Source organism: Pseudomonas sp. R19M, from assembly GCF_050312585.1.
Taxonomy (GTDB): Bacteria; Pseudomonadota; Gammaproteobacteria; order Pseudomonadales; family Pseudomonadaceae; genus Aquipseudomonas; species Aquipseudomonas palleroniana.
Map to the genome: position 1 here is coordinate 1 of NZ_JBNPJV010000016.1, position 55,873 is coordinate 55,873.

The window sequence follows — 55,873 nt, forward strand, 5'->3', positions numbered from 1 at the left end:
CGCCCCAACACGGACGCCGCGGTGTTTCAGACAGACCGAGGCGCCTGGGTTTGGGGCGGCTTTGCCGCCCAGCGCGGGGCAAGCCCGCTCACTACAATAGCGGTGCAACTATAGGTTCCTGTCGCGGCCACGCGTCGAGCACCGCCTTGAACAGCGTCGCCAGGGGAATCGCGAAGAACACGCCCCAGAATCCCCACAACCCACCGAACAACAACACCGCGCAGATGATCGCCACCGGGTGCAGGTTGACGGCTTCCGAGAACAGCAGCGGCACCAGCACATTGCCATCCAGGGTCTGGATAATGCCGTACACCGCCATCAGGTAGATGAACTGGTCGCTCCACCCCCACTGGAACAAGGCGATCAACGTCACCGGCACCGTCACCACCACTGCGCCGACATATGGCACTACTACAGACACGCCCACCAGCAGTGCCAGTAACGCCGCATAGTTGAGCCCGAGGACCACAAAGGCGATGTAGGTGACGCCCCCACAGATAACGATCTCAATCACCTTGCCGCGAATGTAGTTGGCAATCTGACGGTTCATCTCTTCGGCCACTCGGGTAATCAGCGCCCTTTCACGCGGCAGGTAACCGCGGACCCAGCGGCCGATCATCTCGCGGTCCTTGAGGAAGAAAAACACCAGGATCGGCACCAGCACCAGATAGATCATGATGTTGACCAACAACGGCAGGCTGGACAGAGAAAAGGTCAGCGCCCACTGCCCGAATTTTCCGATCTCGCCGCGCGCCAGTTCAATGGCCTGCACCACCTGCTCATCCGACACCAGATGCGGATAGCGTTCAGGCAACATCAGCAACAACGACTGCCACTTGGCCAACATCCCCGGCAACTCGTTGAACAGGGTGATCAACTGATGCCACAGCAGCGGCAGCACCACCACGATGAATACCACCAGCAAGCCCATGAACAGGGCAAACACCAACCCCACCGCCACACCACCCGGTAAGCGCAAACGTTCCAGGGTGTTGACCAACCCTTGCATCAGGTACGCCAGCACCATCCCTGCCAGTACCGGCGCCAGCATGCCACCCAAAGTGAGCACCGCCGTAAAAGCCAGGAACAGCAGGACCGCCAGCACCACGGCCTCTTCATCGGAAAAGTAGCGCTGGATCCAGTCTCGTAACACTTTGAACATCAATCAACCTCGGATGATGGGGCGAACGATTCAGGCCTTTCGTAGCCAGTAACGGTACACCCCGGCGGCGTCTTCTTCGTGCAGCAGGGTATGACCGGCCAACTTGGCAAAGGTCCGGAAATCGCGCTGGGAGCCGGCATCCGTGGCGATCACCTTGAGTACTGCGCCACTGGCCAATCGATTGAGTTCCAACTTGGCCTTGAGCAGGGGCAACGGGCAATTCAGGCCGCTGGCATCAAGCTCCGCATCAAAGGCTACAGCGTCGGTCATGGTTTTACTCCGGACAAGCGTTGGGCTGCTTAGAATATCTGGTCCGAAGCTCAGTGTCCGGCTACAGTAGACTCTTTGTCGAAAGGCTTTGTGCATGACTTTTTTGCGCCCTACCCTGCTGACGCTGGCTTGCCTGCTGGCCTCTCCAGGCTTCGCTGACGACCTGCCGTCACTTGGCGACGCCAGTTCTGCCATTGTCTCGCCACAACAGGAATACCAACTGGGCCGCGCCTGGCTTGCCTACTTACGCGGCCAGGTGTCGCAGCTCAATGACCCGCAGCTCAAAGACTACGTCGAAACCAGCGTGTACAAACTGGTGGAGACCAGCCAGGTCAATGATCGGCGCCTGGAATTCATCCTGATCAACAGTCCGCAACTCAACGCCTTTGCCGCGCCCGGCGGGATTGTCGGGGTCAACGGCGGCCTGTTTCTCAATGCCCAGACCGAAGGTGAGTACGCCTCGGTATTGGCACACGAACTGGCTCACTTGTCCCAACGTCACTTTGCACGGGGCGTGGAAGCACAGTCGCGCATGCAGCTCCCGATGATGGCCGCCCTGCTCGGCGGCATCATCGCCGCGGCGGCAGGCGCAGGTGACGCCGGCATTGCCGCCATTGCCGGCAGCCAGGCGGCGGCTATCCAGGAGCAGCGCCGGTTCTCGCGCCAGAATGAACAGGAGGCTGACCGGATCGGCATCCTCAACCTGGAAAAAGCCGGGTACGACCCGCGCTCCATGCCCACCATGTTCGAACGGCTGATGCGCCAATACCGCTTCGACGCCAAGCCACCGGAGTTCCTGCTGACTCACCCGGTTACCGAATCGCGGATTGCCGACACCCGCAACCGCGCCGAACAAGCCAAACCCGGCGGTAAGGAAGACAGCCTGCGCTATCAACTGATCCGCGCGCGCGTACAACTGCAATATGAAGACACCCCAGGCCTGGCCGCCAAGCGGTTCCAGGCACAACTGGACGAAAACCCGAAAAACGACGTGGCACGCTATGGCCTGGCCATTGCCCAGATCAAGGGTACCCAGCTCAAGGCGGCCCGAGAAAACCTGGCACCGCTGCTGGCCAAAGCCCCCAATGACATCACCTACAACCTGGCGCAGATCGAGTTGGACATCACCAACAATCGCCTGCCGGATGCCCAGCAACGCACGGACCGGATGCTCACCCAATACCCCGGCAACTATCCGCTGAATCAGGTGCGCGTGGACTTGCTGCTCAAGCAGAACCGTACCGCAGATGCGGAGAAAGCCCTGGACGGTTTGCTCAAATCCCGCCCCGATGACCCGGATGTCTGGTACCAGGTCGCCGAGACCCGCGGTTTGTCCGGCAACATCATCGGTTTGCATCAGGCCCGCGCCGAGTACTTTGCCTTGGTGGGTGACTTCCAGCAGGCCATTCAACAGCTGGATTTCGCCAAGCGCCGGGCAGGCAACAACTTCCCGCTGTCCTCGCGTATCGATGCACGCCAACGTGAATTGATTGAACAGGAACGTCTGGTGAAAGGGATGATGGGCTAAATCCATCGCCCACAAAAAAGCCCCGCCTTCGTTAAACGAAGGCGGGGCTTTTTAATAGGCTAGAGCCTTACTCAGCCAGCTTGAACGTGATGAAGCTCGCACGCCCCTGACGCAGCACACGCATCGACACCGAGCGATTCTTCGGCAACGCCTTGGCGATGTCGGCGAACTCCTTGGTGGAGTTGATCGCCTGATTGTTCAGGTGGGTGATCACATCTCCCGGCTGCAGGCCGATCAAGGCGGCTGGGCCGTCCTGGACTTCCTTGATCACCACGCCCCCCTTCAGGTCGAAGCTCTTCTTCTGCTCAGCGGTCAGCTCAACCACCGCAATACCCAGGCGGTTGCTGCTGCGCTCAACGCCTGGCTTGGCGTTGCCCAGCGCATCGAGGGCGGCGCCCTCTTCAGGGATAGCCCCTACGGTCAGCTCGACGTTTTGACGCTTGCCATCACGGATCACTTCCAACTTGGCCTTGCTGCCGGCTTTCAGAGCACCGACCAGGTGCGGCAAATCGGCGGACATGATGATCGGCTGGCCGTTCATGCTCAGGATCACGTCGCCAACTTGCAGGCCGCCTTTGGCAGCCGGGCCGTCGTCCTGAATCTGTGCGACCAGGGCACCGGCCGGCTTCTCGAGGCCGAAGGATTCAGCCAGGTCTTTGTTCACCTCCTGGATCACGACACCCAACCAGCCGCGGCTGACTTTGCCACCGCTCTTGAGCTGGTTGGAAACGTCCATGGCAACATCGATCGGGATCGCGAAGGATACGCCCATGAAGCCACCGGAGCGGGTATAGATCTGCGAGTTGATACCCACCACCTCGCCCGCCAGATTGAACAACGGACCACCGGAGTTACCTGGGTTGATCGGCACATCGGTCTGGATGAACGGCACGTAGTTTTCGTTCGGCAGGCTGCGGCCAATGGCACTGACGATGCCTTGGGTGACGGTATGGTCAAAGCCGAATGGCGAACCGATTGCCACGACCCACTGCCCGGCTTTCAAGTCCTGGGATTTACCCAGTTTCAGTACCGGTAAATCCTTGCCATCGATTTTCAGCAAGGCCACATCGGAGCGCGGGTCCGTACCGACCAGCTTGGCTTTCAACTCACTGCGGTCGGCCAGGCGCACGAGGATCTCGTCAGCATCGGCAATCACATGATTGTTGGTGAGGATGTAGCCATCGGAAGAAATGATGAAACCCGACCCCAGGGACTGCGCTTCGCGCTGGCCACCGCCGCCGCCACGTGGGGAGCGCTGTTGCGGCATACCCCGCTCGAAGAACTCGCGCAGCATCGGCGGCAGCCCTTCGAGGTCCGGCATCTGCTGGTTCGAGACTTTGCGCTCGGGCAGTTTCTGCGTAGTACTGATGTTCACCACGGCAGGCGAGGCCTGCTCCACCAACTGGGTGAAGTCAGGCAGTTCGGCCGCTTGCGCGGACACAGCCTGACCCAGCACCAGCACCGTGGCGACTATGGATAAGTAAGACTTCAAACGTGGTATCGACATACAGCTCCCGTTACGACGAGCAGGGTTGAGCGACAGGGTTCAAGAAACACCGAAAACTACGATCGGCATCTTTGTTCCGCGAACAAAACAAGGCCGGAGCCGACAAGCCCTGACCTATAAAAAACATGGGGATTTTTTGCAAGTGAAAATAACGAACCAGACATTTCATGCTCTCAATACCCAACCAAGCAGAGGCTCACATTGGAAGGTCAGGATGAACATAGGATTAACAACTCATGGCTGGGTGGCAACCTTTTCACCGCGCACCGACAGCGCGATGCGTTCGGCGGTGCCGATGGGGATTTCGCCGACAACCGTCACCATCATCTCGCCGTCCACCGTGTTCAGGCGCCGCGACACCGCAACCGTAGGCCCCAGTTGAGTGCGGGTTTCCGTCACGCTCGCTCCGTCTGTCGACTCGAGAAACACCGAGAAGCGTGCAAGGCCGTCGCTATACATCCAACTGTCGACAGTAGATTGGGTTTGGCTATCTCGGCGTGCGTTACTGCTGATGGGCTCAAAACCAGGCGGCAGCCAGTTCAGGTGCCATGCCTGATCGGCAGGTACTTCTGGCGCGTTGTTGTTGGAAACGGCGACGGCTTTACATTCGCCGCTGGGCTGCAGATCGCGATCAGAAAGCGCGACCGACGTATTCAGGCGGGTGAATTGAAAACGTTCCAACAACTGCCCCTGATCGTTGAGTAACAACGATTTGAGTGGCAATGCCGTTTCGCGATCCAGATGCAACTCGAAGCCATATCGGTATTGGTCTCGAGGGGTGATCGAGACAATCACCGCGTTACGACCGGCCACACGGGATTTCCCGATAACGGACAGTTCATAAAAGGGAGTGAGCTTTTGGGGATCAAGAACACGCGCGGCCGAGGCATCACGCGAATTCCCAAGGCCTGCGACGAGTGTGCCGCTGACGCATTGAGTACGACCATCTATCCGTACGACTTCCTGGGCAGAACCGTCGAGCTGGAGTAATCGCTCACGAACCTGACCATTCTGGACACGATGCCAGATGTCATGGGTAGAAAAACTGCCATTACGTTCGTAGACGAACGTACCTTCGAAGCTTTGTTGCTGCTCTGCACGCCCAAGTCGAGTCAGCCAGTCTTGGGCTTCGTCGGCATGGGCGGATAGTGCAAACCAGCTACTGAGCAAAAGCGTGAGGAGCGGTATGGCGCGCATAGTGCTCCTCAGCGATTCAACGGTTTTCCAGGCTTGCAGCACGTGCGTAAGGCAGAGCGCTTTCAGTACCTTTCAAGGCCGACTCCTGTGCGTGTTGACGCAGGTAGCCTGGAAGGCGCTGATCCTGCCAGCCGGATTGCCCTTGCAGTACGCCATTGGCCATTGGGCCGGTGGTGTCAGAGCTTTCCTTGTAGCCAGCCAGTACAGCCGGGCCCTTGACTTGCGGACCAGCCATCACCGGTTGCTGAACCTGTTGGGCCAGTTCGTTACCGGCGATTTCGTCCTGGTTGTACAGGCGAACACCCGCCAATACGGCAACAGTCACCGAAGCAGCAACCGCCAGGCGACCCAGGCTACGCCATGGACCACGAGCAGCTTTTGCCGGAACGGCTTCATCGGCCAGCGCAGCAGAAACGGCCGCAGCAATATCCAAACGAGGGATTAGTAGATCCTTGTGCATCACCGCCCGAGCGACTTGGTAACGAGACCAGGTATCACGGGTTTCGGCATCATCAAATGCGTTGAGCACTCGACGAAGTTCCAGTTCATCCGCTTCGTTATCCATCACTGCGGACAGCGATTCCTGCAGGGCATCACGACTCATGGCGGTTCCTCTCTTGGCTGTCGCCGCTGTCTTTAGTTTTCCTGCAACAACGGTTGCAAGGCTTTGTCGATGGCTTCCCGGGCCCGGAAAATCCGTGACCTTACAGTCCCCACCGGACATTGCATGACGCTCGCAATGTCTTCGTAACTCAGACCATCGAATTCACGTAAAGTTAACGCGGTACGCAAATCTTCCGGCAGTTGCTGAATTGTGCGATGAACGGTGCCTTCGATTTCGTCGCGCAGCAATGAACGCTCCGGCGACTCGAGATCCTTGAGGCCATGATCACCATCGTAAAATTCAGCATCTTCTGAACTTACATCACTATCGGGTGGGCGGCGGCCGCGAGACACCAGATAGTTCTTCGCCGTGTTAATGGCGATGCGATATAGCCACGTGTAAAACGCACTATCACCGCGGAAATTGCCTAGTGCACGGTATGCCTTGATAAAGGCTTCCTGTGCTACATCCTGCGCTTCATGGGTGTCGTGCACGAATCGCACGATCAACCCGAGAATTTTGTGCTGGTATTTCAGCACTAGCAGATCAAATGCACGCTTGTCACCGCGCTGAACGCGCTCGACCAGCTGCTGATCCTCTTCCTGGGTTAGCATGAACACTCCTCGTTGTACTTGAAGGAGGCTTGCATAACTAAACGACCAGGCTTGCAAACATAGACTCGGGCTTTTCGCAAAAGTTCTCCCCTTTCAAGCAAGTTTCCGGTGCGCACTGTTTTGGCACACACGAAAAACGCAGCTCGGGCAACGCCGGCTGCGCGAATAATCTTGTCGTCGGCTTCCTGACGCGTCCAATGCTCCCGACGGGCCAATAAACTCAACGTTTTCCCAGCTTTCGGGCAACCTGCTATTGAGTCGGGACTGCTGCAAAAAGTTCCCCCCTCCAATAACCGGCTCATTTCACCCGACTGATGCACGGCAATCTCATATTGCCACGAATGCCCGGCTATTGTGCCGCTCCCCCCCTCTATATACTAGTGGCCCGTGTGACCCTTTGATTCGCCGATCCAGGCGTCCTGTTTGCGCCAGCCTTTCGGATCGCTTTTTGCGGAATCCTTCCAATGAGCCAACAGTTTCAACACGATGTCCTGGTGATCGGTAGCGGCGCGGCCGGCTTGAGCCTTGCGCTGACCCTTCCCAGCCATTTGCGCATTGCCGTACTGAGCAAGGGCGACCTGGCCAACGGCTCGACCTTCTGGGCCCAGGGCGGGGTCGCCGCCGTGCTGGACGACACCGACACGGTGCAATCCCACGTTGAGGACACCCTGAATGCCGGCGGTGGCCTGTGCAATGAAGACGCGGTGCGCTTTACCGTCGAACATAGCCGCGAAGCCATTCAATGGTTGATCGACCAAGGGGTGCCGTTCACGCGTGACGAGCAGGCGGGCAACGATGATGGCGGATTCGAGTTCCACCTGACCCGTGAAGGCGGCCACAGCCATCGCCGCATCATCCACGCCGCCGATGCCACCGGTGCCGCGATCTTCAAGACCTTGCTCGAACAAGCCCGACAACGCCCCAACATTGAATTGCTGGAACAACGCGTCGCCGTCGACCTGATCACCGAAAAACGCCTGGGCCTGGACGGCGAACGTTGCCTCGGCGCCTACGTGCTCAACCGCGCCAGCGGCGAAGTCGATACCTACGGCGCACGCTTCACCATCCTCGCATCCGGTGGTGCAGCCAAGGTCTACCTCTACACCAGCAACCCCGACGGAGCCTGCGGCGATGGCATCGCCATGGCCTGGCGTTCCGGCTGCCGCGTGGCCAACCTGGAATTCAACCAATTCCACCCCACGTGCCTGTACCACCCGCAGGCCAAGAGTTTCCTGGTCACCGAAGCCCTGCGCGGTGAAGGTGCACACCTGAAGCTGCCCAATGGTGAGCGCTTCATGCAGCGCTTCGACCCACGCGCCGAACTGGCGCCACGGGATATCGTCGCCCGCGCCATCGACCATGAAATGAAGCGCCTGGGCATCGACTGCGTCTACTTGGACATCAGCCACAAACCCGAAGCCTTCATCAAGAGCCACTTCCCGACGGTCTACGAACGCTGCCTGACCTTCAATATCGACATCACCAAAGGCCCGATCCCGGTGGTGCCGGCGGCGCACTACACCTGTGGTGGCGTAATGGTCGACCAGCACGGGCGCACCGATGTACCGGGCCTGTATGCAATTGGCGAAACCAGCTTCACCGGCCTGCATGGCGCCAACCGCATGGCCAGTAACTCGCTGCTTGAGTGCTTTGTCTACGCGCGCTCGGCGGCGGCCGACATTCTTGAACAACTGCCATACATTCCAGTGCCCGCCGCCCTGCCCCGCTGGGACGCCAGCCAGGTCACCGATTCGGATGAAGACGTGATCATCGCCCACAACTGGGACGAATTGCGGCGCTTCATGTGGGACTACGTAGGGATCGTGCGCACCAATAAGCGCCTGCAACGGGCGCAACACCGGGTGCGATTGTTGCTCGATGAGATCGACGAGTTCTACAGCAACTATAAGGTCAGCCGCGACCTGATCGAATTACGCAACCTGGCCCAGGTGGCGGAATTGATGATCCGCTCGGCCATGGAGCGCAAGGAAAGCCGGGGGTTGCATTACACCCTTGACTACCCCCAGATGCTACCCGAGGCCCGCGACACTATCCTGGTGCCAACCACCTACGGCGGCTGAACTTGAGGCGCACCCGCAGGCGCCGATGCACATCGGCAGCCTGCGAGTCCTTCGGCACACAGAGCGAACGCACGCGCCACTCACCCTGCACCCGATAACGCAGCACCACGATCCATGGCAATGCCAGGCTGTCGGGGCGCAGTTGCACGCTGTGCCAGCCGCGCTCATCACTGAACAGCTGCCAGCCATCTTCATCCCGGCGCAGACCGCGAACCGACGAACGGTGAGTCAGCCGGATGTGGCGCGGTAGTGCCCAGGCGGCATGCGCCAGGCACAACAGCGTGCCAAGGCTTGAATAAGGAAGGTCGAGAACCAGCAGACTCCCCAGCGCGAGCAACTGGGCAAGCAGATATGCCGCCAGCAGCAGCCCAGAGGCCTGCCAGCGGCATTCGAAGCGATTACTTGGGCTGGACACGGTCCAGGATCATCCGGACCATGCGTTGCAGCTCCGGGTCTTCGGATTCGCTGCGCTCCATGAACCAGCCGAACATGTCCTGGTCTTCGCAAGTCAACAGCCTGACGTAGAGGTCACGATCCACCTGATCGAGCGTCGCATAGACCTCTTTGGTGAACGGCACCAGCAACACATCCAACTCCAGCATGCCGCGGCGGCTGTGCCAGTAGAGGCGATTGATTTCTACATCTTCGACCATGGAGCGCTCCTCAAATAGAGCGCAAGTATACAGGCCCGACGGCGGTGGAACAGTCGGCTTTGGTCGCCCCTTACGGAAACTATCCATTTGCCGGGCGCCCCTCTATGATGCACCCATGACTTTTTGACCTGCGATGACCCATGGCTGACTCTGCTTTTTTCTGCCCCTTGTCCCACGAAGGCGTTCTCGCCGTCCGCGGCGCCGACGCTGCCAAATTCCTCCAAGGGCAACTGACCTGCAACCTCAATTACCTGAGTGACACTCAAGCCAGCCTCGGCGCGCGCTGCACCCAGAAAGGGCGTATGCAGTCGAGCTTTCGCATCCTGCTGCAAGGCGATGGCGTGCTGCTGGCAATGGTCTGCGAATTGCTCGAACCGCAACTGGCGGACCTGAAAAAGTACGCGGTGTTCTCCAAGTCCAAACTCACTGACGAAAGCGCCGCCTGGGCACGCTTTGGTCTGGCGGATGCGGATCAGGCCCTGGCCAGCCTCGGCCTTCAATTGCCTGGCGAGACCGACAGCGTCGTACGTACCGACTCGCTGATCGCCATCCGTGTGTCCCCCGGCCGCGCCGAACTCTGGGCCCCTGCCGAACAAGCCGAAGCCCTGCACGCGCAACTCAATGCACAGTTGAAGGAAGCCGGCTTGAATGACTGGCTGCTCGGCCAGATCCGCGCCGGTATCGGCCAGGTCATGCCGCAAACGCGCGAACTGTTCATTCCACAGATGCTCAACCTGCAGGCCGTAGGCGGCGTCAGCTTCAAGAAAGGTTGCTACACCGGCCAGGAAATCGTCGCCCGCATGCAATACCTGGGCAAGCTCAAGCGACGCCTGTATCGCCTGAGTCTCAACGCGGCCGAACTTCCGGAGCCCGGCACCCCGCTGTTCTCTCCCAGCCACAACAGTTCGATCGGCGAAGTGGTGATCGCGGCAAAAGCTGACTCATCCGTTGAACTTCTGGCGGTGTTGCAAGCCGAAGCTGCCGACAGCGGCGATGTGCACTTGGGCACCCTGGAAGGCCCTGGCCTGCAACTGCTCGACCTGCCTTACCCACTGGATCGCGATAAAGAGATCCAGCGTTAATCGCCGTACCTTTTTGCAGCACCCTAGAGAGCATGAATGAACAAGCTGGCGGAAAAAGTTCAACAGGCTTTGGTGAAGGCCATCGACAACGATGACCTGGTTCTGCCGACATTACCGGAAGTGGCCCTGAAGATTCGCCAAGCCGCCGAAGACCCGGATATCAGCATCAGCCACTTGAGCAAGGTGATCGGTCGCGATACCGCTTTGTCGGCGCGGCTGATCAAAGTGGTCAACAGCCCACTGTTGCGCGCAACTCAGGAAGTCACCGACCTGCATACCGCCATCACCCGGCTGGGCACCAACTACAGCAGCAACCTGGCCATCGGCCTGGTGATGGAGCAAATCTTCCACGCCCGCTCCGAAGTGGTCGAGTTGAAAATGCGTGAAGTCTGGCGGCGCAGCCTGGAAGTGGCAGGCGTCAGCTATGCCCTGTGCCGCCGCTTCAGCCAGTTGAAGCCGGACCAGGCAGCCCTTGGCGGGCTGGTCCACCAAATCGGCGTGCTGCCGATCCTCACCTATGCCGAAGACCACTACGAACTGCTCTCGGACCCGGTCAGCCTGAATCACGTCATCGACAGCATTCACCCGGTGCTCGGGAACAAACTGCTGCGCGTCTGGGATTTCCCGGAGATGCTGGCCAACCTGCCGGTGCAATACCTGGACCTGGAGCGTGACTCGGCGAAGCTGGACTACATCGACCTGGTACAGATCGCCAACCTGTATTGCCACCGAGGCACCGGCCACCCGTTGGCGAACGTACCGGTATCGACATTGCCGTCCGCCAGGAAATTGCGCACAGATCTCTACAGCGATGCCCTTCTGACAGAGCTGGATGAAGCACGCTCGATGTTTTACTGATCACCCCGCGATAAAACTCACCCGCACTTTCAACCCCGCCGATTCACCGTCGTGCAAACTGATCTGCGCCAGATGCGCCCGGCAGATCTCCCCGACAATCGCCAACCCCAGCCCCGAACCCACACCCTGCTGGCTACGGCGGTAGAAACGTTCGAAAACCCGGTCCCGCTCATCCAGCGGGATACCTGGCCCATCATCCTCGACCTCCAGCACGGCCGGGGCCATGACCCGCAGGATCACGTTGCCGCCAGGCGGGGTGTGGGCGAGTGCGTTGTCCACCAGGTTGCTCAGCAGTTCATTCAACAACGTCGGCTCGCCGCGCAGCCACACCGGTTCATCGGCTTCCAAGGCCAGGGCGACACCCCGCGCATGGGCCAGCGGCGCCATGGCCATGCCCAGTTCCCGCGCCAGTTGGCTGAGGTCGAGTAGCTGCGCGCCACCCTCGGCAATCGCCCGGGCGCCGTTTTCGATACGCGCCAGGGACAACAATTGATTGGCCAGGTGCGTCAGGCGGTCGGTGCCCTGGGCCGCCGTCTCCAGGGTGCTGCGCCAGGTGCCGGGGTCTTCGGCACGCAGGCCCAGTTCCAGCCGAGCCTTCAATGCGGCCAACGGGGTACGCAACTCGTGGGAGGCGTCGGCAATGAACTGCGCCTGGCGCTCGAACTGGCCGCGCAGACGTTCGGTGAAGTGGTTGATGGAACGCACCAGAGGGCCAAACTCATGCTGCACTTCCACCAACGGCAGCGGCCGCAAGTCGTCGGGCTGACGCTCCTCCACCGCCGTACGCAGGCGCTCCAGCGGGCGCAGCGCCGCGCTCACGGCAAACCACACCAACAGCAACGCGCCGATGGCCAGCATGCCCAAGCGCAGCAAGGTGTCGGCCATCAGGCTACGCGCCATGGCGACGCGCGCCTCCTGCGTCTCGGCGACGCGAATTTCCGCCATGCCGTTCATATTCGGTTCGGAGACCGCCTTGAGCAGGCTCACCACCCGCACGGACTGGCCCTGATACTTGGCGTCATAGAAGCGCGCCAGGGCCGGGTAATCATCGGTGCGCGGTGTGCCGGGCGGCGGGCCGGGAAGGTGTTCGTAGCCCGAGATCAGCTTCTGATCGATGTCATTGACCTGGTAATAAATGCGCCCAGCACTGTCATAGGCGAAGGTATCCAGGGCCACATACGGCACATTGGCACTTAGGGTGCCATCGACCTGGGTCAAACCGGCGGCGATCGTCCGCGCCGAGGCCAGCAGCGTGCGGTCATAGGCGGTATCGGCGGCTTCGCGTCCATTCCAGTAAGCGCTCAGGCCACTGGCGAGCATCAACACCACCAACAGCAGCGCCAGGTTCCACAGCAGCCGCCAACGCAGGCTGCTGGGCTTATGCATCACGCGCTTCCAGCAAGTACCCCAGGCCACGGAACGTCACGATGGCGATGGGTTGCCCATCGAGCTTCTTGCGCAGGCGATGCACGTAGATTTCGATCGCATCGGGGCTGGCTTCCTCGTCCAGGCCGAACACCTGGGAAGCCAGTTGCTCCTTGCTCATCACACGGCCCGGGCGCGCAATCAAAGCCTCCAGGACCGCTTGCTCGCGAGAGGTCAACGTCATCAACTCGCCCCCCACCGTGAACCGTCGGGTATCCAGGTCGTAGACCAGCACACCGCAGGTCTGCTGGCGCTCGCCGCCGAGTACGCTGCGGCGCAACAGCGCCTTGACCCGCGCTTCCAGTTCCGTCAGTTCAAACGGCTTGGCGAGGTAGTCGTCGGCGCCCAGGTTCAGGCCATGCACGCGGTCCTTCACATCACTGCGCGCCGTCAGCATCAGCACCGGCAGGTTCTTGCCGCGTGCCCGCAAGCGTGCAAGCACCTCGAAACCATCCATGCGCGGCAGCCCGACATCGAGGACCAGCACCGCATACTCCTCGCTGCCCAAGGCCAGATCCGCAGCCACCCCATCGTGCAGCACATCGACGGTCAAGCCCGTGCTCTTGAGCGCCTGGGCGACACTTTCGGCGAGCTGCAGATGGTCTTCAACCAAGAGGACACGCATGGATTTTCACCTCATTCGGGCATGGTCGACGCCACGCTTTGCGAGGCAGTTTACAGACGCCGCCTGGCCTGTGAAGCCTGAAAACATTGAAAGACAACTGAAAGGTTAGTGAAAGGTTCGCCCTTTAGCATCCCGTTACGGTGGTCTATGCCCACCCCGTTGCCTGAGCGCAACGCTCGAAAAACGCCTCGAAGCGTTTTCGCCAAAATAAGAACAATAACGGAGTACACCCCCATGCTGTCGACACAGCCCCAGGCTTGCCCGCCTGTCCGGTTTTCCCGCCTGACCCACACCGCCCTCGCCAGTGCCGCTGCGCTTGCCGGCTTTGCGCCGCTTAGCCAGGCCGCCTTCTTCGAAGACAGCAGCGCGACCCTGGAAACTCGCAACATGTACTTCAACCGCGACTTTCGTGACGGCACCAGCGCGCAGCAATCCAAGCGTGACGAATGGGCCCAGGGCTTCATGCTCAACCTGCAATCGGGCTACACCGACGGCACCGTGGGGTTTGGCGTGGATGCGCTGGGCATGCTCGGCGTCAAGCTCGACTCCAGCCCCGACCGCACCGGCACCGGCCTGTTGCCCACCGACGATGGTCGTGCGGTCGACGAGTACAGCAAACTCGGCCTGACCGGCAAAGTGAAGATCTCCGCCACCGAACTGAAAATCGGCGCACTGATCCCCGAACTGCCGATCCTCAAGCCCAACGACGGCCGCATCCTGCCGCAGACGTTCAACGGCGGCCTGCTCACCTCGAAAGAATTCAAGAACCTGGTGTTCACCGGTGGCCGCCTGGACAAAGCCAAGGACCGCGACTCCACCGACTACGAAGACATCGCCCTCAACAACAAGAACAGCCGTTTCGTCGGCGGCGCCACCGGCAAGCACTTCAACTTCGGCGGCGTCGACTACAAGTTCGCCGACAAAATCACCGGCAGCTACCACTTCGCCCAGCTCGATGACGTCTACCGCCAGCACTTCCTCGGCCTGGTGGCCTCGCGCCCGATGGGCCCCGGCATCTTTGGCGCCGACCTGCGCCTGGCCATCAGCGATGACACCGGTGCGTCCCGCGGCGGCAACATCGACAACACCTCCCTCAACGGCCTCTTCAGCTATGCCCTCAATGGCCATAAGCTCAGCGCCGGTTACCAGCACATGTCCGGCGACAGCGCCTTTCCTTATGTGGATGGCAGCGACCCGTACCTGGTCAACTTCGTACAGATCAACGACTTTGCCGGCGCCGAAGAACGCTCCTGGCAAGCGCGCTATGACTACGACTTCGCCAAACTGGGGATCCCAGGTTTGAGCTTCATGAGCCGCTACCTGTCGGGCGACCATATCAAACTCAAGAACGGCGAGACCGGCAAAGAGTGGGAACGCAACAGCGAGATCCGCTACGTGGTGCAAAGCGGCACGTTCAAGGACGTCGCCGTGCGCCTGCGCAATGCCACGTACCGTTCCAACTATTCGGCCCGTGATGCGGATGAAGTACGCCTGTTGGTCAGTTACAGCCTGGCGCTTTGGTAGTCAAACAAGCTCATAACAACAACGACGGAGAGACCCATGACCTTTTCACTGCGTAAATTGGCCCTTGCCGCCGGCTGCATGCTGTTCGCCGGCCAACTGCTGGCCGACGAACCCAAGCGCCCGGAATGCATCGCCCCGGCCTCCCCCGGCGGTGGGTTTGACCTGACCTGCAAACTGGCGCAAAGCGCGCTGGTCAACGAAAAACTGCTGAGCAAGCCGATGCGCGTGACCTACATGCCCGGCGGTGTGGGCGCGGTGGCCTACAACGCGGTGGTAGCCCAGCGCCCTGCGGATGCCGGCACGCTGGTCGCATGGTCCAGCGGTTCGCTGCTGAACCTCGCGCAAGGCAAGTTCGGTCGCTTCGATGAAAGCGCCGTGCGTTGGTTGGCGGCGGTCGGCACCAGCTACGGGGCTATCGCGGTGAAAGCCGATTCGCCCTACAAGAACCTCGACGATCTGGTCAAAGCCCTGAAGAAAGATCCGGGCAGCGTGGTCATCGGCTCCGGCGGCACCGTCGGCAGCCAGGACTGGATGCAAACTGCGCTCATCGCCAAGGCCGCTGGGATCAACCCGCGTGAGCTGCGCTATGTGGCGCTTGAAGGCGGCGGTGAAATCGCCACCGCCTTGCTCGGTGGCCACATTCAGGTGGGCAGTACCGACATTTCCGACTCCATGCCGCACATCCTGAGCGGCGACATGCGCCTGCTGGCGGTGTTCTCCGAGCAGCGCCTGGACGAGCCGGAAATGAAGAACATTCCGACCGCCAAAGAGCAAGGCTACGACATCGTCTGGCCCGTGGTACGTGGCTTCTACCTCGGGCCAAAAGTCAGCGATGCCGACTACGCCTGGTGGAAGGAAGCATTCGACAAACTGCTGGCTTCCGAGGAGTTCGCCAAGCTGCGTGACCAGCGCGAGTTGTTCCCGTTCGCCATGACCGGCCCGGAGCTGGACACCTACGTGAAGAAACAGGTGGCTGACTACAAAGTGCTGGCCAAAGAGTTCGGCCTGATCCAGTAATCGCCCCCAGCCATGTAATGCCGCTGTAGGAGCGAGCTTGCTCGCGAAGAACTCAAGGGCGCCCCGTGTATTCAGACGGCACGCGTCATCGTTGGCGTTTTTCGCGAGCAAGCTTGCTCCTACAAAAGTCGGCTTTGGAGTCTCCTATGCTCTTACAACGCATTTTCGCCTCGGTGATGCTGCTGGTCTGCGCGGGCCTCGCGCTGATGGCCTGGCCGTATCAGGCGTCGTTTTCCTACGAGCCGGTCGGGCCTCGCGCCTACCCGCTGTTGATGCTCGGGCTGATGAGCCTGGGCCTGCTCTACATGCTGTTTCGCCCACAGCCGACCAAGCACACGGAAGAAGAACCCGCGCTGGACCGTGAAACCCTGATCAAGATCGGCATCTGCGTGGTCTTGCTGCTGATCTTTGCCGGCACCTTCGAATCCCTGGGTTTCATCCTCAGCAGCATGTTGATCGGTATTCCGATGGCACGGCTGTATGGCGGCCGCTGGTTGCCCGGTGCGGTGATCATCACCTTGATGAGCGTCGGCCTTTATCTGCTGTTCGATAAGGCCATGGACGTACCGCTGCCCCTCGGCCTGCTCGACGTTCTGGAGAACTGATATGGATACTTTCGGCTATTTGGGCCAGGGCTTCGGCGTTGCACTGAGCCCCTACAACCTGGTGACCGCGCTGTGCGGCACCTTGATCGGCACCGTGGTCGGCCTGTTGCCGGGCCTGGGGCCCATCAACGGCGTGGCGCTGTTGATCCCCATCGCCTTCGCCCTGGGCCTGCCGCCGGAGTCGGCGTTGATCCTGCTGGCCGCCGTGTACCTGGGTTGCGAGTACGGCGGGCGTATCAGCTCGATCCTGCTGAACATCCCCGGCGAAGCCTCCACCGTGATGACCACCCTCGACGGTTACCCGATGGCCCGCAAAGGCCTGGCCGGTGTGGCGCTGTCGTTGTCCGCCTGGAGTTCGTTCATCGGTGCGTTCATCGCCACCTGCGGCATGGTGTTGTTCGCGCCGCTGCTGGCCAAATGGGCGATTGCCTTCGGCCCGGCGGAATATTTCGTCCTGATGGTGTTCGCGATTGTCTGCCTCGGCGGCATGGCCGGTGACAAGCCGTTGAAAACCTTTGTCGCCGCGCTGATCGGCCTGTTCCTCTCGGCGGTCGGCATCGACGCCAACAGCGGCGTGTACCGCTTTACCGGCGACAATATCCACCTCACTGACGGCATCCAGTTCGTGGTGCTGGTGCTGGGCCTGTTCTCCATCAGCGAGATCCTGTTGTTGCTGGAAAAAACCCACCGGGGCCAGGAAGCGGTCAAAGCCACCGGACGCATGATGTTCAACCTGAAGGAAGCGGGCGCGGTATTTGTGGTGAATATCCGTTGCGGCTTGCTCGGTTTCATCATGGGCGTGCTGCCTGGCGCCGGGGCCACCCTGGCCTCAGCCGTTGCCTACATGACCGAAAAACGCATGGCCGGCGCCGGCGGCAAATTCGGCCAAGGTGACATGCGCGGCCTCGCGGCCCCGGAAACCGCGATCGGCGCGTCCGCCTGCGGCGCCCTGGTCCCGATGCTGACCCTGGGCGTTCCCGGTTCGGGCACCACGGCGGTGATGATCGGCGCCCTCTCGCTGTACAACATCACCCCTGGCCCGCTGCTGTTCCAACAGCAACCCGACATCGTCTGGGGCCTGATCGCGTCGTTGTTTATCGCCAATATCATGCTGGTGATCCTCAACATCCCGATGATCCGCATCTTCACGCGCATCCTCGCCGTACCGAACTGGGCGCTGGTGCCGGTGATCGCCATCATCACCGCGATCGGGGTGTACGCCGTGCACGCCACCACCTTCGACCTGTTCCTGATGATCGGCATCGGTATCTTCGGCTACATCCTGCGCAAGCTTGACTTCCCGCTGTCGCCGGTGCTGCTGGGCTTTATCCTCGGCGGCCTGATGGAGCAGAACCTGCGCCGTGCGCTGTCGATTTCCAACGGCGCGCTGGACATCCTCTGGTCGAGCCCGATCACCTTCGGTGTGTGGGTGTTGACGGTGCTGATGCTGGCCTTCCCGCTGGTGCGTATCTACCGCAAACGTGCCCTGCAGCGTCGTGCCGTGGCCGATGTCTGAGACCACCTTTAAACATTGGTGGGGAACACCGCTGGTCGGCCTGGCCGGCGGTTACCTGGCCAGCCTCGTCGGCTGGCCTTTGCCGTATATGGTTGGCTCGTTGCTGGCGATCATCCTGGTGCGCTGCCTGACCCCTTGGCAATTGGCCGAGATCCCCGGCGGGCGCAAATGCGGCCAATGGGTGGTCGGCATCGGTATCGGCCTGCACTTCACCCCCGTGGTGATCGAACAGGTGATGAGCCACTTCGGGCTGATCTTCTTCGGTGCGCTGGTCACCAGCCTGTCGAGTGTGGTGGGTGTGTGGTTGATGCGCCGTAGCGGCGAAGACCGCGCCACCGCGTTTTTCTCGAGCATGCCGGGCGGCTCCGGCGAGATGGTCAACCTCGGCGCACGCAACGGTGCGGTGCTCAGCCGGGTCGCGGCGGGGCAGAGTTTGCGGGTGCTGGTGGTGGTGCTGTGTGTACCGGCGATCTTCAAGTACGTGCTGGAGGGTGGCACGCCACAGTTTCATCCGGCGCCGGTGAGTTGGCCTTGGCTGCTGGCGTTGTTTCCTATCGGCGCGCTGATGGCCTGGGGCTGGCAGCGTTTGCGTCAGCCCAACCCCTGGCTGTTCGGGCCATTGCTGGTGAGTGCCACCGCCAGCGTTGTGTGGGACTTGCATATCGGCCTGCCCGATGGCGGCAGCCAGATCGGCCAATGGCTGATCGGCAGCGGCCTGGGCTGCCACTTCAACCGGCAGTTCTTCCGCCGCGCGCCCTCGTTCATCGGGCGCACCTTGATCGGCACGGCCTTGACCATGGCATTGGCGACCGTCGCCGCAGTGGGTTTGAGTGCATTGACCGGCCTTGACCTGCGCTCACTGACCTTGGGCATGATGCCCGGCGGCATCGCCGAAATGAGCCTCACCGCCGAGACCCTGCAACTGTCGGTGCCCCTGGTGACAGCGATGCAGGTGATGCGGTTGTTGTTTGTGTTGTTTCTGGCGGAGCCGTTGTTCAGGCGGTGGGATCGCCATCCCTGACCGACCACAGCCATTCGTCGGAACTGTCAATTCTCACAGCTAGCCATACTGATGTGCCGTCGTTTCAATCAACCCAACCACCTAATCCATCAAAGGAAAGGTTATGAAACGCACCGTGCACCTCACTCAGCAGCAAAACGACGACGTGGAGCCTGAAGGCATTGTCGACGTAATACACCTTACAGACACACCAAGCCGCCTATTGGTCAACCAGGACGGAACACGCCTATATGTTGCCAGCACTAACGGTGAGTCCGTAACGATCATCGATACTGCGAGCAATGCCATCATCCACACGGTTGAAGGTCACGGAGCTCCACTCTGGCTGGTCCTTCACCCGACACGCCCGTGGCTCTATATCAGCTATGCGAACCGCCCCGGCAATCCTGTCATCGTGGTGATCAGTATCACTACCTTTGATGTACTCGACACGTTGAGCGGCTTTATCTCCATCAACGGCATTGCAATTAACTCGAGTGGGTTGCGGCTTTATGCACCAGACAGAGCCGGCGAGCTGGATATCATTGAAATCAGCAATCCTCAGCAACGCATCAAACTGAGATTCGACGCTGCGCCCGACATCGTCACAATCGCACCTGGGAATGCACGAGCCCACTTGGCCAACGGGTTCGCGAGTTGGTTCACGGTCCATCTGGGGACCAATCGTTTGGTGAGTACGGTCAATACCCAAGTTCCCGGCCAGCCTTCCACTATCGCTCATGCTACTCACATCGCCCGCATCTACATCCTTTACCCGACCGCCAACCAGATTTACATAGGCGACACCACCACTAGCAGACACAGCCAAATCCTGAGCAACCTGCTGCAACCATGGGATATCACGTTCAATAGCATGCGTGGGCTGGCCTACGTCACGGAAACCCAAGGCCACCGGGTCAGTATCCTCAATACCACCAGCGAAAGCGTCGTCGGCACCTTTGAGGGGTTCAACAGGCCCATGGGGATTTGCAGCACCAGTGATGGCCGTATGGCCTATGTCGCCAACAGCGGCGACAACACTATTGCTCGAGTAAGACTTTAAGTCTGGGCCGCTCCGGGTTCAGATTGGAGGCAACCGCCAATCAATCGGCGTCTCGCCATTCTGCTCAAGAAACTTGTTGGCACGGCTGAAGTGCCCACACCCCAGGAACCCGCGATACGCCGACAACGGCGAGGGATGCACCGAGGTCAGCACCAGGTGCTTGGTGGCATCGATCAGCTTCTGCTTGCTCTGGGCATGCGCGCCCCACAGCAGGAACACCAGGTGCGGTTGGTGCTGGCTGACCACTTCGATAATCCGATCGGTAAAGAACTGCCAGCCCTTGCCCGCGTGGGCGTTGGCATTGGCGCGCTCGACGGTCATGGTGGTGTTGAGCAGCAGCACGCCCTGGTCGGCCCAGCTTTGCAGGCAGCCGTGGTTGGGGATGTCGATGTTCAGGTCGCGCTTGAGCTCTTTATAGATATTGACCAGCGACGGCGGCGTCGGCACGCCCGGTTGTACCGAGAAGCACAGGCCATGGGCCTGGCCGGGGCCGTGGTAGGGGTCCTGGCCCAGGATCACCACCTTGACCTGGTCCAGCGGCGTGGAATTGAGCGCATTGAAAATCAGCGGGCCGGGCGGGTAGATCTCTTTGCCGGCCGCATGCTCCTGACGCAGGAACTCGCGCAACTGGGCCATGTAGGGCTGTTCGAATTCGTCGCGCAGGGCGTGTTTCCAGCTGGGTTCGAGTTTGATACGGTCGCCGTCGGTCATCGTGCACGTGTCTTGTCAAAAGAATGAAGCGAACCCTAGGAAAGCCCACTCCGCTTGTCAATTGATCTGACACACCACCGGCACTTTCCTACCCAGCGATCATACTTATCTTTCAACCTATCGATTGAGGTCACGATGAACCTGCACTTCGAAGAGCTGACTGGCAGCGACGGTGCTCGCCTCGGCATCGCCAGCCTGGACGCGGAAAAATCCCTCAACGCCCTGTCCTTGCCCATGATCCTGGGCCTGAGCGAACGCCTGGAGGCCTGGGCCAAAGACCCGCATATCGTCTGCGTGCTGCTGCGCGGCAACAGCGCCAAAGCCTTTTGCGCCGGTGGCGAAGTACGCAGCCTGGCCCAGGCTTGTCGTGAACATCCCGGCACGGTGCCCGGCCTGGCGGCGCAGTTTTTTGCCGCCGAATATCGTCTCGACTATCGCCTGCACACCTATCCCAAGCCACTGATCTGTTGGGGCCACGGTTACGTGCTCGGCGGCGGCATGGGGTTGCTGCAAAGCGCGGCGGTGCGCATCGTGACGCCCAGCAGCCGCCTGGGCATGCCCGAAATCAGCATCGGCCTGTACCCGGACGTGGGCGCCGGCTGGTTTCTCTCGCGCTTGCCCGGCAAGTTGGGTGTGTTCCTCGGCCTTACCGGCGCGCCGATCAACGCTCGAGATGCCCTGGATCTGGGCCTGGCCGACCGTTTCCTGCGCGATGACCAACAAGAGGCGCTGATCGAGGGCCTGCTGCGCCTGAACTGGCAGGAGCAGACCGCGAAACAGCTCAACAGCTTGCTCAAGGCCCTGAGCCAGGAAGCGCTTGGCCAGCAGCCCGAGGCACAATGGCTACCGCGTCGTGCGCAGATCGACGAGTGGCTGGACGTGGGTGACGTACGTTGTGCCTGGCACGCCTTGAGCCTGCTGCGCGAGCACACCGACCCGCTGTTGAGCCGCGCCGGCAAAACCCTCAGCGACGGTTGCCCGCTGACCGCGCATCTGCTGTGGGAGCATCTGCGGCGCGCCCGTCATCTGTCGTTGGCCCAGGTATTTCAGGTGGAGTACACCTTGAGCCTCAATTGCTGCCGTCACCCCGAGTTTGCCGAAGGCGTACGCGCACGTTTGATCGACAAGGACCAGGCGCCCCACTGGCACTGGCCGGATATCGACACGATCCCGGACGCGGTAGTCCAGGCGCATTTCAACAAAGCCTGGGAAGGTCGCCACCCGCTGGCGGATTTGTCCGACTACTGACAGCTCATGCCTACCGACCGTTGACCCTGAACGCGCAGTTGTCGGGCTGGCTGTCGCGGCACAGAAAAACCTGTTGTTCGAAAGGAGCTTCGCCAGGCTCCCAATGCGAAGTACTGGTCAACGACATGTTGGTGACAAGGTCTCCCAGGGCCGGTCTCATGGCAACCAGGTTACCGCTGCCGCTGCGGTAGAGACATTTGTCCATGTAGCCGTCTTCCCGCTCTTGCCCGCTGCCCGGCATGAAGATTGCGCCGATAAACAGGTCGATAAAGTCACGGCTGTCGACCTTCGGGCTCTGCCACAGCAGTTGCTTGTCCACGGTTCTGAAATGCCCGTCGATGTACCGGATCGCGGAGGGATAGGGGCAGCCTTGCTCAGCCTGCACTTGGGCGATAGCGCTGAGCATCAAGATGCACAGGGCCACCTGCTGTTTGAATAGAGGGAGGTTCATTCGACGAGTCGCTCCACTGGACAAGCACAACGGCTTTCGTGCAGTGAAATATAGTTTGGCCCCAAAATATAGCTGTTAATTCTGACAGTACTTATAAACGCCAGGTATAAAAAAACGGCGCCTCATGCGCCGTTTCTTCCGCTCGTCAGCGATGCCCGCCGCGCCCGCCTCCATGATCGGAGCCGCGCCCGTGACCGCCGCCGTTACCCCAACGGCTGCCCCAGTCCTGATTTTGATAGGGTCGGTAGCCGGGCCGTGGGTAATAGCGCGGTGACGGCTGATAATACCGGGGGGCCGAGTAGTACCGCGGCGCTGAGTAATAGCGCGGTGCCGGCGCGTAGTAGCCGCGCCCGTAATAGGCAGGGCCGCCGTAGTAATAGGCCGGCGCAGGCGCTGTGTAGACTTCGGAGCGGTAGTAGGTGCCGCCTCCCTCGTAGTAAGGCACGCAAGCTGACAAGGTCAGGCCGAGTAAAGCAGTGAGCAGCAGTCGTCGATACATGGCGGCCTCCTGGACCGCGAGAGAGCACCTCCAGCGACGCTGGAGCGCGGCATTCAGATTTCACTGAATGACGAAACATCTGACATCAAAAACAGAATCTGGTGCGTTTTCGCAACAACTTGATACATCCCTTCTGGCTTTATCGATTCAGTAAATTTATCTGGCATGCAACTTTGCCTGTTGCGATGATGTCACTATGACACCACAAAGGGCCAGGGAGGCTCTAGCGTGCCCTCTTCGCTACCCTTTCCGGAATCGCCCATGAAAATCTCGACCAAATTGCTGCTGTCATTTCTATTGTGTGCGCTAATCACTTTTGGGGTGGGCCTTCTAGGCATCAAAGGCGTGGTTCGTCTCTCCACGGCATTGGAACTGACGTTCTCCAACAACCTGGTCTCTGTGAGTAATACAGCCGCTACCCTCAACGGCCTTATGGCCCATAACCGCGGCATGTACCGCTTGATGGACGCCAGCAAAGGCGATGTTGCCCCACAGGATCGCGAACGCGTGCGCCAGGATATCGCCCAGGAGCTCAAGCGCAGCCAGGCTGCCTACGCCACCTATCGCGCAACGCCGCTGGAAGATGACGAACGGGTAGCAGGAGACAAGCTCGATCAGATGTGGCCCACCTACATCAGCAACTCCGAGCGCATCATTTCTCTGCTCGACGCCGGCCAGATCGATCAAGCCCGCACTCAGCTCAATACCACCAACAACGAACTGTTCCGTCAGGCACGCGAGCTGATCCGCATAATGGTCGAATCCAATAACCGCCAGATCAAGGAAGGCGCGATCGCTGCCGAGGAGCTGCGCAGTAGCGCCTTGACGTGGATGATCGGCGGCATTTTGCTGGCTTTCATCATCGCGATCATTGTTGGCGTGCTGATCACGCGCCTGATCACCCGCCCTATCGCCCAGGCCGTGGAAAGCGCCCAACGTATTGCTCAGGGTGATTTGACCCAGGCCATCATCACCGAACGTACCGACGAAGCGGGGCAACTGCTGATGGCGTTGTCGGGTATGCAGGGCGGCCTGAAAAGCACTCTCATGGAAATCGCCAACGCATCCGACCAGTTGGCCTCGGCGGCCGAAGAAATGAGTGCGGTCACCGATGAAAGCAGCCGTGGCCTGACGCGTCAGAATGATGAGATTCAACAAGCCGCCACCGCCGTCAACCAGATGACCGCCGCAGTGGAAGAAGTGGCCAGCAACGCAGTCTCCACCTCTGAAGTGTCGCGCCAGGCCACCACCGAGGCCGAAGATGGTCGCCAACAAGTGGAGCAGGCGGTGTCCGGCATGAACTCCATGGTGGTCGAGATCAACGGCTCCACGCAATCGGTTGCAGAGCTCGCCGGCCAGGTACGGGAAATCGGCAAGGTGATCGATGTGATCCGTGGCATTGCCGAACAGACCAACCTGCTGGCCCTTAACGCTGCTATTGAAGCCGCTCGTGCGGGTGAGCAGGGGCGTGGTTTCGCGGTGGTCGCCGATGAAGTGCGGGCGCTGGCCCACCGTACCCAGACGTCCACAGTCGACATTGAAAAGATGATTGGTGAAGTGCAGATCGGCGCCGACAATGCCGTCGCGGCGATGAACAAGAGCCTGACCTGGGCCAACAACACCCAGGCCCTGGCGCAGAACGCCGGCGAGGCCCTGCAACGGATCACCACCAGTGTGGCGAAGATCAATGAACGCAACCTGGTGATCGCTTCGGCATCCGAGGAGCAGGCCCAGGTAGCGCGCGAGGTGGACCGCAACCTGCTGAACATCCAGGATCTGTCCACCCAGACGGCCGCCGGTGCGCATCAGACCAACGCCTCCAGCCAGGACCTGTCGCGCCTGGCCACCTCGTTCAACGTACTGGTCAGCAAGTTCCAGCTCTGAGTAGCCTGGGCAGGGTCGGCCCTGTATCGTACAAGGCACACCGGGAACTCTCCGGAAACTTGTCCGATCCAGCCCGAACCTGCCCATGACCACGCCCACCCTTTGCCCTGCCTGCGGCGCCCGCAACGACTGCTCCCTGGCTGACCCGCGCACGGTCGACCAGGCGTGCTGGTGTTACAGCGTCACCATCGACCCGGCAGTCCTCCAGGCCCTGCCCGACGAATTGCGCAACAAGGCCTGCCTGTGCCCGCGCTGTGCCCAGGTCGATGAGCAGTTGCGTGGCGCCGGGCCGACGTAATGCGGGTTGATCGTTTCCTCAGTAACCTGCCGCGGTTCAATCGCAAGCAAGTCCGCCTGTTGCTGGTTGAACGGCGGGTGTCGGTCGATGGCGTAGCGGTCAGCGACCCGCATCACGAGGTGCGGGCCTTCAGCCGCGTGTGCGTTGACGACGATGTGCTGCAGGCCGGCAAACCGGCGCGCTACTTCATGCTGCACAAACCCCAGGGTTGCGTAAGCGCCACGGCCGACCCACAACACCGCACTGTGCTGGATCTACTGGATGAGCCGGACAAAGAGGAGTTGCACATTGCCGGCCGCCTGGATTTCAACACCACCGGCCTGGTGCTGATCACCAACGACGGCCAATGGTCGCGCCGCCTCACGCAACCGCAGACCAAACTGCCCAAGGTCTACCTGGTGCAGACCGAGCAGGACATTGGCCCGGAATACGCGGCGACCTTCGCTGCGGGCCTGTATTTTGCGTTTGAAGACCTCACCACCCAACCGGCCGAATTGGCACTGCTGGGCCCCAGAACCGCACGCTTGAGCATCATTGAAGGCCGTTACCATCAGGTCAAGCGCATGTTCGGGCACTTCAATAACAAGGTGATCGGCCTGCATCGCGAGCGAATGGGCCCGCTGACGTTGGATGCAGCCCTCGAGCCGGGCCAGTATCGCGCGCTGACTGCGGATGAAATCCGACAGATATGACGACCGTTCGGCCGGTAGTGGCAAAAACCCATTTCTGTGGCTTGCGACTTCCGGGGTCAGGTGCTTGAATCACACCGTCAGCCAAAATATGACTGATGAGTCGACTATAACCTCCAAGAAACACTTTGCCCCGCCCGCGCCTGATCCATGGGCCTTCCCGGCAAACAGCCCGCCATAACAACACCCGTCGGCCAGCCGTTATCGGACCGACATGGGCCTCCCATTCCAGGCGTATGCCTACCTGTCATAAAGCTCGTGCAGAGTGTTCTGCGCGCCCTACCCGCTTGCCAGGAGTCTTATGACATGAGGCCAGAAATCGCTGTGTTGGATATACAGGGTCAGTATCGGGTTTACACGGAGTTCTATCGCGCGGAAGCTGCTGACAAGACCATCATCCTGGTCAACGGCTCCATGGCCACCACGGCATCTTTCGCCCAAACCGTGAAAAGCCTGTACCCGCAATTCAATGTGGTTTTGTACGACCAGCCCTACGCTGGCCGCTCCAAAATCCATAACCGCCATGAGCGCATGCTGACGAAAGAAGTCGAAGGCCAGATCCTGCTGGAGCTGATCGACCACTTCGCCGCTGAGCACGTGCTGTCGTTCTCCTGGGGCGGTGCCGCCACGCTGGTCGCCCTTGCCCACCGCCCACGCCGTGTGGAAAAAGCGGTGATCAGCTCGTTTTCCCCAGTGATCAACGCGCCCATGCGCGATTACCTTGAACGCGGCGTCGACTACCTCGGCAACCTCGACCGTCACAACGTCGGCCACCTGGTCAACAGCACCATCGGCAAACACCTGCCATCGCTGTTCAAACGCTTCAACTACAAGCACGTGAGCAGCCTGGCCGAGCACGAATATGGGCAGATGCACTTTCACATCAGCCAGGTGTTGAACAGCGACCGGTTGTGCTACCTCAAGGCGGCCAAACAGATCGACATTCCGGTGCTGTTTGTGAATGGCGAATGGGACGAATACACCAGCGCCCAGGACGCCACGTTGTTCGGTCAACACGTGGCGAACAGCAGCTTCAGCACCATCCAGGCGACCGGGCACTTCCTGGACATGGAGCACAAGGCCGCATGCCGGGACACTCGGAATGCGGTGGTGGGCTTCCTCAAGCCAGAGCGTCAGGCCAGTCGATTGCGCTACCAACGGGACCAGACGCAGCATGCCTTGGCAATTTGAAATATCGCTTACTGTGGCGAGCAAGCTTGCTTGCGCTGGGGTGCGAAGCAGCCCGACTATTTTTATTTTAGGAGCGCGTCGCCCCCAGCGGGAGCAAGCTCCCTCGCCACAGGCACGCGTGCTCCTACAGTGGATCCAGTCGTCGACTTACGTAACCCACACATTTTTGAAGAAAAACTTCAAATCCCGGCGAACATCTGGTACAAAGTCAGCCGCTCTGAGCGGGTATAGTTTAATGGTAGAACAGTAGCTTCCCAAGCTTCCGACGAGGGTTCGATTCCCTCTACCCGCTCCACTCAAATTCGCGCTCCACGTCAGGTTGTTTTTTGACGCAGGATGCCTGAAAAAACCGGCCCTTTGAGGCCGGTTTTTTTTGCCCTACGCTAGGGCCGACGGTGACAATGAAGCGTTTCTTCGCGCCATCAGCTATGTGGCTAAAGAATGACAAAGGTTAACGCTGAAGCGGGCATGGGCCGTGAGAGCCTCTACAAAGCCCTTGCTCCCGGCGCAAAACCTCGCGTTGAAAGCGTACTCAAAGCACTCCACTCCCTGGGTATCGATCTGTTTGCCCGAGCGGGACACACTGCCCATCACTCAATCATTTGAGCCGCCCCCCGCTGCACCACCCAAGCCAACGGCAACGTCACTAACAACACCCCTGCCAACACCATCACCGCAACCGGCACGCCCAGCGCATCCCCCACGCCACCCAACACCACCGGTGCCAGTGCTCCGCCCCCAATGGTGCCGGTATAGAACAGCGCGAACGCCTGTTCCCGCTTGCCCGCGCTCGCCAGGTCCGGCACGGCGCCGTACAACACCGAAGAGGTGCCATTGAGCACCAGACCGAGCACCGGCAGCATCACCATCAACCCGGCCAGTGGCAGGTAGACCGCCGCGACGATCAGCAGCGCGGTGCTGGTTTCCGTCAGCCATACAGTTTTCATCATGCCGATACGGGCGCCGAGGTAGCCACAAAAGAGCTTGCCGAACGCGCCGCCGATAAACAGCAGCGTCAGTGCCAAGCCAATGCCCGCCGTACCGGCGCCTTTGGCTTGCAGCAGGAACGGCAGGAACGTGAGAAACCCCATGCGCACGGCGCTGTCGAGAGTGCCGGTGAGGATCAGTGCGCGCAGGCCCGTGGCGGACCCGTTGCCGGTGAGGGGCTTCGCCTTTTGACTCGACGTGGGTAGAGAAGACTGGCCAGGGATCAACCACCACAACAGCCCAGCCGCCAGCAGCCCCAGCAAGCCCAGCAGTGTGGCACTGGCACGCCAACTGACCACGGTCAGCAGCAGGCCGATCAGCCCCGGAATCAGGGTTTTGCCGATGTCGCCGGAGAAGTTGTACTGGGACAGCGCTTGCTTGACGCCACCGCCATCCTCGTAGGCGTCGGTGATCATCGAGGACGCCAGCGGGTGTTGGGCGCTGGCGCCCAGGCCGCCGAGCAGCAGCGCTAGCAGCAACAGGCCGAGGCCGGTGGCTTGCCCGACCAACAAATAAGCGGCACCTGCCAGCGCCGTACCGCCCACCAGCATCGGCATGCGCCCCCAGCGCTTGGCCGCACGGCTGGCCATGAGTTGGAACACCGCCATCGTCCCGGAATAGGCGCCGCGCAACAGGCCGATCTGGGCGTAGGACAACGCGAACTGGGTTTGCCAGATCGGCAGCAGTACATAGATGACATCAGTGAGGCCATCGTGTACCGCATGGGCGCCGCAACCGGCGATGAGCGAACGACGGCGCGAGGATCGTTCGGTTGCAGGCAAGGCGACCATATCGTTCATGGTGTCGGGACCCGTTCAGGCGTAAGGGGCTTCCAGCCGGTCTGGGCGATCAGCAGGGTGAGGAGTTGCACACCGATAATCAGGCTCACGCAACCGGGCCAGCCCCATTGCTCCCAGAGCAATGCAGGGATGATGGCGCCACAACTGCCGCCCAGGTAATAAAACGTGAGGTAGGCCCCCACCGCGCCAGCCTTGTTGTCACGGGCACTGGCAGCCGTGAAGGCATTGGCGGCGGTCTGCGCGAGAAATACCCCGGTGGAACTGAGGGCCAGCCCCACCACAATGCACCACAAGGGCGGCAACAGGGTCAGTGCCGAACCCGTGGCGCCGAGCACGACAGCAACACTCAGCAGCTCGGCATGGGGCCGGGCCTTGCCAAGACGGCCGGCAAGGGGAATCACCACCAGGGCCAGCAGGAAGACCATGTAGAGTGCGCCTAAGGCGGCAGGCCCGAGATGGTAAGGCGCCAAGCCCAGGTAGAGACCCGCGTAGGTAAACGCCGCAACCTGTGAAAACAGCACGCAAAAACCTACGGCGTAGGCCGCCAACAACGGTAGGCGAAAGACGCCCGCTGCGGTGGCTTTCAACTGCACCGCCCGTGGCCGATTGGCGGGCAATAGAAACTGGACAAACCCGCCCACCATCAAGCTCAGCACCGCCAGCCACTCAAAGGCCTCGCGCCAGCCCACATATTCTGTGATCACCCCCGTGACGAAGCGCCCGGCAAACCCGCCCAACACGGTGCCCGCCACATAGAGGCTGGTGACTTCAGTCACCGTACCGCCGCTCCAGCGATCGCCGATATACGCCACGCTGGTGGCAAACACCACCGGGATCAACATGCCTTCGACGAATCGCCACGCCAGCACTTCGGCGAAGCTGTCGGCATACGCCGTCATCAACGCTGGCACTGCCAGCAACAACGCGGCCACAGCGATCACCGTGCGTTGTTCGAAACGCCCGGTCAGGCGACTGACGAAAGGCGCGGTGATGGCCACGGCCAGGGTCGTCACCGTGATGCTCCACCCCGCCGCCTTGGCGCTGATCTGAAACTGCACGGCAAAGGTCTGGAGAATACTCTGGGTTGCATAGAGGTTGAGAAACGCCGCGCACCCACACAAAAACAGGGCAAGGCGGGCACAATGCAGGCGCGGTTTCATGAAACATCTCGTTTTATTTTGTCCTGCCTTTATAGAATGGGCGGCAGGATCGAGACCAATACCGATTTCCGACCGATCAATACCCAAGGACCAGGATGCTTGACCTACGCAAGCTGCGTTACTTTCTGACGGTCGCCGAAGAATTGCACTTCGGCCGCGCCGCCCTGCGCCTGCATCTGGCCCAGCCACCGCTGACCCGGCAGATCTCGGCGCTGGAAGCGGAGTTGGGTTTCAAGCTGTTCGACCGCACCAGCCGCAGGGTGACCCTCACCGCCCCGGGCCGTGCGTTTCTGCCCTATGCCCGTGGTGTGCTGGAACAGGTTGAGCTGGCCCAAGTGATCGCCGGCAAATTGGCCGCCGGCACCGCCGGGCAGTTGGCATTGGGCTATGTCAGCTCAATCGCTTTGTCGGATCTGTTCAGCCAGACGATCCAGGCGTTCGCCCAGCGTTTTCCCGACGTGCAACTGACCTTGGTGGAGTGCGCCTCCGGTAGTCTGGGCGCGCAGGTGGCGGATGGGCGGCTGGATATCGGGCTGAGTCGCCTGCAGCCACAGGCCCCAGACGTCCAAGCCCGGTCATTGGGCGAAGAACGATTGGTGGCGGCCGTCTCCAGCGACAGCTCCCTGGCGCTCCAGCCACAGGTCAGCCTGGCGCAATTGAGCGCTTACCCGTTGATCCTGTTTCCGCCGGATTATGGATCGGGGCTGAACCAGTCCATCGAGCAGCTTTACCGGCACCACGGCGTCCCCTTGCGCGCCGGCCCGACCGGACGGCAGATCACCTCGATCATTGCCCTGGTGGCAGCCGGTCAAGGCGTGGCACTGGTGCCGGAATGCACACAAAGCCTGATGAACAAAGGCGTGACGTACCGGCCGTTGGTGGAAGTGGATGCGTGTGCCCAATTGTTGGTACTGACTTCGAGTGAAACAAAAAGTGGCTTGGTTGAAGCCTTTCTCGCCGTCATCGAGGAGACCCTGCAGACCCGCGCTCGGCTTAGCTGCGACTAGGCGGCGCTGAAGGTGTGGCAACAGCAGCGCCAACGATCACTCGGAAATATCTGAATGCCACGGCGCACTGGCATGTTGATCATGTCTACTCGCCAGCCTGAAGGAAGGATCAGCGCCATGCTTGAACCCGGACAACGCACACCAACACCCATACTGCGCCAAATGGTGGGTTGGGTATTGGTATTGCCGCTATTGGTGGCCTGGGTGAAGCTGCCATTCCCGTTGGGGATGCTCCTGTCGCTCGGCTCGATTGCAGCCTCCGCCTATGGCGTTTGGCGAGCCCGGCGCTACGCCAGCCGACGTGTGACGCGACTCGCCTGGGTGGTCATTGTGCTCAATGTCATCTCATGGGTGTTGACGGCGAATGCATCGGTCCTCATGGCGCTTTATTGGGTGTCCTGGCTGTATGTTTACCCACACTATGCCCATTGGGTTTACTGGAACACCTAGACTGCCGCAGAATTCGAGCGCAAGAATCGTAGTTTTCAGTCGGGTCGAGGGACTTACAGTAGCGTCGTACCTTTTACCCTCAGGAGCCCGATCATGCCTTACGAATACAAGCTCATGCCCTCCCCCGTCGGCCAGCTCACCCTGGTGGCGCGCAATGGCAAACTCAGTGCCATCCTGTGGGAAACCGAGCGTGCCAACCGTGTACGCCTGGGTCAATTGCAGGAAGCCAATGACAGCCCGGTGCTGTTGGAGGCCGAACGCCAGTTGAAGGAATACTTCGCCGGCACCCGCAACCGTTTCGAGCTGGAACTGGACTTCACCGGCACGGATTTTCAGAAGCAGGTCTGGCAGGCGCTGCTGACCATTCCCTTTGGCGAAACCCGCAGCTACAGCCAGATTGCCCGGCAGATCGGCAACCCGAAAGCCGTGCGCGCGGTGGGTGCTGCCAACGGGCGTAATCCGATCTCGATCATCGCGCCCTGCCATCGGGTGATCGGCGCATCCGGCGGGCTGACCGGGTTCGCCGGGGGGCTTGAGGCCAAGCAATATCTGCTCGCGCTGGAAGGCGTCGGCCAGGCCGAACTGGCGTTTTGAGGCACTTGACGAAGGTGCTGTAACCGCTGGGTCATCGCATCAATTGTTAAAAGAAATTTCAACGAAACGCCGTGGTCCATCTTTCATCACCACGATTCAAGGAACACGGCCATGAAATTTTCTGCAGTCTCCCAAACCCTGTCCCGCTGGGCAGGCAGTGCCCGGACATTTTACGCGGCGGTCGCGTTGATTTTCCTCTGGAGCCTCAGCGGCCCGTACTTTCACTACAACGACACCTGGCAACTGATCATCAACACCTCGACCACCATCATCACCTTCCTGATGGTGTTCCTGATCCAGAACACGCAAAACCGCGACAATGACATTCTGCATATCAAAATCGATGAGCTGCTGCGCGTGTCCAAAGATGCGCAAAATGCGGTGTTGAGCCTGGAGGGCCTGGACCGCAAAGAGCTGGAAAAACTGCGCAAGCAGTACCGCAGCATTGGCAACACCGGCACCGTCAACCTGAACGACAGTTGTGGTGAGAATGGCGACGATACGGCGCGCGCCCATACCGATTTGAATCAGGCCTGAAAAAAAACGGCGGTTGGAGAAACTCCAACCGCCGTTTTTCATTGCCGGCCAAGGCTTCAACCGTCGCCTTGATGGCCCTTGCCATAGGTCGACGCCAGCGCCCGGGCTTTCTGCAGACGCTCCTCCAACTTGGGCAGCGTCTCATCGACCAGGGCTTTTATTTCCGGTACGTCCGACGCCGCGCCTTCCTGTTTGAACAGCGCAATGGCGTCTTCATTTTCCTTGACCTGCTGCGCGGTATAAGCGGCGTCAAAGGAGTCACCGTCCTTGAGTTGCGGCATCAGGGTTTCGGCTTTATCGACGATTTTCTCCCGTGGCGCCACGGGCAGGTCGAGCTTCTTGGCGATCGCCGCCAAATGCTGGTTGGCCAGGGTCCGTTCGTTGATCACCTCAATGGTGTAATCCTTGATTTCCTGGGATGAGGTCTTAGCGTGGGCCATGCGGCTGGTTTCGATATCGGCCATCCCTTTGGCCGAAGCCTGCTCGATGAATTCAGCAGGCGACTGGGCGAAAGCATTGCTGGCGCCGAGGCCCAGCAGCATCGCGAAACTGGCGGTGCGTAACCGGATAGCCATGCGGCTCATGATAGGTTCCTCCAGGGCAAAAATAGGGGCGGGGCAACGCGGCCCCGCCCTCAATTCGAATTTTCCGGGCGGCAAAGGTTTAGAAAAACCTGCTCAGTGCGACGAACGGTCGTCGGTAGGTCACGCCGGCTTGCTGCCGAACAGCCCCGGCAACGCATGCGCCAGAGCATTGATGGCAAAGCCGATGAACATCACGCCGCAGAGCCGGGTGATCAGGATTTCATGGCGCTGATAGACCGTGCGCACGCGCTGGGCGCCGACCACGCCGATCAGGATCGCATAGGCCAGCAGGCCGCCCAGAAAGCTGAGGACAATCAGCCACGGCAGCATCGACCATGTGAGCAATTCGGCGCGGCTGGACAACAACGCGGTAAACGTTGCGACCGCCACCGGGTAAGCCTTGGGGTTGGTCAAACCGAACAGAATGCCGTGCCGGAACGGATGCCGAGCGGCGCCTTGCGGCGCATCGCTGCTGCGAACCTGGGTACGAATCGCGCGCCAACCGAGCCAGAACAGATACAGGCCGCTGAGTACGCCCAATACATCAAAGGCACTGCTGCCCACTTCCTTTGCACCGACGATGGCGATCAGCGCGGTGCTGCACCACACCACATCCCCGAGCAGATGTCCGCCGAGAAACCCCGCCCCGGCGCGGCGGCCACGTGCGGCGCCAATCCCGAACACGGCCAGGACACCCGGCCCTGGCGTAATACCGTAGATAAAACCCGAAGCGAGGACGGCGAGCAGCAAGGACGGGGTCATGGGCACGACTCTGGCAGAGGGTTGAGGTGGATCGATTCTGCACGTTCTGCCGCTACGGGTAAAACTTCATTCCGGCATAAGGCTGGGTGCGGCAGGCTTGCAGACGCGACGCCAAGTCGCCGACATGCACTTCAAGCTTATGGCCGTCAGGGTCGAGAAAATAAAACGACGCGCCTTCACTGCGGTTGTCGCGCCACTCTTGCACACCGGCAGCACGCAGGCGCGCCACCACCTCGCTGAAGTCATCTGGATGTGCGGTAAAAGCGTAGTGGGTGTATTCAGCCATCGCGCCCACGGAGCGCGAAGGGTCGAGCGACAGGCACAGCCACAAACCGGGGAGTGAGAGGTAGGCGCCGTTATCCCAGGTGGCGTCGAGCCGAAGCTGCAACAACTCATGATAGAAACTGACGCTGCGGTGCAGGTCGGTAACGGCGAGCGTCAGATGGTTGAGGCCAGAAAGCATGGTGTTTTCCTGCTATCCAATTGAATGCAACGCAGCGCCCGCCTGACCTCGGACGCTGCGTGAGCATTCGTCAGCGCTTGTCGGAGGTCCGCAGCTTTTGCGGCAACCCCCACAGCAGCAGCGCGGCAGCGATCAGTGCACAGACACCAATCACGTAGAGAGCCGGAGTGGTACTGCCCGTCATGTCCTTGATCCGACCGACCATCACCGGGCTGACAATACCCCCCAGTTGCCCCAGGGTATTGATCAAGGCAATCCCGCCGGCGGCCCCTGCCCCGGCACCTGCCAACAGCTTGGGCGGCAACGTCCAGAAGGTGGGGATCGAGGCGATGATACCCGCACCCAGCAGCCCCAGGGCAATGATCAGGAAGGTGGTGTGATCATCGAAGATCCCGGCGCAGAAGAACCCTACCGCGCCTAACGCGACCAGGCCACTGACAAACTTGCGCCGCTCCCCCGTCGCGTCCGACCAGCGCCCCACCACTACCATGGTGATGGCTCCGCAAATATAGGGAACAGCAGTCAGCAGGCCGATCACTACCGAACTTTCGATCCCCGTGCTGCGGATCAATTGCGGCGCCCAGAAATTCAGGCCATAGGACGCCACCTGGATCAGGAAGTAAATCAAGCCCAGCATCAGGAAACCGGGAATTCGCAAGGCCTGCAGCAGAGAGCCTTTTTGATGCACCTCATGCACCGCGATACGGCTTGAGAGCAATGCCTTTTCGTCGCTGTTCAACCAGGGCGCATCCTCGATGCGGTCCTTGAACTGCGTCAGTACCAGCCACGCCAGCACCACACAGGGCAGGCCGCCCAGCAGGAAGAGCCAGTGCCAGCCGCGCATCTCCAGCACGCCATCCATGTGGCCCAATACCAGCCCGGAGAACGGCGCGCCGATCAGCCCGGCAAAGGCCGAAGCCAAAAACAGCATCGAGGTGATACGCCCACGGAAATCCTGGGGGAACCAGAGGGTCAGGTAATACAGCACGCCTGGGGCAAAACCGGCCTCCATGGCGCCGATCAGAAAACGCAGGGCGTAGAACTGCCACTCGGCCGTGACGAACACCATGGCCGCCGTCGCCAGCCCCCAGGACAGCATGATGCGTGCGATCCAGCGCCTTGCGCCGACCTTGTAGAGCATCATGTTGCTCGGCACTTCAAACAGCACATAACCCACGACAAACAAGCCGGCCCCCAGGCCGTATGCGGTGTTGCTCAAGCCGAGGTCGGCCTGCAACTGGAACTTGGCGAAGCTGATGTTGATACGGTCGAAAAAAGCAAATAGATAGCAGACCATGATCAACGGCATCAGGCGCCAGGCGACCTTGTTGACCACCGCCTTGATCGGATCGATTGCTCCGGCCGCGCTCGCGCCGGCCTCCAACGTATTAGTGCTCATGGTTTCTCTCCAGCGGGCAGCTCATAGGCGCCCGATTGTTTTTGTTGTCTGGTACAGGGTTACAACGTGGCGATGTGATCCGGGGGTGAGTGCAGGTCACAGTTGCGCCCGGCCTTGGCCACTTGACCGGGCAATTCATGACCCAGCAACGCCGGCAGGCGACGGGATATGTTCAGCAGATGCGGCAGATCAATGCCGGTGTGAATGCCGACTTCCTCACACAGGTTGACCAGGTCTTCGGTGCAGATATTGCCCGACGCGCCCGGCGCAAACGGGCACCCGCCGAGCCCGCCCAGGGCCGCGTCAAAGCGCCGGGCACCGGCCTCGTAGGCGGCCAGCACATTGCACAAACCCAGGCCACGGGTGTTATGAAAGTGCAGGGTCAGATCGCTGGCGGGCACGCGCTGCAATACGCGCTTGACCAGACGTTCCACCTGGCGCGGGTTGGCCATGCCGGTGGTGTCGGCAAGGCTGATCCCGCGAATGCCGAGCGCCTGATAAGCGTCGACAATTTCCAGTACACGGTCTTCATCAATCCTGCCTTCGAACGGGCAGCCGAACGTGGTGGCGATACTGCCATTGAGGCGCACCGGGTAATCGGCGGCAAAGCGGGTGATATCGCCGAACGCCGCCAACGATGCCTCGCACCGCATACGCATATTCGCCAGGTTGTGGGTCTGGCTGGCGGACATCACCAGGTTCAATTCGTCGGCGCGCGAGTCGATGGCGCGCTGAGCGCCCTTGAGGTTGGGGATCAGTGCTACGTAGATAACCCCGGCTTTGCGTTGAATGCCTTGGAACACCTGCTCACCGTCGCGCAATGCGGGGATGGCTTTGGGGGAGACAAATGAACCGGCTTCGATGCGCGAGAATCCAGCCTGGGAAAGCTGGTCGATCAACGCGATCTTGTCGGCCGTCGCCACCCAGGTCGGCTCGATTTGCAGGCCGTCGCGCGGGGACACTTCCTGCACGATCAGCCCAGCCGAATAGTCAGTGATCATTGCACCACTCCCGAGGTTTTCAGACGTTGGATATCGGCAACCGTCAAACCCAGGCTGCCAAGGATGTCATCCGTATGCTGGCCCAGGGTCGGACCTTGCCAGTTGATTGCGCCGGGCGTTTCCGACAGCTTGGGCACAATGCCGGGCATCTTCACCGACACACCGCCGGGCAGCTCGGCCTTGAGCAGCATGTCGCGTGCCTGGTAATGCGGGTCGCTGACGATGTCGGCCACCGAGTAGATACGCCCGGCCGGCACTTCGGCGGCCTCCAGGGCGCTGAGCACCTGCTCGATAGGCCGGCTGCTGGTCCAGTGGGTAATGGCCGCATCCAGCACGCCGCTTTTCGCCGCACGGCCATCGTTGTGGGCAAACTCCGGCGCCTCGGCCAGATCGGCGCGGCCGATGGTGGTCATCAGGCGCTTGTAGATCGGGTCGCTGTTGCCGGCAATCACCACATAGGCGCCGTCGGCGGTGAGGTAGGTATTGGACGGTGCGATGCCCGGCAAGGCACCGCCGCTGCGCTCACGCACATGGCCGAGCATGTCGTATTCAGGCACCAGGCTTTCCATCAGGTTGAACACGCTTTCGGCGAGGGACACATCGACAATCTGCCCGTCGCCCTGGCCGGTCTTGACCCGCAGCAAGGCCATCAGCGCGCCGATCACCGCGTGCAAGGACGCCAGGGAATCCCCCAGGCTAACTCCCACCCGCGCCGGCGGTGAATCCGGGTTGCCGGTGGTGTAGCGGATGCCGCCCATGGCTTCGCCAATCGCGCCGAAACCCGGGCGGTCACGGTAAGGGCCGGTCTGGCCATAACCGGAAATGCGCACCAGAGTCAGCTTGGGGTTGAGCGCGTGCAACACGTCCCAGCCCAGGCCGAGTTTTTCCAGGCCGCCGGGGCGCAGGTTCTCGATAAGGACGTCGGCGTCGCCGAGCAGTTGTTTGATCACGCCCAGGCCTTCAACGGACTTCAGATCCAGGGCCAACGACTTCTTGTTGCGCGATTGCAGGTACCACCACAGCGACGTGCCTTCGTGCAGCTTTCGCCACTTGCGAAGCGGATCGCCCTGGCCCAGGGCTTCGATCTTGATCACCTCGGCGCCAAACTCGGCCATCAGCCGTGCGGCAAACGGCGCGGCGATCAGCGTACCGATCTCGATCACCTTGATACCGCTCAGGGGAGCCGTCATGGGGTGTACCTCTTGTTCTTGGAATGTGCGCCAAGGCTAGAGGACTCTGAGAGCAGAAAGCCAACCGTCAGTTGGCAAGGAGCGTTCGCGAAACGCGAACGAACCGCGAATTATCTGTCAGCCCCCGCCGAGTGACTCAGGTAGTCAAAGAGCAAGCGGCTAACCGGCGAGAGCTGCACTTCATCCCGGACCACCAGGATCAGGCTGCGATCGGACCAGTCATCGGTCAGCGGCACGGCATGCAGACCCAGTGCGCGACCAAACAATTCAAAAGCCTTCTGCGGCAGGATGCCAATCCCCATATTGGCCTGGACCATCCGGCACATCGCGTCAAAACCCGGCACATGGATCCGCAGGCGCAGCATCTGGCCTGCCTCGCGAGCGGCCGCGTGGGTGCGCATATTGATCGAGCTGGCCGAATGCAGGCCGACGTAATCGCTGCCCAGGGTTTCGGCGAAGGCCAGGGATTTGCGGGCCGCCAACGGATGGTCCGCGGGCATCAGCACCACCAGTTTGTCGCGGCGGTACACCACACGCGGCAAGCCCTTGGTGTCGGTGTCGCTGGAGCAGATGCCCAGGTCCGCCACACCATCCAACACGCCTTGCACCACACCATTGCTGGGGCGTTCTTCAAGGTCGGTTTTGACTTCAGGATGCAACTCGGAAAAATCCCGCAAGTCTTCCGGAAGGAACTGAATGATCGCCGACAGGTTGGCCAGCATCCGCACATAGCCGCGCACGCCGTGGCTGTGCTCGCCCAGCTCCAGGCCCATTTTTTCGACGTTGAACAGCATCTGCCGCGCATGGTGCAGCAACGTCTCACCGGCCGCCGTCAGGTCCATGCCCTTGGCCCGACGCACGAACAGACTGACGCCCAGCACCTGTTCCAACTCCATCAAGCGCTTGCTGGCCGCCGACACCGCGATGGCTTCCCGCGCGGCGGCACGGGTCAACGTGCCTTCTTCAAACACGGCAACGAACAGTTGCAGGGTGATCAGGTCCAGGCGCCGCACCAGGCTCTTGTGCAACATCAGTGGCGCTCGGCGGCCAGGCGATGGATCGCGGCCTGCTCCACTACCGCCTGTGGCGCGCCATGACGCACTGCCGCGAGCATCGCCTGGCCGACGGTCTCGGTACTCACCACCCAATTGGGTTTGACCCGGCGAACGAACGACAGCAGCGGGTCGAGCACGCTATAGAACGATTGGTACAGCGGCGTTTTCGAGCGCACACCATGCAACGGTTGGATCACCCCAGGCCGGAACAGGTACACCGCCTTGAACGGCAGGCGCAGCAACGCATTTTCGGTCTTGCCCTTGACCCGGGCCCACATCGACTTGCCCGCCTCGGAGCTGTCGGTGCCGGCGCCGGACACGTAGATAAACGTCATCTGCGGATTGAGCCGCGCCAGGGTGCTGGCGGCCACCAGCGTCAAGTCATAGGTCAGGTGGGTGTAGCGGGTTTCATCCATGCCCGCCGATGAGACGCCCAGGCAAAAGAAACACGCATCAAACCCTTGCAGCAGGTTCTCCAACGGTTGGAAATCCAGCATATCGCTGTGCAATACCTGGTGCAGCTTGCCGTGCTCCAGGGTCAACGGCGTACGCCCCACGGCGACCACTTCCTGAACGTCGGCCGCCAGCAGGCACTCGCGCAACACGCCCTGGCCGACCATGCCGGTGGCGCCGAATAGCAGAACTCTCATAACGGGACCTCAGCGGCAAGCCGCAAGCTTCATGCTCAAGTTGAATGCAGATCGACTTGTAGCTTACCGCTTGCAGCTCACCACCGCCCGATTCAGAACGCGCTGCGGAAAATCTCCTCGATCTGACGCTGGTCGGCCCGCCGAGGGTTGGTCAGGCCGCAGGCATCCTTCAACGCGTTGGCGGCCAGCAGTGGGATGTCCTGCAACTTGGCGCCCAACTCCCGCAACCCGGCCGGGATCTCGACATCCTGCGCCAAGGCGCGGATGGCCGCGATGGCCGCCTGGGCGCCCTCTTCCGGCGAATTGCCCTTGATGTCGGCGCCCAACGCACGCGCCACGTCGCTCAAGCGCCTGGCACTGACACTCGCGTTGAAACTTTGTACGTGGGGCAACAGCACTGCGTTGCAAACCCCGTGCGGCAGGTCATACAGGCCGCCCAGCTGATGGGCCATGGCATGCACATACCCCAAAGACGCATTGTTGAAGGCCATGCCGGCGAGAAATTGCGCATACGCCATGTTTTCCCGCGCAGCCTTGTCACTGCCGTCACGTACCGCCAGGCGCAGGTTGGCACTGATCAGTTCGATGGCCTTGATCGCACAGGCATCGGTAATCGGGTTGGCGGCGGTGGACACGTAGGCCTCGATGGCGTGGGTCAAGGCGTCCATGCCGGTGGCGGCCGTGAGGCCCTTGGGCATGCCGACCATCAGCGCCGGGTCGTTGACCGACAGCAGCGGCGTGACGTTGCGGTCGACGATGGCCATTTTCACATGGCGGGTTTCGTCGGTGATGATGCAGAAGCGGGTCATCTCGCTGGCGGTGCCGGCGGTGGTGTTGATAGCCACCAGCGGCAGTTGCGGCTTGCTCGACTGGTCGACGCCCTCGTAGTCACCGATATGCCCGCCGTTGGTGGCGCACAACGCAATGCCCTTGGCGCAGTCATGGGGCGAACCACCGCCCAGGGACACCACGAAATCGCAGGCATTGGCCTCCAGCAGCGCCAGGCCTTTCTCGACGTTTTCCACATTCGGGTTGGGCTTGGCGCCGTCGTAGATCAGCGAGTCGATGTCCTGCATCGCCAGCTTTTCGGCGATCATGCTGGCGACGCCCGCCTTGGCCAGCCCTGCGTCGGTGACGATCAGCGCCTTGCGAAAGCCGTAGTTGCGGATGGCGGTCATGGCTTCGTCGAGGCAGTCGCTGCCCATGATGTTGACGGCGGGAATGAAGAAGGTACTGCTCATGGCAAATCCTCAGAGGCGTTATGCCAACAGGATCAACCGCCGTGGCTTGAGGCATCTTGATCAGGATCAACGCCGGCTCGTGATAAAGTCACCCACCCGCCGATTTGAGTAGACCCGCCGCAATGAAGGATTTCCAGGATATTGACGCCCACCTCGAAGACTGGAGCGCGGTACGCAGCGCCATAGACTTCAGCGCGATTCTGATCGGCAACGGCGCCAGCCGCACGATCTGGGAAGACTTCGCCTACGACTCGCTGTTCGAAAACGCCCGCACCGTTGAAGAAAAGCCCCTGAGCCAATCCGAACTCAGCGTGTTCGACGCCTTGCAAACCCGCAGTTTCGAGCAGGCCCTGGGCGCGCTGAAAACCACCAGCCGGGTCAACAAAGCCCTGGCCGTCAGCTCGGCGGCGCCGCGTAATCGCTACTACGCGATCAAGGAAGCGCTGATCAACACCATCCATGCCGTACACATCCCCTGGCGACTGGTGCAGCCCTCGACGCTGGCGACGATCAACGCAGAGCTGGCACGCTACCCGACCGTATTCACCAGCAACTACGACCTGCTCAACTATTGGGCGATCCTGCACACGCCGGGCATTGATGATCTGTTTCGCGGCGTGGATGCCAGCTTCGACCTGCGCCACACCCACACCGACGCCACACGCATCCTCTACCTGCACGGCGGCCTGCATCTGGTGCGCAACCTCGATGGCACGGCGCGCAAATTGGCCTCCACCGACAGCACCTTGCTCAGCAGCTTCGCGATCAACAACACGATCAAGACCCTTGATGACGTGCCGCTGTTCGTCAACGAAGGCAAGGTTGAGGAGAAGCTCAAGACCATCCGCAGTTCGGACTACCTGTCGTTCTGCTACGAGCAGTTGCTCGGCCATGCAGGGGCGCTGTGCATTTTTGGCCATGAGCTGGGAGCGCAGGATAAGCACCTGGTGGATGCGATTCGCCAGGCGAAGCTCACGACCCTGGCGATCTCGGTGTCGGGGCGCAGTGACGGGTTCATCCGCCAGCAGAAGCGCCGGTATTCAGCGTTGTTCGAGGGCACCGGAGTGGCGCTGAAGTTCTTCGCGGCGCGCACGCATCCATTGGGCGATCCGGCGCTGTCAGTCCCTGTGGAACGCTGATATCCAGAACAAAGGCGATCCACTGTGGGAGGGGGCTTGCTCCCGATAGCGGTGGATCAGTCAGTAAAGCTGTGAATGACACACCGTCATCGGGAGCAAGCCCCCTCCCACACTGAAGTGCATTGCAAGTCACTGCCGTGGTCACTCTTCGGCGCTGTGAACGACGACCAGCAACTGCGCCTGCACGTCTCCAACCGATCGAAGTCGGTGGGGTTTCTGCGCGTTGAAATGCAGCGCGTCTCCCCGCTCCAGAATCACCCGTTCGTTCATGAAATCCACTTCCACCCGGCCTTCATGCACGAACAGAAACTCCTCCCCCACGTGCTCCTTGAAGGTCTTGTCGGTGAACTCCGCCGGCGGGTAGATGATGAACGGCAGCAGGCTACGCTCACTGACCTGACGGGCCAACACGGCATACCCCGGCGAAGTGTCCGGCCGCTCGTGACTGCGCACCAGGCTGTAGCTGTCGAGGTTCACACTGTCTTCGCTGAACAACTCTTCGACCTTCACGTTCAACGCCTTGGCCAGTTTCAACGCGGCGGCGATCGACGGCGTGTTCAGCCCGCGCTCGACCTTGGACAGGTAACTCTTGGTCATCCCGGATTTTTCAGCCAAGGCCTCAAGGGTTATGCCAAGTTTTTTTCTCAATAATTTCAAACGGATAGACATTTGCTGCGATTAATCCCTGCAGTAAAGCGAAAGCGGCGCTTGCCAATGACACTTTGTGTCATATAGCATCTTTAGTGTCATTTGCACTTACCCAAAGGACACCGATATGGCCAAGACATTAGCACTCCCCAAAGACCAACTGGTCAAGCAAGCGCTGACCCAGATGCAAAACACCCTGGCGGATAATACGTGGACCGACCGGCAAAAGCTGGCGCTCACGTGCCGCATCCTGTTCGAGCACGGCCACGACTCCGGCCTGGCCGGGCAGATCACCGCGCGCGGGCCCACCCCCGGCACGTTCTACACCCAGCAACTGGGCCTGGGCTTTGATGAGATCACTGCCGGCAACCTGTTGCTGGTCAACGAAGACCTTGAAGTCCTGGAAGGTCATGGCATCCCCAACCCGGCCAACCGCTTTCACACCTGGGTGTACCGTGGACGACCGGATGTGAACTGCATTATCCACACGCACCCGACCCACGTCGCTGCGCTGTCGATGCTGGAAGTACCGCTGCAGGTGTCGCACATGGACCTCTGCCCGCTCTACGAAGACTGCGCTTTTCTGGAGGCTTGGCCGGGGGTACCGGTGGGCAATGAAGAAGGGGAAATCATCACCACCGCGTTAGGCGACAAACGCGCAATTCTGCTCTCGCACCACGGCCAGCTCTCCACCGGGGCAAGCATCGAGGAAGCCTGTGTGATCGCGCAGTTGATCGAACGCGCGGCCAAATTGCAGCTACTGGCGATGTCGGCGGGCACCATCAAACCGATCCTGCCGCAACTCGGCCGCGAGGCCCACGACTGGATTTCCAAGCCCAAGCGCTTTGGTGCCGCATTCAACTACTACGCCCGGCAGAACCTGCGTCAACACGCCGATTGCCTGAACTGATTGCTCTTTTTCGAGCGGAGACCTTCCCATGTCCACCCCAAACATTCACGGCATCATCGGCTACACCATCACCCCGTTCAGCACCGACGGCCAACGCATCGACCTCGACGCCCTGGGCCGCTCCATCGACCGCTTGATCGACAGTGGCGTGCACGCCATCGCACCGTTGGGCAGCACGGGCGAAGGCGCGTACCTGAGCGATGCCGAATGGGATGAAGTCAGCGCCTACAGCCTGGCAAAAATCGCCAGGCGCGTACCGACTATCGTCAGCGTATCCGACCTGACCACGGCCAAAGCCGTGCGCCGCGCCCGTTATGCCGAGGCCAATGGCGCCGATGTGGTAATGGTGCTTCCGGCCTCGTACTGGAAACTCAGCGAGGCGGAGATCCTCGCGCATTACGCGGCGATCGGCGACAGCGTCGGCATCCCGATCATGCTCTATAACAACCCGGCTACCAGCGGAACGGACATGTCGGTGGACTTGATCCTGCGTATCGTCCAGCAGGTCGCCAACGTGAACATGGTCAAGGAAAGCACCGGTGATATTCAGCGCATGCACCAGTTGCGCCGGCACAGCGACGTGCCGTTCTACAACGGTTGCAACCCGTTGGCCCTGGAAGCCTTTGCGGCAGGCGCCAAGGGCTGGTGCACGGCGGCACCGAACCTGATCGCGCAATTGAACCTGGATCTGTATGACGCGGTACTGGCCAATGATCTGACTCTGGCGCGGGAACTGTTCTATCGCCAGTTGCCGCTGCTGGAGTTCATCCTCAAGAGCGGGTTGCCGGCGACGATCAAGGCTGGGCTGCGTCTGACCGGGTTGGAGGTAGGCGATCCACGGTTGCCGGTGTTCCCATTGGGCAAAGCGGGGATCGAAGACTTGAAGACACTTCTGAGCTGACACCACAACGCTTATGTGGGGGCTTGCTCCCACATTTTGACTCTGCAGATTCGTTACATAGAGACAAATGACAATAGTTCTCGATATCATTCGCGACTTTTCTACAGCGCGCTTCGTCAAGAAGGATATCCATGTCTCGTCCCAAGCCCGACCCGCTGTCGGCCGATGCCTTTCGCGGGTTTTATGCAGATATCCTGCATTTCCTGCGCAAACGCACGGACAACGCCAGCGACGCGGCCGACATGACCCAGGATGTCTTCACCCAATGGCTGGGCTACCGCGACCGGGCCAAGGTCGAGCAACCACGGGCGTTTCTGTTCCAGATGGCGCGCAACCTGCTGCGTGACCACTGGCGCAAACAGAAGGTACGCCACACCGCTCACGCGGTTCCTTCCGACCTGGACACCGAGCCACTCGCCGACGAGCAAAACGACCCCATGGCCGCCGCGCTTCGCGTGCAACGCCTGGATCAGTTGAAAGAAGTCCTCGCCGAACTCTCGCCCCGCAGGCGAGAAGCCCTTATGCTGCACCGCTTCGAAGGCTTGAGTCAGTCGCAGATCGCCGAGCGCATGGGGATTTCGACCAGCATGGTGGAAAAGCACATCGCTTTTGCCCTGCTGCACTGCAAGCGACGCCTTCAACACGCACCCGGCACGGAGCAGCCAGAATGAACCGCCTGAGCGAGAACGACGCCCAGGGCATCGAAGCGAGTGACTCGATCGATGCCCAAGCCGCCAGTTGGTTTGCCCGCAACCGCAACGAGTTGGGGCGCGCCGACCGCAAAGCCTTTGCCGCCTGGCAAGCGGAGCCTGCCCATGCCCGCGCCTATGCCGAGTTCGAACAACTGTGGGACGACCTCGCCCAGTTGCAGCAACACAGCAGGCCCCTGCCGCTGCCCCAACGCAAACCCTCGGTGTGGCGCCCTGCCCTGGCCGTGGCTGCCGCCTTGGTCTGCGCCGTGATGACCAGCCACATCGGCACGCCCCGCGAGCTGTACCACAGCCAGGTGGCCGCCCATGCCAAAGGCATGCGCACCCTGCACCTGCCGGATGGCAGCACCTTGTATGTGAATGCCAACACGCGCCTGCAAGTGGATTTCACCGCCTACCAACGCATCCTGCACCTGGAAAAAGGCCAGCTGTACATCGACGTCGCGCCCGACAAAGAGCGGCCGCTGTACGTGCAAGCCGGCGAGGCGAATGTACGGGTGGTCGGCACCGGCTTTGACGTGCGGCGCAGCCAGCAGCAACTGGTGGTCAGCGTCGCCCATGGCCAAGTGGCCTTCGAACCGGACGCCAAAAGCCCGGTGGCCCTGCTTGGCGCCCAGCAACGCGCCACCTACCAATACGCCAAAGGCACCGTGCAGCAGCAAACCCTCACCGCTGATGAGGTCGCCGACTGGCGCAGCGGGCACCTGTCCTTTCGCAACCGCGAGCTGGCCAGCCTGATCGATGAACTGAGCCTCTATCGCCCCCAGCCCCCGTTGCAGGTCAACCGTGCCGTTGCGCAACTGAAGGTCTCGGGCAATCTGGATGTGAATGACCCGCAGGCCCTGCTCAACGCGTTACCCGCCCTGCTGCCGGTAAAAACCGTGGCCTCGGCCGATGGCATCGTCAGAATCGAACCACGTAAGTAAGGTAGAAAACCCACACATGAGAATATTTTGCATTTGCACGTGTGGTTTTTTTTGCCTGCTCCGTCTTCCTCCCGACTGTGTTTGATACGCACACCTTTTTGGCTGTTCAGCCGCACCGGGGGATTTCATGTTTCGCGCGCCTTGCCACGCTTCGCACCTGTTTCTTCGACCCAGCCTCATTGCCACCTGCCTGGCGTTCAGCCTCAGTGCCCAGGCTGAGTCGTTCAAACTGCAACTGCCCGCCCAGCCGCTGGCCCTGTCCCTGAGCCAGGTGGCGCAACAGGCGAAAATCCAGCTGCTATTCGATGAAACGTTGCTCAAAAACGCGCAGGCACCGGCGCTCAGCGGTGATTTCACCCCGGAAGTGGCGATTCGCAGCTTGTTGCAAAACGGCGAGTTCACCCTGATCAAAGTCGGCACGACTTACGTGGTGCGTCCCGACGAAGGCAAGACCACCCAAAGCGGCGCGATCCAACTGGACGCCCTCAGCGTGATCGGCACCGGCAACGAAGTCGACTCCGCCACCGTCAACCGTTCCACCCTGACCCAGGCCGATATCGACCGCTACCAGTCCAACAACATCCCCAGCCTGTTGCAGACCTTGCCCGGCGTAAGCCAGGGCGGCTCGCTCAAACCCGGCGGCCAGACCATCAACATCCGGGGCTTCGGTGACGCCGAAGACGTGCCGCTGACCGTCGATGGCGCCACCAAGAGCGGCTTTGAGCGCTATCAACAAGGCACGGTGTTTATCGAGCCCGAGCTGATCAAAAGCATCGAGGTAGAGAAAGGCCCGCACTCGCCGTTCACCGGCAACGGCGGTTTTGGCGGCACGGTCAACATGACCACCAAGGACGCCCCCGACCTGCTCCAGGACGGCCGCAACAGCGGCGCCATGCTCAAATATGGCTACTCCAGCAACGACCATGAACAGGTCTACAGCAGTGCCGTGTATGGCCGCACCGACGACGGCCGTTTCGACGCGCTGGCCTACCTGACCCAACGTGACGGCGGCGACATGAAGGTGGCCGGCAAACTGCCCAACGACAACAACCAGTACCCGATCAACCCCCAGCGCCTGCCCAACTCGGCACAGGATGTGGATGGCAAGTTGTTCAAGGTCAACGCGCACTTCACCGATGAGCACAGCGTGGGCTTGTCCTACTCGCGCTCCCACAGCAACCGCTGGACACCGTTCTCCGCCGCCAGCTACCCGACGCCGCCGACCCAGGCCAACATCGACCGCTACGGCTATGAAAACGCACTGAAACGCTTTTTGGCCCAACGCGACACCACCGACACCACCTGGTCGGGCAAGTACGAATACACACCGCTGGATAACCCGTTGGTGGACCTGACCGTCAAGTACTCCCAGTCCAACACCGAACAGACGGACGAGCGCGACGCCACCGCGTTCTTCCAGCTCGCCAGCGGCGGACGCAAGATGGACACGTCCTACACCGACAAGAACCTGGACGTACGCAACGTCAGCCTGTTCAGCACCGGGCCGTTGCAACACGCGCTGACGGTGGGTGGGCAGATCCGCAAGCACATCCGCGAAACCGAGATGTGGATGCCCGGTGCCACCTATAACAGCGCACGTTACAACTATGGGCATTTCCAGCCCGGCTTCATGCCCCACGGCAAAGTCGATACCAACAGTTTCTTCGTGCAGGATGCAGTCACCGTCGGGGATGTGACCATCACCCCATCGCTGCGCTACGACCACGTGCGCAACCGCGGCGAAGGCAATGATGCGCCGTACTACAACAACCCGGATCCGTCCTACGGCCACAACTACAGCGACCGCACCTACACCGGCTGGTCGCCGCGCCTGGCGCTGTTCTGGAACGTCACCCCACACCTGGGGCTGTTCGCCAACTGGAGCAAGACCTGGCGCGCGCCGGTCATCGACGAGCAATATGAAGTCCAGGGCCTGGGCAGCCGCACCGCCACCAGTCTCGACCTCGACCCGGAACGCATCACCTCGATCAGCCTGGGCAGCGTGACCAGCTTCGATCACGTCATCACCCAGGACGACAATCTGCAACTGCGCACCACGCTCTTCCACAACAAGGTCGAAGACGAAATCTTCAAGGCCACGGGGGTGGGCTGCCAGAACCAGGCCATCAACGGCGGCACGATTTCCAGCGCCTGCCCACCGGGCGCGCTGTCCAACTACCGCAACATCGGCGGCATGACCATCAAGGGCTTTGAACTGGAGTCGTTCTACAACTCCACCTACCTGTTCGGTTCGGTGTCGTTCGCCTATGCCAAAGGCGACCACGAAGGCGCCTACACCAACCCCTGGGGGCCGGATGTACCGGCACGTGACATTCCACCGACCAAGTGGGTACTGGTGCTGGGCACCCACATTCCGGCCTGGGATGCCCAGGTGGGCTGGATGGGCCAGTTCATCGGCGCGACCGACCGCCTGCCCAGCGACAAATATTCCGGCGGCCCGGGCAGCAGTGTCGGCGACCTGTTCTACGACCAATACGGCAACAAGCGTTACAACACCCAGGGCCTGTTCGCCAAATGGAAACCCCAACAGGCTTACCTCAAAGGCACCGAGGTGAACGTCACCGTCGACAACCTGTTCAACGAAAACTTCCGTCCGGCCTTGAGCGGCGACCGTGCCTACACCAAGGGCCGCGACGCGAAGATCAGCATTACGCGGTTCTTCTAAAACTGTACGGATAAATCCGCACGCAGCTGTAGGCCCCTGGTCGACGGGGGTTGTGGCTAGATGGGCTTCCCTGGAAGCCCTCTGGATATGGGCTTCTCTCTATTTCGGATGCCCCCATGAGCTCGCGCGAAAACACCGGCATGGCCCTCGGCCTGCTGGGTGTCATCATCTTCAGCCTGACCCTGCCCTTCACCCGCATCGTGGTGCAGGAAATCCACCCGTTGCTCAACGGCCTGGGTCGCGCCTTGTTCGCGGCGGTGCCGGCGGCCGCGCTGTTGTTGTGGCGCCGCGAACGCTGGCCGACCTGGCGCCAAGTGCGTGGGTTGTGCCTGGTCATGGCCGGCGTGATCCTGGGTTTCCCGGTGCTGTCGGCCTGGGCCATGCAAACCTTGCCGGCGTCCCATGGCGCGTTGGTCAACGGCCTGCAACCGCTGTGCGTGGCGTTGTACGCAGCGTGGCTGTCCCATGAGCGGCCGTCGAAAGCCTTCTGGGCCTGTGCGGCGCTGGGCAGTGGGTTGGTGCTGGGTTACGCCTTGATCACCGGCGCCGGCAGTATCCAGGCGGGCGACCTGCTGATGCTCGGCGCGATTGCCGTTGGCGGCCTGGGTTATGCCGAAGGCGGCCGACTGGCCAAGGAGATGGGCGGCTGGCAGGTGATCTGCTGGGCGCTGGTGCTGTCTACGCCCGTGTTGATCGGCCCGGTGTGGTACCTGGCGGCGCAACATCAAGGAACAATCTCGCTGCGCACCTGGTGGGCGTTCGGCTATGTGTCGCTGTTTTCGCAGTTCCTGGGGTTCTTTGCCTGGTACGCCGGGCTGGCGATGGGTGGCATTGCCCGGGTCAGCCAGATTCAACTGCTGCAGATCTTCTTCACCATCGCTTTTTCGGCGTTGTTCTTTGGCGAACATATCGAGCCGGTGACCTGGCTGTTTGCCTGCGGGGTGATCGCGACCGTGATGCTGGGGCGCAAGACCGCGGTGCAGCCTGCACCAGTCTCCAAACCAGGTGGGAGAGGGCTTGCTCCCGATAGCGGTGCATCAGCCCGTCAATCCGTTGACTGACACGCTGCCATCGGGAGCAAGCCCCCTCCCACATCGGACTGCGTTTAGACCAGGTACCCGTCTGCGCGCAGCAGGGTTTCCAGGCAGTGCTCGGTGATGTGGTAGAACGCCTTCAGCTCTTGAATTTTCTCCAGCAACTGGGCGTTGTCCAACGGTTCGGCGCGTTTGACCGCGAGGATCATCTTGTTCTTGTTGGTGTGTTCCAGGGAGATGAACTCGAACACCTTCGTCTCGTAGCCACAGGCTTCAAGGAACAGTGCACGCAGGCTGTCGGTGACCATTTCCGCCTGTTGGCCCAGGTGCAGGCCGTATTGCAGCATCGGCTTCAATAGCACCGGGCTCTGGATCTGCAGGCGAATCTGTTTGTGGCAGCACGGCGAGCACATGATGATCGACGCGCCGGAGCGGATGCCGGTGTGGATCGCGTAGTCGGTGGCGATATCGCAGGCATGCAGGGCGATCATCACGTCCAGCTCGCTGGGCGCCACGCTGCGCACATCGCCGCATTTGAACACCAGCCCCGGGTGCTCCAGGCGTGCGGCGGCGTTGTTGCACAGGGTGACCATGTCTTCACGCAGCTCAACGCCCGTCACTTCGCCCTCGGCCTTGAGGGTGTTGCGCAGGTAGTCGTGGATGGCGAAGGTCAGGTAGCCCTTGCCCGAGCCGAAATCGGCGACGCGCACCGGCTGGTCGAGCTTGAGCGGTGACGAGGTCAACGCATGGCTGAAGACTTCGATGAATTTGTTGATCTGCTTCCACTTGCGCGACATCGATGGGATCAGCGCCTGTTTGGCGTCGGTCACACCCAGGTCGGCAAGGAACGGCCGGCTCAGGTCGAGGAAACGATTTTTCTCGCGGTTATGCTCGGCGGAAGGAGCCTCCCGCAGTTGTTGTGGCTTGCTTTTGAACAGCGAGCTTTTGTTCTTCTTGCTGTATTCCAACTGGGCTTCATCAGTCAGCGACAGCAAGTGCGCGTTCTTGAACGAGGCCGGCAGCAGCTCGGCAATCGCCTTGACGCCTTCGGCCAGGGGCAAATTCTTGGTGATGTCGCGCGTCTTGTAGCGGTAGACGAAAGACAGGCAAGGCTGCTCCTTGACCGCCACCTGCTTGATGATCAGCCGTTGCAGCTCGGCCTCCGTGCCCACGTACTTGGCCAGCACCAGTTTGATAAAGGCGTTCTGCGCGAGGCTGGCGTTCAACAGTTCGATGAACTGGGCATGATGATCCGGCGCAGGGCTGGCGGGTTGAGCGGTGACGGACATGAACAAAAACGCCTCGGGCTGGGAATGCCGGGCATTTTAGGGGGGATAGCCCTTCAGGGCACGGAGTTATTTGACCAGTGGTACGCCTTACTCCAGCACCACCAGTCGATTGGGCAGTTCGTTACGCGTCTGCGTCACCGGCACATGCACCTTCAACAACTCGCCACAGGCCTCGATGCACGCGATAAACCCCGCCAATGTCTGCCCCTGCTTCACCTGCTGGGTAAACGCCTTGACGATCCCATCCCAACTGCTGTTATCCAGGTGCCTGGAAATACCCTCATCCACCAGGATCTCCACATACCGCTCCGCCTCGCTGACAAAGATCAGCACCCCAGTGCTGCCCAGCGTGTGGTGCAGGTTCTGCTCCAGAAACTGCCGCCGTGCCAGGTTGGACGCGCGCCAATGGCGCACCGAACGCGGGATCAACCGGGTGGTGACCTTGGGCAGGCGGAACACCAGGCACAACACGATGAAGGTCACCCATTGCGCCAGCAACAAGGTGTACATGGTCAGATAACCCGACAGGTAATGCACCACGCCGGGCACCACTAACGCGATCAGGCTGGCCCACAACAGCGGGATGTAGGCGTAGTCGTCGGCGCGGGCGGCCAGTACGGTCACCAGTTCCGCGTCGGTGTCTTTTTCCACGCGGGCAATCGCTTGCGCGACTTGGCGCTGCTCGTGCTCAGTCAGTAATGCCATGGTTGTGCTTGCTCTCTCATTATTATCATCACCAGCCGCCTGACGCCCCGCCGCCGCCGAAGCCACCACCGCCGCCCCGGAAACCACCGCCGCCTCCCCCGCCGCCACCACCACGGCCGCTGTTGCTGAGAATGGCCAGCAGGATCGCCCCCACCGGCAGGCCCATGCGATTGCACAGCCACAACACGCCGATCAGCAGAATAAACAGGCCGATGGAAAACCCGGGATTATCCTTGGCAAAGTTGGCATCCGCCACATGGGCCGGCACGGCCAGCGGTTCGCCGCCCACCACTTGCAGCATTGCCGCCACGCCGTCGCTGATGCCTTTGCTGTAGTTACCGGCCTTGAAAGCCGGTGCGATCACCTGGTTGATGATGACCCACGACTGCGCATCCGTCAGCACGCCCTCCAGGCCGTAACCGACTTCGATACGCAATTTGCGCTCATCGCGGGCGACGATCAACAGCGCGCCGTTGTCCTTGCCCTTCTGGCCAATGCCCCACTGGCGGCCCAATTGATAACCGAAGTCCTCAATGGGCACACCTTGCAAGTCAGGCACGGTGACCACCACGATCTGGTCGCCCGTGGTTTGCTCCAGCGCCTGCAATTGCTGAGTCAGTTGCTGGCGCGTCGCCGGGTCGATCATCTGGGCGTCGTCCACCACCCGCCCGGTCAGCGCCGGGAAGGTCAGCGCCGCCTGGGCCGCACCGACACAGGCCAACCAGCACAGCGCCAGGCCTATCCTTAATAAACGCATCGACACCTCAGGGAAGCCTTATTTGAACTTCACTTGGGGCGCTTTATCGGCATCGGCACTGGTGGCTTCGAACGTCGCGCGGATCGGCAGATCGCTGTACATGATGCTGTGCCACAGGCGACCCGGGAAGGTGCGGATCTCGGTGTTATACGCCTGTACCGCCTGGATAAAGTCACGCCGGGCCACGGCGATACGGTTCTCGGTACCTTCAAGCTGGGATTGCAGGGCCAGGAAGTTCTGGTTGGCCTTCAGGTCCGGGTAGCGCTCGGACACCACCATCAGGCGGCTGAGGGCACCGCTCAAACCGTCCTGGGCTTGCTGGAACTGCTTGAGTTTTTCCGGGTTATCGAGGGTGCTGGCATCCACCTGGATCGAAGTGGCCTTGGCCCGCGCTTCGATCACAGCGGTCAGGGTGTCCTGCTCATGGGCCGCGTAACCCTTGACCACCTCCACCAGGTTGGGGATCAGGTCGGCGCGCCGTTGGTACTGGTTCTGCACCTGGCCCCAGGCTGCCTTGGCCTGTTCATCCAGTGTGGGAATGGTGTTGATGCCGCAACCGCTGAGCACTGTGCTGAGCAAAAACAAAGCGGCGGCCTTGAAGCCCCAGCGGTAGGTGTGTGCTGCTTGCATGGTGTTTCTCCTGGTGCAACGAGATGAATTTGACGGCTGGCCCTATCGCTCACACGCTTGAGGCATAATCCGCGACCACGACTGGATTGCGTCGAGTCAATCAGCTAAAAGATGCCCAGCGCAAATAAGAGTTCAGAAGTGTGGTGCATTTTCAGCAATAACACTCGAACAACAACATAGGTTCCCCACATTTTGGCAGAACGGCGTATTTACGCCGTGCAGTGTGCCGAAAAAGGATATTCATGAAAAAGCTGTGTTTGCTCGGCCTTGTTGCCACTCTGGCCACTCACCCCGTATGGGCAGAAACAAAGCCTGCTGCGCTTAAAGACAAGGACGCCTTCGTCAGCGACCTGCTCAAGCAGATGACCCTGGATGAAAAGATCGGCCAATTGCGCCTGATCAGCATCGGCCCGGAAATGCCCCGCGAGCTGATCCGCAAGGAAATCGCCGCGGGCCGCATCGGCGGCACGTTCAACTCCATCACCCGCCCGGAAAACCGTCCGATGCAGGACGCGGCCATGCGCAGCCGGTTGAAGATCCCGATGTTCTTCGCCTATGACGTGATCCACGGCCACCGGACCATTTTCCCGATCAGCCTGGCCCTCGCCTCCAGCTGGGACATGGACGCCATCGGTCGCTCCGGGCGCATCGCCGCCCAGGAAGCCGCCGCCGACAGCCTCGACATCACCTTTGCGCCGATGGTCGACATCTCCCGCGACCCCCGCTGGGGCCGTACGTCCGAAGGTTTCGGCGAAGACACCTATCTGGTCTCGCGCATTGCCGAAGTGATGGTCAAGGCGTTCCAGGGCGCCAGCCCCGCCAACGCCGACAGCCTCATGGCCAGCGTCAAGCACTTCGCCCTGTATGGCGCGGTGGAAGGCGGCCGCGACTACAACGTCGTCGACATGAGCCCGGTCAAGATGTACCAGGACTACCTGCCGCCCTACCATGCGGCGATCAAGGCCGGTTCCGGCGGCGTGATGGTGGCGCTCAATTCCATCAACGGCGTGCCCGCCACCGCCAACACCTGGCTGATGAACGACCTGCTGCGCAAGGACTGGGGCTTCAAGGGCCTGGCCGTCAGCGACCACGGTGCGATCGTCGAGCTGATCAAGCACGGCGTGGCCAAGGACGGGCGTGAAGCCGCCAGGCTGGCGATCAAGGCCGGTATCGACATGAGCATGAACGACTCGCTGTACGGCAAGGAACTGCCAGGTTTGCTCAAGTCCGGCGAAATCCAGCAGAGCGACATCGACAACGCCGTGCGTGAAGTGCTCGGCGCCAAGTACGACATGGGCCTGTTCAAAGACCCGTACCTGCGCATCGGCAAGGCCGAGGACGATCCGGCCGACACCTACGCCGAAAGCCGCCTGCACCGCAGCGACGCCCGCGACATCGCGCGCCGCAGCCTGGTGCTGCTGAAAAACCAGCATGACACCCTGCCGCTGAAAAAATCCGCGACCATCGCCCTGGTTGGCCCGCTGGCCAAGGCACCGATCGACATGATGGGCAGTTGGGCCGCGGCCGGTAAGCCGGAACAATCGGTGACCCTGCTCGACGGCATGAACGCGGTGATCGGCGAAAAAGGCAAGATCATCTACGCCCGTGGCGCCAACATCACCAACGACAAGGCGGTGGTCGACTACCTCAACTTCCTCAATTTCGATGCACCGGAAGTGGTGGATGACACCCGCCCTGCCCAGGTGATGATCGACGAGGCCGTGAAAGCCGCCAAGGACGCCGACGTGGTCGTGGCGGCCGTGGGTGAATCGCGGGGCATGTCCCACGAGTCCTCCAGCCGCACCGACCTGAACATCCCGCAAAGCCAACGCGACTTGATCAAGGCGCTCAAAGCCACCGGCAAACCCCTGGTGCTGGTGCTGATGAACGGCCGCCCACTGTCGATTCTCGATGAGAACCAGCAGGCCGATGCGATCCTGGAAACCTGGTTCGCCGGCACCGAAGGCGGCAACGCCATCGCTGATGTGCTGTTCGGTGACTACAACCCATCGGGCAAGCTGCCGATCACCTTCCCTCGTTCGGTGGGGCAGATTCCGACCTACTACAACCACCTGACCATTGGACGGCCATTCACCCCAGGCAAACCGGGCAACTACACCTCGCAATACTTCGATGACACCACCGGGCCGCTGTTCCCGTTCGGCTACGGCCTGAGCTACACCACGTTCAGCCTGTCGGACATGGCATTGTCGTCCACGACCCTGAACAAGACCGGCAAGCTCGACGCCAGCGTCACGCTGAAAAACACCGGCAAGGTGGATGGCGAAACCGTGGTGCAGCTGTATATCCAGGATGTGGCCGGTTCGATGATCCGCCCGATCAAGGAGTTGAAGAA

Annotated in this window: 56 protein-coding genes, 1 tRNA gene and 1 pseudogene (1 of these 58 cut by a window edge); 29 read left to right on the top strand and 29 right to left on the bottom strand. The window is 61.0% G+C overall.

Features of this window, described 5'->3' with window-relative positions; all coding sequences use genetic code 11:
- Positions 1-91: 91 nt before the first annotated feature.
- Entirely contained in the window at positions 92-1,162 is a 1,071-nt protein-coding gene (locus ACQRBT_RS02010) for an AI-2E family transporter (protein WP_060753706.1), read from the bottom strand.
- A gap of 30 nt (positions 1,163-1,192) precedes the next feature.
- Positions 1,193-1,432 (bottom strand): sulfurtransferase TusA family protein, encoded by a 240-nt coding sequence (locus ACQRBT_RS02015; protein ID WP_010212198.1) that lies wholly within the window; start codon positions 1,430-1,432, stop codon positions 1,193-1,195.
- Between the two features lie 94 nt (positions 1,433-1,526).
- On the opposite strand from ACQRBT_RS02015, the gene ACQRBT_RS02020 reads away from it, so the two are divergent.
- The gene (locus ACQRBT_RS02020) at positions 1,527-2,960 is read left to right on the top strand and encodes a M48 family metalloprotease (RefSeq protein WP_060753708.1); all 1,434 of its coding nucleotides are present in this window, start codon (positions 1,527-1,529) and stop codon (positions 2,958-2,960) included.
- 67 nt (positions 2,961-3,027) lie between these two features.
- On the opposite strand, the gene ACQRBT_RS02025 is transcribed toward ACQRBT_RS02020, so the two are convergent.
- The 4 genes from ACQRBT_RS02025 to rpoE all read right to left on the bottom strand — a co-directional run bounded on the left by ACQRBT_RS02025 (position 3,028) and on the right by rpoE (position 6,882).
- Entirely contained in the window at positions 3,028-4,467 is a 1,440-nt protein-coding gene (locus tag ACQRBT_RS02025; RefSeq protein ID WP_244384056.1) for a DegQ family serine endoprotease, read from the bottom strand.
- A 234-nt stretch (positions 4,468-4,701) separates the two neighbouring features.
- Complete coding sequence (locus tag ACQRBT_RS02030) at positions 4,702-5,664, bottom strand: MucB/RseB C-terminal domain-containing protein (RefSeq protein WP_060753710.1); 963 nt, start codon at positions 5,662-5,664, stop codon at positions 4,702-4,704.
- A gap of 16 nt (positions 5,665-5,680) precedes the next feature.
- Complete coding sequence (locus ACQRBT_RS02035) at positions 5,681-6,268, bottom strand: sigma-E factor negative regulatory protein (protein WP_060753711.1); 588 nt, start codon at positions 6,266-6,268, stop codon at positions 5,681-5,683.
- A 32-nt stretch (positions 6,269-6,300) separates the two neighbouring features.
- Positions 6,301-6,882 carry an RNA polymerase sigma factor RpoE gene (gene rpoE, locus ACQRBT_RS02040; protein WP_060753712.1) on the bottom strand — a complete coding sequence of 194 codons (582 nt, stop codon included), beginning with the start codon at positions 6,880-6,882 and terminating at the stop codon, positions 6,301-6,303.
- 464 nt (positions 6,883-7,346) lie between these two features.
- Here rpoE and nadB point away from each other — a divergent pair, with 464 nt between their 5' ends.
- Complete coding sequence (gene nadB, locus ACQRBT_RS02045) at positions 7,347-8,963, top strand: L-aspartate oxidase (protein ID WP_060753713.1); 1,617 nt, start codon at positions 7,347-7,349, stop codon at positions 8,961-8,963.
- Here nadB and ACQRBT_RS02050 read toward each other — a convergent pair.
- The gene (locus ACQRBT_RS02050; protein ID WP_060753714.1) at positions 8,932-9,378 is read right to left on the bottom strand and encodes a protein YgfX; all 447 of its coding nucleotides are present in this window, start codon (positions 9,376-9,378) and stop codon (positions 8,932-8,934) included. The genes nadB and ACQRBT_RS02050 overlap by 32 nt on opposite strands.
- Positions 9,362-9,616, bottom strand: coding sequence for a succinate dehydrogenase assembly factor 2 (locus ACQRBT_RS02055; RefSeq protein ID WP_017255216.1), 255 nt, complete (start codon positions 9,614-9,616; stop codon positions 9,362-9,364). The genes ACQRBT_RS02050 and ACQRBT_RS02055 overlap by 17 nt, the downstream gene beginning before the upstream one ends.
- Before the next feature lie 140 nt (positions 9,617-9,756).
- On the opposite strand from ACQRBT_RS02055, the gene ACQRBT_RS02060 reads away from it, so the two are divergent.
- Positions 9,757-10,698: a YgfZ/GcvT domain-containing protein gene (locus ACQRBT_RS02060; protein WP_060753715.1), complete on the top strand. Its 942-nt coding sequence runs from the start codon at positions 9,757-9,759 to the stop codon at positions 10,696-10,698.
- Positions 10,699-10,734: 36 nt separating this feature from the next.
- On the top strand, positions 10,735-11,556 hold the full coding sequence (locus ACQRBT_RS02065; protein WP_090366225.1) for an HDOD domain-containing protein: 822 nt from the start codon (positions 10,735-10,737) through the stop codon (positions 11,554-11,556).
- On the opposite strand, the gene ACQRBT_RS02070 is transcribed toward ACQRBT_RS02065, so the two are convergent.
- Together ACQRBT_RS02070 and ACQRBT_RS02075 are read right to left on the bottom strand one after the other, a co-directional pair.
- A complete protein-coding gene (locus tag ACQRBT_RS02070) occupies positions 11,557-12,942 on the bottom strand; it encodes a sensor histidine kinase (RefSeq protein WP_060753717.1) in 1,386 nt (461 codons plus the stop codon).
- On the bottom strand, positions 12,935-13,606 hold the full coding sequence (locus tag ACQRBT_RS02075) for a response regulator (protein ID WP_060753718.1): 672 nt from the start codon (positions 13,604-13,606) through the stop codon (positions 12,935-12,937). The genes ACQRBT_RS02070 and ACQRBT_RS02075 overlap by 8 nt, the downstream gene beginning before the upstream one ends.
- A 234-nt stretch (positions 13,607-13,840) precedes the next feature.
- Here ACQRBT_RS02075 and ACQRBT_RS02080 point away from each other — a divergent pair, with 234 nt between their 5' ends.
- The 6 genes from ACQRBT_RS02080 to ACQRBT_RS02105 all read left to right on the top strand — a co-directional run bounded on the left by ACQRBT_RS02080 (position 13,841) and on the right by ACQRBT_RS02105 (position 20,331).
- The gene (locus ACQRBT_RS02080; RefSeq protein ID WP_412046631.1) at positions 13,841-15,130 is read left to right on the top strand and encodes an OprD family porin; all 1,290 of its coding nucleotides are present in this window, start codon (positions 13,841-13,843) and stop codon (positions 15,128-15,130) included.
- Between the two features lie 36 nt (positions 15,131-15,166).
- Positions 15,167-16,147 (top strand): Bug family tripartite tricarboxylate transporter substrate binding protein, encoded by a 981-nt coding sequence (locus ACQRBT_RS02085; RefSeq protein ID WP_090366230.1) that lies wholly within the window; start codon positions 15,167-15,169, stop codon positions 16,145-16,147.
- Positions 16,148-16,293: 146 nt separating this feature from the next.
- Positions 16,294-16,752 carry a tripartite tricarboxylate transporter TctB family protein gene (locus ACQRBT_RS02090; RefSeq protein ID WP_060753721.1) on the top strand — a complete coding sequence of 153 codons (459 nt, stop codon included), beginning with the start codon at positions 16,294-16,296 and terminating at the stop codon, positions 16,750-16,752.
- A gap of 1 nt (position 16,753) precedes the next feature.
- Entirely contained in the window at positions 16,754-18,268 is a 1,515-nt protein-coding gene (locus ACQRBT_RS02095) for a tripartite tricarboxylate transporter permease (protein WP_060753722.1), read from the top strand.
- Entirely contained in the window at positions 18,261-19,289 is a 1,029-nt protein-coding gene (locus ACQRBT_RS02100; RefSeq protein WP_104995781.1) for an AbrB family transcriptional regulator, read from the top strand. Before ACQRBT_RS02095 ends, ACQRBT_RS02100 begins: the two co-directional genes overlap by 8 nt.
- A 103-nt stretch (positions 19,290-19,392) precedes the next feature.
- Positions 19,393-20,331, top strand: coding sequence for a YncE family protein (locus ACQRBT_RS02105; RefSeq protein ID WP_412046632.1), 939 nt, complete (start codon positions 19,393-19,395; stop codon positions 20,329-20,331).
- 18 nt (positions 20,332-20,349) lie between these two features.
- Here ACQRBT_RS02105 and ung read toward each other — a convergent pair whose 3' ends face one another.
- The gene (gene ung / locus ACQRBT_RS02110) at positions 20,350-21,042 is read right to left on the bottom strand and encodes a uracil-DNA glycosylase (RefSeq protein WP_060753725.1); all 693 of its coding nucleotides are present in this window, start codon (positions 21,040-21,042) and stop codon (positions 20,350-20,352) included.
- A gap of 135 nt (positions 21,043-21,177) precedes the next feature.
- Between ung and ACQRBT_RS02115 the strand changes: the two genes are divergently transcribed.
- Positions 21,178-22,290, top strand: coding sequence for an enoyl-CoA hydratase/isomerase family protein (locus ACQRBT_RS02115; RefSeq protein ID WP_412046633.1), 1,113 nt, complete (start codon positions 21,178-21,180; stop codon positions 22,288-22,290).
- Between the two features lie 10 nt (positions 22,291-22,300).
- Here the strand turns inward: ACQRBT_RS02115 and ACQRBT_RS02120 are convergent, their stop codons facing one another.
- Both ACQRBT_RS02120 and ACQRBT_RS02125 read right to left on the bottom strand, forming a co-directional pair.
- A complete protein-coding gene (locus tag ACQRBT_RS02120; protein WP_060753727.1) occupies positions 22,301-22,741 on the bottom strand; it encodes a DUF3757 domain-containing protein in 441 nt (146 codons plus the stop codon).
- Between the two features lie 145 nt (positions 22,742-22,886).
- Complete coding sequence (locus tag ACQRBT_RS02125) at positions 22,887-23,240, bottom strand: hypothetical protein (RefSeq protein WP_090366242.1); 354 nt, start codon at positions 23,238-23,240, stop codon at positions 22,887-22,889.
- 261 nt (positions 23,241-23,501) lie between these two features.
- Between ACQRBT_RS02125 and ACQRBT_RS02130 the strand changes: the two genes are divergently transcribed.
- The 6 genes and pseudogenes from ACQRBT_RS02130 to ACQRBT_RS02155 form a co-directional block, all read left to right on the top strand.
- On the top strand, positions 23,502-25,124 hold the full coding sequence (locus tag ACQRBT_RS02130) for a methyl-accepting chemotaxis protein (RefSeq protein WP_205344815.1): 1,623 nt from the start codon (positions 23,502-23,504) through the stop codon (positions 25,122-25,124).
- An 85-nt stretch (positions 25,125-25,209) separates the two neighbouring features.
- Positions 25,210-25,422 carry a cysteine-rich CWC family protein gene (locus ACQRBT_RS02135; protein WP_060753729.1) on the top strand — a complete coding sequence of 71 codons (213 nt, stop codon included), beginning with the start codon at positions 25,210-25,212 and terminating at the stop codon, positions 25,420-25,422.
- On the top strand, positions 25,422-26,114 hold the full coding sequence (locus tag ACQRBT_RS02140) for a pseudouridine synthase (RefSeq protein WP_412046634.1): 693 nt from the start codon (positions 25,422-25,424) through the stop codon (positions 26,112-26,114). Before ACQRBT_RS02135 ends, ACQRBT_RS02140 begins: the two co-directional genes overlap by 1 nt.
- Positions 26,115-26,417: 303 nt before the next feature.
- Complete coding sequence (locus tag ACQRBT_RS02145; RefSeq protein WP_060753731.1) at positions 26,418-27,302, top strand: alpha/beta fold hydrolase; 885 nt, start codon at positions 26,418-26,420, stop codon at positions 27,300-27,302.
- Between the two features lie 221 nt (positions 27,303-27,523).
- A tRNA-Gly gene (locus tag ACQRBT_RS02150) sits at positions 27,524-27,597 on the top strand.
- A gap of 75 nt (positions 27,598-27,672) precedes the next feature.
- A pseudogene (locus tag ACQRBT_RS02155) lies at positions 27,673-27,908 on the top strand (addiction module antidote protein); the annotation flags it as partial.
- Here ACQRBT_RS02155 and ACQRBT_RS02160 read toward each other — a convergent pair.
- On the bottom strand, positions 27,893-29,089 hold the full coding sequence (locus tag ACQRBT_RS02160; protein ID WP_412046635.1) for an MFS transporter: 1,197 nt from the start codon (positions 29,087-29,089) through the stop codon (positions 27,893-27,895). The pseudogene ACQRBT_RS02155 and the gene ACQRBT_RS02160 sit on opposite strands and share 16 nt — an antisense overlap.
- A complete protein-coding gene (locus tag ACQRBT_RS02165) occupies positions 29,086-30,249 on the bottom strand; it encodes an MFS transporter (protein WP_411984471.1) in 1,164 nt (387 codons plus the stop codon). The genes ACQRBT_RS02160 and ACQRBT_RS02165 overlap by 4 nt, the downstream gene beginning before the upstream one ends.
- Positions 30,250-30,344: 95 nt before the next feature.
- Here ACQRBT_RS02165 and ACQRBT_RS02170 point away from each other — a divergent pair, with 95 nt between their 5' ends.
- The 4 genes from ACQRBT_RS02170 to ACQRBT_RS02185 all read left to right on the top strand — a co-directional run bounded on the left by ACQRBT_RS02170 (position 30,345) and on the right by ACQRBT_RS02185 (position 32,837).
- Complete coding sequence (locus ACQRBT_RS02170) at positions 30,345-31,256, top strand: LysR family transcriptional regulator (RefSeq protein WP_161549715.1); 912 nt, start codon at positions 30,345-30,347, stop codon at positions 31,254-31,256.
- 117 nt (positions 31,257-31,373) lie between these two features.
- Positions 31,374-31,706, top strand: a complete 333-nt coding sequence (locus ACQRBT_RS02175; protein ID WP_060753735.1) for a hypothetical protein — start codon at positions 31,374-31,376, stop codon at positions 31,704-31,706.
- A 93-nt stretch (positions 31,707-31,799) separates the two neighbouring features.
- Positions 31,800-32,300: a methylated-DNA--[protein]-cysteine S-methyltransferase gene (locus tag ACQRBT_RS02180; protein ID WP_412046636.1), complete on the top strand. Its 501-nt coding sequence runs from the start codon at positions 31,800-31,802 to the stop codon at positions 32,298-32,300.
- 111 nt (positions 32,301-32,411) lie between these two features.
- On the top strand, positions 32,412-32,837 hold the full coding sequence (locus ACQRBT_RS02185) for a low affinity iron permease family protein (protein WP_060753737.1): 426 nt from the start codon (positions 32,412-32,414) through the stop codon (positions 32,835-32,837).
- A 56-nt stretch (positions 32,838-32,893) separates the two neighbouring features.
- Here ACQRBT_RS02185 and ACQRBT_RS02190 read toward each other — a convergent pair whose 3' ends face one another.
- The 9 genes from ACQRBT_RS02190 to yiaY form a co-directional block, all read right to left on the bottom strand.
- Positions 32,894-33,421: a DUF4142 domain-containing protein gene (locus ACQRBT_RS02190; RefSeq protein ID WP_090366255.1), complete on the bottom strand. Its 528-nt coding sequence runs from the start codon at positions 33,419-33,421 to the stop codon at positions 32,894-32,896.
- Positions 33,422-33,541: 120 nt separating this feature from the next.
- The gene (locus ACQRBT_RS02195; protein WP_090366257.1) at positions 33,542-34,183 is read right to left on the bottom strand and encodes a LysE family translocator; all 642 of its coding nucleotides are present in this window, start codon (positions 34,181-34,183) and stop codon (positions 33,542-33,544) included.
- 52 nt (positions 34,184-34,235) lie between these two features.
- The gene (fos, locus tag ACQRBT_RS02200) at positions 34,236-34,646 is read right to left on the bottom strand and encodes a fosfomycin resistance glutathione transferase (protein WP_090366258.1); all 411 of its coding nucleotides are present in this window, start codon (positions 34,644-34,646) and stop codon (positions 34,236-34,238) included.
- Between the two features lie 70 nt (positions 34,647-34,716).
- Positions 34,717-36,045 carry an MFS transporter gene (locus ACQRBT_RS02205; RefSeq protein ID WP_090366260.1) on the bottom strand — a complete coding sequence of 443 codons (1,329 nt, stop codon included), beginning with the start codon at positions 36,043-36,045 and terminating at the stop codon, positions 34,717-34,719.
- 59 nt (positions 36,046-36,104) lie between these two features.
- Entirely contained in the window at positions 36,105-37,046 is a 942-nt protein-coding gene (locus ACQRBT_RS02210) for a hydroxymethylglutaryl-CoA lyase (protein WP_411984467.1), read from the bottom strand.
- Complete coding sequence (locus ACQRBT_RS02215) at positions 37,043-38,236, bottom strand: CaiB/BaiF CoA transferase family protein (RefSeq protein WP_412046637.1); 1,194 nt, start codon at positions 38,234-38,236, stop codon at positions 37,043-37,045. Before ACQRBT_RS02215 ends, ACQRBT_RS02210 begins: the two co-directional genes overlap by 4 nt.
- Positions 38,237-38,346: 110 nt before the next feature.
- Positions 38,347-39,267 (bottom strand): LysR family transcriptional regulator, encoded by a 921-nt coding sequence (locus ACQRBT_RS02220; RefSeq protein WP_412046638.1) that lies wholly within the window; start codon positions 39,265-39,267, stop codon positions 38,347-38,349.
- The gene (locus ACQRBT_RS02225; RefSeq protein WP_412046639.1) at positions 39,267-39,941 is read right to left on the bottom strand and encodes an NAD(P)H-binding protein; all 675 of its coding nucleotides are present in this window, start codon (positions 39,939-39,941) and stop codon (positions 39,267-39,269) included. Before ACQRBT_RS02225 ends, ACQRBT_RS02220 begins: the two co-directional genes overlap by 1 nt.
- A 92-nt stretch (positions 39,942-40,033) precedes the next feature.
- A complete protein-coding gene (yiaY, locus tag ACQRBT_RS02230; RefSeq protein ID WP_060753746.1) occupies positions 40,034-41,182 on the bottom strand; it encodes an L-threonine dehydrogenase in 1,149 nt (382 codons plus the stop codon).
- Between the two features lie 122 nt (positions 41,183-41,304).
- Between yiaY and ACQRBT_RS02235 the strand changes: the two genes are divergently transcribed.
- Complete coding sequence (locus ACQRBT_RS02235) at positions 41,305-42,321, top strand: DUF4917 family protein (protein WP_090366268.1); 1,017 nt, start codon at positions 41,305-41,307, stop codon at positions 42,319-42,321.
- A 141-nt stretch (positions 42,322-42,462) separates the two neighbouring features.
- On the opposite strand, the gene ACQRBT_RS02240 is transcribed toward ACQRBT_RS02235, so the two are convergent.
- Positions 42,463-42,990, bottom strand: a complete 528-nt coding sequence (locus ACQRBT_RS02240) for a helix-turn-helix domain-containing protein (protein ID WP_060753748.1) — start codon at positions 42,988-42,990, stop codon at positions 42,463-42,465.
- Positions 42,991-43,096: 106 nt separating this feature from the next.
- On the opposite strand from ACQRBT_RS02240, the gene ACQRBT_RS02245 reads away from it, so the two are divergent.
- The 6 genes from ACQRBT_RS02245 to ACQRBT_RS02270 all read left to right on the top strand — a co-directional run bounded on the left by ACQRBT_RS02245 (position 43,097) and on the right by ACQRBT_RS02270 (position 50,163).
- Positions 43,097-43,879 carry an aldolase gene (locus ACQRBT_RS02245; protein ID WP_060753749.1) on the top strand — a complete coding sequence of 261 codons (783 nt, stop codon included), beginning with the start codon at positions 43,097-43,099 and terminating at the stop codon, positions 43,877-43,879.
- 28 nt (positions 43,880-43,907) lie between these two features.
- Entirely contained in the window at positions 43,908-44,780 is an 873-nt protein-coding gene (locus ACQRBT_RS02250) for a dihydrodipicolinate synthase family protein (RefSeq protein ID WP_412046640.1), read from the top strand.
- A 131-nt stretch (positions 44,781-44,911) separates the two neighbouring features.
- On the top strand, positions 44,912-45,451 hold the full coding sequence (locus tag ACQRBT_RS02255; RefSeq protein ID WP_060753751.1) for an RNA polymerase sigma factor: 540 nt from the start codon (positions 44,912-44,914) through the stop codon (positions 45,449-45,451).
- On the top strand, positions 45,448-46,416 hold the full coding sequence (locus ACQRBT_RS02260) for a FecR family protein (protein WP_060753752.1): 969 nt from the start codon (positions 45,448-45,450) through the stop codon (positions 46,414-46,416). The genes ACQRBT_RS02255 and ACQRBT_RS02260 overlap by 4 nt, the downstream gene beginning before the upstream one ends.
- A 127-nt stretch (positions 46,417-46,543) precedes the next feature.
- Positions 46,544-49,102 (top strand): TonB-dependent receptor, encoded by a 2,559-nt coding sequence (locus ACQRBT_RS02265; RefSeq protein WP_412046641.1) that lies wholly within the window; start codon positions 46,544-46,546, stop codon positions 49,100-49,102.
- A 116-nt stretch (positions 49,103-49,218) separates the two neighbouring features.
- A complete protein-coding gene (locus ACQRBT_RS02270) occupies positions 49,219-50,163 on the top strand; it encodes a DMT family transporter (protein WP_161549727.1) in 945 nt (314 codons plus the stop codon).
- Between the two features lie 44 nt (positions 50,164-50,207).
- On the opposite strand, the gene ACQRBT_RS02275 is transcribed toward ACQRBT_RS02270, so the two are convergent.
- From ACQRBT_RS02275 to ACQRBT_RS02290, 4 genes are all read right to left on the bottom strand, one after another.
- Positions 50,208-51,425: a class I SAM-dependent methyltransferase gene (locus ACQRBT_RS02275; RefSeq protein WP_060753755.1), complete on the bottom strand. Its 1,218-nt coding sequence runs from the start codon at positions 51,423-51,425 to the stop codon at positions 50,208-50,210.
- A gap of 87 nt (positions 51,426-51,512) precedes the next feature.
- Positions 51,513-52,130: a TPM domain-containing protein gene (locus ACQRBT_RS02280; RefSeq protein WP_060753756.1), complete on the bottom strand. Its 618-nt coding sequence runs from the start codon at positions 52,128-52,130 to the stop codon at positions 51,513-51,515.
- 28 nt (positions 52,131-52,158) lie between these two features.
- A complete protein-coding gene (locus ACQRBT_RS02285; protein ID WP_060753757.1) occupies positions 52,159-52,887 on the bottom strand; it encodes a TPM domain-containing protein in 729 nt (242 codons plus the stop codon).
- A gap of 18 nt (positions 52,888-52,905) precedes the next feature.
- Positions 52,906-53,517, bottom strand: a complete 612-nt coding sequence (locus ACQRBT_RS02290) for a LemA family protein (protein WP_060753758.1) — start codon at positions 53,515-53,517, stop codon at positions 52,906-52,908.
- Positions 53,518-53,759: 242 nt separating this feature from the next.
- Here ACQRBT_RS02290 and bglX point away from each other — a divergent pair, with 242 nt between their 5' ends.
- Positions 53,760-55,873, top strand: partial view of a beta-glucosidase BglX gene (gene bglX, locus ACQRBT_RS02295; protein WP_412046642.1) — the 5' portion only. 178 nt of this gene lie beyond the right edge of the window; 2,114 of the gene's 2,292 nt are visible here — the first part of the coding sequence; it begins with the start codon at positions 53,760-53,762; its stop codon lies beyond the right edge, outside the window.

Coding starts and splice junctions, on each gene's coding strand:
- ACQRBT_RS02120 (WP_060753727.1), bottom strand. CDS start 22,741: ATGAACCTCCCTCTATTCAAACAGCAGGTGGCCCTGTGCATCTTGATG.
- ACQRBT_RS02085 (WP_090366230.1), top strand. CDS start 15,167: ATGACCTTTTCACTGCGTAAATTGGCCCTTGCCGCCGGCTGCATGCTG.
- ACQRBT_RS02235 (WP_090366268.1), top strand. CDS start 41,305: ATGAAGGATTTCCAGGATATTGACGCCCACCTCGAAGACTGGAGCGCG.
- ACQRBT_RS02095 (WP_060753722.1), top strand. CDS start 16,754: ATGGATACTTTCGGCTATTTGGGCCAGGGCTTCGGCGTTGCACTGAGC.
- ACQRBT_RS02115 (WP_412046633.1), top strand. CDS start 21,178: ATGAACCTGCACTTCGAAGAGCTGACTGGCAGCGACGGTGCTCGCCTC.
- ACQRBT_RS02240 (WP_060753748.1), bottom strand. CDS start 42,990: ATGTCTATCCGTTTGAAATTATTGAGAAAAAAACTTGGCATAACCCTT.
- ACQRBT_RS02255 (WP_060753751.1), top strand. CDS start 44,912: ATGTCTCGTCCCAAGCCCGACCCGCTGTCGGCCGATGCCTTTCGCGGG.
- ACQRBT_RS02245 (WP_060753749.1), top strand. CDS start 43,097: ATGGCCAAGACATTAGCACTCCCCAAAGACCAACTGGTCAAGCAAGCG.
- ACQRBT_RS02160 (WP_412046635.1), bottom strand. CDS start 29,089: ATGAACGATATGGTCGCCTTGCCTGCAACCGAACGATCCTCGCGCCGT.
- ACQRBT_RS02080 (WP_412046631.1), top strand. CDS start 13,841: ATGCTGTCGACACAGCCCCAGGCTTGCCCGCCTGTCCGGTTTTCCCGC.
- ACQRBT_RS02065 (WP_090366225.1), top strand. CDS start 10,735: ATGAACAAGCTGGCGGAAAAAGTTCAACAGGCTTTGGTGAAGGCCATC.
- ACQRBT_RS02195 (WP_090366257.1), bottom strand. CDS start 34,183: ATGACCCCGTCCTTGCTGCTCGCCGTCCTCGCTTCGGGTTTTATCTAC.
- ACQRBT_RS02205 (WP_090366260.1), bottom strand. CDS start 36,045: ATGAGCACTAATACGTTGGAGGCCGGCGCGAGCGCGGCCGGAGCAATC.
- ACQRBT_RS02260 (WP_060753752.1), top strand. CDS start 45,448: ATGAACCGCCTGAGCGAGAACGACGCCCAGGGCATCGAAGCGAGTGAC.
- ACQRBT_RS02165 (WP_411984471.1), bottom strand. CDS start 30,249: ATGAAACCGCGCCTGCATTGTGCCCGCCTTGCCCTGTTTTTGTGTGGG.
- ACQRBT_RS02220 (WP_412046638.1), bottom strand. CDS start 39,267: ATGTTGCACAAGAGCCTGGTGCGGCGCCTGGACCTGATCACCCTGCAA.
- ACQRBT_RS02090 (WP_060753721.1), top strand. CDS start 16,294: ATGCTCTTACAACGCATTTTCGCCTCGGTGATGCTGCTGGTCTGCGCG.
- ACQRBT_RS02215 (WP_412046637.1), bottom strand. CDS start 38,236: ATGACGGCTCCCCTGAGCGGTATCAAGGTGATCGAGATCGGTACGCTG.
- ACQRBT_RS02010 (WP_060753706.1), bottom strand. CDS start 1,162: ATGTTCAAAGTGTTACGAGACTGGATCCAGCGCTACTTTTCCGATGAA.
- ACQRBT_RS02105 (WP_412046632.1), top strand. CDS start 19,393: ATGAAACGCACCGTGCACCTCACTCAGCAGCAAAACGACGACGTGGAG.
- ACQRBT_RS02060 (WP_060753715.1), top strand. CDS start 9,757: ATGGCTGACTCTGCTTTTTTCTGCCCCTTGTCCCACGAAGGCGTTCTC.
- ACQRBT_RS02180 (WP_412046636.1), top strand. CDS start 31,800: ATGCCTTACGAATACAAGCTCATGCCCTCCCCCGTCGGCCAGCTCACC.
- ACQRBT_RS02025 (WP_244384056.1), bottom strand. CDS start 4,467: ATGTCGATACCACGTTTGAAGTCTTACTTATCCATAGTCGCCACGGTG.
- ACQRBT_RS02035 (WP_060753711.1), bottom strand. CDS start 6,268: ATGAGTCGTGATGCCCTGCAGGAATCGCTGTCCGCAGTGATGGATAAC.
- ACQRBT_RS02170 (WP_161549715.1), top strand. CDS start 30,345: ATGCTTGACCTACGCAAGCTGCGTTACTTTCTGACGGTCGCCGAAGAA.
- ACQRBT_RS02185 (WP_060753737.1), top strand. CDS start 32,412: ATGAAATTTTCTGCAGTCTCCCAAACCCTGTCCCGCTGGGCAGGCAGT.
- ACQRBT_RS02135 (WP_060753729.1), top strand. CDS start 25,210: ATGACCACGCCCACCCTTTGCCCTGCCTGCGGCGCCCGCAACGACTGC.
- ung (WP_060753725.1), bottom strand. CDS start 21,042: ATGACCGACGGCGACCGTATCAAACTCGAACCCAGCTGGAAACACGCC.
- yiaY (WP_060753746.1), bottom strand. CDS start 41,182: ATGAGCAGTACCTTCTTCATTCCCGCCGTCAACATCATGGGCAGCGAC.
- ACQRBT_RS02015 (WP_010212198.1), bottom strand. CDS start 1,432: ATGACCGACGCTGTAGCCTTTGATGCGGAGCTTGATGCCAGCGGCCTG.
- ACQRBT_RS02145 (WP_060753731.1), top strand. CDS start 26,418: ATGAGGCCAGAAATCGCTGTGTTGGATATACAGGGTCAGTATCGGGTT.
- ACQRBT_RS02125 (WP_090366242.1), bottom strand. CDS start 23,240: ATGTATCGACGACTGCTGCTCACTGCTTTACTCGGCCTGACCTTGTCA.
- ACQRBT_RS02290 (WP_060753758.1), bottom strand. CDS start 53,517: ATGCAAGCAGCACACACCTACCGCTGGGGCTTCAAGGCCGCCGCTTTG.
- ACQRBT_RS02020 (WP_060753708.1), top strand. CDS start 1,527: ATGACTTTTTTGCGCCCTACCCTGCTGACGCTGGCTTGCCTGCTGGCC.
- nadB (WP_060753713.1), top strand. CDS start 7,347: ATGAGCCAACAGTTTCAACACGATGTCCTGGTGATCGGTAGCGGCGCG.
- ACQRBT_RS02140 (WP_412046634.1), top strand. CDS start 25,422: ATGCGGGTTGATCGTTTCCTCAGTAACCTGCCGCGGTTCAATCGCAAG.
- ACQRBT_RS02265 (WP_412046641.1), top strand. CDS start 46,544: ATGTTTCGCGCGCCTTGCCACGCTTCGCACCTGTTTCTTCGACCCAGC.
- ACQRBT_RS02285 (WP_060753757.1), bottom strand. CDS start 52,887: ATGCGTTTATTAAGGATAGGCCTGGCGCTGTGCTGGTTGGCCTGTGTC.
- ACQRBT_RS02225 (WP_412046639.1), bottom strand. CDS start 39,941: ATGAGAGTTCTGCTATTCGGCGCCACCGGCATGGTCGGCCAGGGCGTG.
- ACQRBT_RS02100 (WP_104995781.1), top strand. CDS start 18,261: ATGTCTGAGACCACCTTTAAACATTGGTGGGGAACACCGCTGGTCGGC.
- ACQRBT_RS02270 (WP_161549727.1), top strand. CDS start 49,219: ATGAGCTCGCGCGAAAACACCGGCATGGCCCTCGGCCTGCTGGGTGTC.
- ACQRBT_RS02280 (WP_060753756.1), bottom strand. CDS start 52,130: ATGGCATTACTGACTGAGCACGAGCAGCGCCAAGTCGCGCAAGCGATT.
- ACQRBT_RS02175 (WP_060753735.1), top strand. CDS start 31,374: ATGCTTGAACCCGGACAACGCACACCAACACCCATACTGCGCCAAATG.
- ACQRBT_RS02275 (WP_060753755.1), bottom strand. CDS start 51,425: ATGTCCGTCACCGCTCAACCCGCCAGCCCTGCGCCGGATCATCATGCC.
- ACQRBT_RS02250 (WP_412046640.1), top strand. CDS start 43,908: ATGTCCACCCCAAACATTCACGGCATCATCGGCTACACCATCACCCCG.
- ACQRBT_RS02130 (WP_205344815.1), top strand. CDS start 23,502: ATGAAAATCTCGACCAAATTGCTGCTGTCATTTCTATTGTGTGCGCTA.
- ACQRBT_RS02055 (WP_017255216.1), bottom strand. CDS start 9,616: ATGGTCGAAGATGTAGAAATCAATCGCCTCTACTGGCACAGCCGCCGC.
- ACQRBT_RS02190 (WP_090366255.1), bottom strand. CDS start 33,421: ATGAGCCGCATGGCTATCCGGTTACGCACCGCCAGTTTCGCGATGCTG.
- rpoE (WP_060753712.1), bottom strand. CDS start 6,882: ATGCTAACCCAGGAAGAGGATCAGCAGCTGGTCGAGCGCGTTCAGCGC.
- ACQRBT_RS02030 (WP_060753710.1), bottom strand. CDS start 5,664: ATGCGCGCCATACCGCTCCTCACGCTTTTGCTCAGTAGCTGGTTTGCA.
- fos (WP_090366258.1), bottom strand. CDS start 34,646: ATGCTTTCTGGCCTCAACCATCTGACGCTCGCCGTTACCGACCTGCAC.
- ACQRBT_RS02210 (WP_411984467.1), bottom strand. CDS start 37,046: ATGATCACTGACTATTCGGCTGGGCTGATCGTGCAGGAAGTGTCCCCG.
- ACQRBT_RS02075 (WP_060753718.1), bottom strand. CDS start 13,606: ATGCGTGTCCTCTTGGTTGAAGACCATCTGCAGCTCGCCGAAAGTGTC.
- ACQRBT_RS02070 (WP_060753717.1), bottom strand. CDS start 12,942: ATGCATAAGCCCAGCAGCCTGCGTTGGCGGCTGCTGTGGAACCTGGCG.